Raw genomic sequence first — 57,671 nt, forward strand, 5'->3', positions numbered from 1 at the left:
TACCCCCAGCTCATCCACCCAGGTCACGCCAGTGGCTTTTTTCCCACTGGCATCAGTATTAATACGCAACACCTGTGCCTGAGTGCGCAGCGAAAAGTTCGAAAACTGGCGAAGTGAAGGCAGGATAGTTGACTGCGGCGAGGCTTTGGAACCGTTGAAACAGCCGAAACGTTCACAGAACCCGCAGTAGTTGCAGACGCCCAGCTGCACACCATAAGGGTTCTTCCAGGCTTCGGTGCAGTTGGCTGCCGGAATAGGGAACGGGCTGTACCCCAGGCTTTCTGCCGCCCGGGCAAAAAGCTGCCCGGCATACTGTTGCTTCAGGGGCTTTGTCGGGTAAGGTGCACGCCGTGGCGCTTCAAACGGATTGCCCCCGGCGACGGTCTCCCCACGGAGGTTACCCACCTGCCCTGCTGTGCCGCAGATTTTTTCGAATTTCTCAAAGAAGGGTTCCAGCTCCTGATAACTCACCGGATAGTCCTGCAACGTCATATCCGCCGGGATCACGCTGGCCCCGTAACGTTCGGTGACGGTACTGTGCATCTTCAGGTCGGTTTCCCGAGGCCGCCACAGCATCCCGTTCCAGTGAACCCCCGCCCCGCCTACGCCGTTACCGGGCAGGAAAGAACCAAAGCGGCGGTAAGGCATGGCATGGTCGGCTGAGGTGTGGCGCACCGTCACCGTCTCACGCGCCGGGTTCTGGAACAGCTTCAGCCGGATACCGTAGGTCAGTTCATCCGTTATGCGCGGGTAAGCAAAGTCCGGCCAGGTATCGCGCTGTTCACCGCGCTCCAGTGCCAGGATATTCAGCCCGGTTTCCGCCAACTCGCGGGCCATCAGCGCCCCCGTCCAGCCAAACCCAACAATCACAACGTCAACCGGGGGGTGTTTGATTGTACTCATGCGCTGCGCCCCCGATAGCCAGAAATACTGACCGGAGGCAGCGGATAGGGTTTATTCGGGTTATCCATCTGATCCTGATAATCGGCACGTGCACCGGGGAAACCGATCAGCGTCCAGCTGGCCAGCGTCTGATTTCCGCCGTGCTGCGGGTCAGCCAAATAGCCCTCTTTGGTGTTATCCAGCAGTTGGGTAAAGAACAGCGCGCCAGGCAATCCGCTAAAGTTAAGTTCACCGGCTTCCAGCTGCGTTAACAGGGCATCCTGCTGCCGGGGTTTCAGGTCGGCAAAGTCTGCCTGCTCATGCTGCTGGCAGTGCTGGTCTATCGCGGCGATTCCCCGGCGGTAGATCTCGCGCGGTACCAGCGGTGACTGATATCCCAACTCCGGGATCGCCTCCGCAAACGGTGGCTGCATATACCACAGCTGACCGTGGCCGTAGGGTTGTTCCATCTGTCTGTCGATAAAAACCGGCACCCCTTCGCTAACGGCACCGGGGCCTAGCGCATCCTCCGGGATCAGTCGGCCGCAGGCGGCAATAATAAAGCGCCATTCACGGGGGTTAAACCACAAAGGAACCGGGCCAGGAGAGACGCCCTGCGCCGGGGCAGCCTGCGCACTGAGGGGAGCGACTCCGCGTCCCACCACCGTAGCCAGCGGGATAAACGCCAGCGATTGTTGCAGGAAACGTCGCCTGCCACGGGCAACATCATCATGATCTACCATTGTCTTCTTCCTGTGAATAGTCGGTATTCAGCCCGCACAGGGGCCAGTGCTGCAGCATAAAACCTTATTTTCTGCGGGGGATAGAATAGGCGACAAAGGAAGACGACGGGGGCGGGAAACGTGTTAGCAGATATGAGTTTGGATAAAGATTATTCCAGGATAATCGCTTCAGCTCATTGATAACCTCCATAATGAACAAAGGGTGCGAATCGCACCCTTTGTTCAGAGATTTATGGCGTCGGTTTCAGGGTAACCCAGTAACCTGGCTGATAATCAATCGGCAAGAACCGCTGATGGAACTCACGGAACGTAGCGTCCGGGTCGATATCTTTAAACAACTCCGGATGCAGCCATTTTGCCAGCATCTGAATCGCGACAAACTGATAAGGGCTGTCGTAGAACTGATGCCAGATAGCGTGTGCGTTACCGTTGGTGGCCACCGGCAACGTACGGAATGCCGGACGCGCCATCAGGGCGGTTAAACGCTGGGTCGCCAGCGTCACATCCGCACCTGGCCCGACACCCACCCAGCCACCGGCCGTATTGTAGTTTTTCCAGTTCGCACCGGTCACCACCACCACATCCGGACGCGAAGCGATAATCTGCTCAGGATTCAGCGTACCGAAGGTGCCTGGGATCAGCCCTTTGGCAATATTCGTTCCCCCTGCCACTTCGACCATACGGCCGAAGTTCTCGTCGCCGAAGGACATGCAGCACTCTTCGGTATAGCCACCGGCACGATCCAGCATCACTTTAGGACGCGGGCCCTGATAGTTTTTCAGGCGTTCGGTGACGATATCGATCTGCTGCTGACGGAAGGCGATGATCTCTTCCGCACGTTCAGGTTTACCAACCAGCTGCCCCATAATGCGGATGCTTTTCACCGCGTTCTCAAACGGCTTTTCGCGGAAATCGATAAACACCACCGGGATGCCCAGCTTGTCGAGTTTTTCCGTCAGTTTAGATTCATCGGTGGCCGCTTTCGATTCCAGGTTCATCAACACCAGATCGGGCTTCAGCGTCAGCGCCTGCTCAACGTTAAAGGTGCCATCTTTCGCGCCGCCGAAGGTCGGTAGTGAAGTAATGGACGGATATTTTTTGGCGTAGATCTGATAGCTGTCAAAATCCGCTTTTGGCAGATCGTCGCGCCAGCCCACCACACGCTGGAACGGTGCATCGGTATCAAAGGCCGCAAGCAGGTAGATCTGCCGCCCTTCACCGAGGATCACGCGTTTCACTTCGGATTTGATTTCGACCTTACGGCCGCTGACATCTTCCACCACAAACGGTGCCGCCAGCAGGCTGGCCGACGCGAACAAACCGCCAGCAAAGATCACTGCTTTACCCCAGAACGTCATAGCACTCTCCACAGAGGAAATAATAATTATTCTCAATCTCAATTTTGCTGAGGAATGCTACGACGAGGCCGGGGTTATTACAATATGTGTCAGGAAATTTCGCATGAGGATGAGAAGGTAAAACGGTAGAACTTCGTGTCCACCGTCATCACCGGGAAGCTGACGGGTAGCTCCGTCACCGGGATCTCGCTAAAACCGTTTTTCTCGTAAAAACGGTGTGCCGCGAGAAACTTCGCGGTGGTTCCAAGGAAGATATCGTCCACCCTCCGGTGTCGTGCATGCATCATCAGGGTGTTAAGCAACGCAGACGCCACCCCCCACTCCCGCCCGCGATACGGCGCGGCAACAAACATCTTACGCAGCGCCGTTTGCTGTTGACCTATATCTTTCAGACCAATACAGCCCACCACGCGTTCACCAATCTGCGCCAGCCAGAAATCACCGTTTCCCTGCTGATAAAAATGGCCGATATCGCTGAGATCCGGCTGCTGTGCTGCCGTGATGGCAATGCCAAACTCCTCATTCTGGATCGGCAGGATAAGCTGTACGACGCCAGGCTGGTATTCCGATCGGTAGCGCTGGATAGTGATAAGCTCGGTGGGCATCATGCGTGGCTCCGCTGGGGTTAAGATCATTCGGCGATGCAGATTAATCTATCGCTTTTACTAATACCTTGGCGAATGAAAAATCCCCACAGGGAGATTAAATGCTCTCCGGCTATTCTGTTCGCGACTCATTGTTGGGCGCTTAAAAATCATAGTAAACCGATAGCCAGGTCTGGTCTGGGTCATTGTCAGACGCTGCGGTGAAGGTGTGTTCCAGATAAATGGAGAAGCCATAAGCCAGCTGCGTGTAAACCCCCAGATATCCATGATTCGCATGATAATTTTCATTTCCCTGCAAGCGCAGCGTATCCACCGCAAAATAGGGCTGAACGGAGTGAAGATAACGCTTGTCGATCGGAAAGGTATAACCGGCAAAGGCCTCCAGCCCATAACCGCGTCGCGCAAAATAGTTGTCGGTGCTCTGCCGTATCGTGGCAGGAACATAATGTCGATACAGGGTGGCAGTTTCGACCAGATACCAGTTGCCCGGCTGCCAGGTCATGGCAGCGCCGCTAAACTGCTGGCGATAACCGCGTTGTTTTCTGCCCGAACCTCTGACCGTGGCGTTGGTCTGATTCCAGCTGGCGCTCATCGTCAGATCTTTTGCCATCTGATAGTCAACACCAATGCCACCACCGCGTTTGCGTCGGTAATACTGGCTGTCACCCAACACCAGTTCATCCTGCGGCAGCAAATAGTCAACAAAGAGCGTCAGGTCACCGAAGATGTTGGTGTACTTCAGACTATTGCGTGGGCGTTCTCCCCCGTCATAGTCCCCACCGACGCCAATCCAGTTAGCACTGGCATGCCCGTCATTGTCCCAAACGTCACTTTTTATCCCAATCGTGTCGTAATAGACGCTGTACTGGTGTCCAAAAGTGAGCGTACCGTAGCGGTCATCTTTAATGCCACCAAACAGCTTACGCTGAATCCCCCAGTTATTGTCATGATCGTAGTGGTGCTTCAGCCCGAGTACATGTGCCGTATCCACACCCAGTGAATAGAAGCCGATAACCGATGTGCCGGGCCTGAGCAGGTAATCGACGCTGAAGCGAAAACGCGTACCGCCATCATGCCCACCGTGGTTATCTTCTCCCTTATGCCAGATAAACTCCGGGCGAATACTGCCGCTGATGCCAAGACTCAGTGGGGATAACCACGGATCGGTGAAGGTGTTTTTTTTCAGCACGGTGATCGTCGCACAGGCCGAAGATGACGCAAGAACCAGCATTACGATAGCCAGCGCCTTCCCTGTTTTTTGCATCCTGAATATCACCTTATTGCTCCAACCAGCCCACTGCCGGGAGTTCTGCCAGGCGACATCATCAATAAATAGCGTTTTTCCCGCGTGTGTTTTAGTGGGATGTGCGGTGCTTAGTTCTCTTTTTGTGAATGGCAGCAATGAAGACGGAATAAGCGCGCCAGCTCTGCCCCCATCGGCGTCAGCGTACTGTCCTTCCGCTGAATGAGATAAAACGTGGCATTGGGCAGCACCTCTTTAATATTCAGCGCCACCAGCTGGTTGCCGAGGATCGGGTCGCCGATCACATCACTGGAGAGAATACTGACAAAATCACTCTGTGCGATCAGGCTGGTGCAGGCCATAAAGGTTTCGCAGGTGACGCTGATCGCCGGGGCCATGCCCATATCGTGCAGCAGATCATGCAGCAGGCGATAATAGCTACCGCGTGGCGTTGGCATCGTCCAGTCGCAGTGCTGCAATTCCGCCAGCGACGTCACGTGCTCACACGGATGCCCTTTGCGCACCACGACGCGATATTCGCGCTCCATCAGCCTTTCATAGCTCAGCTCGCTGTCCAGATGACCGGGATAGGATGTGTTGATAGTGAAATCCAGCTCGCCCTGTCGCAGCTCAGGGATCATTGAGACCAGTTGCCCTTCCACAATGCGGATCTTCACATTGGGAAACTGGCGACGAAACTGGGTGATCACCTGTGGCATCAGCGTTCGCGCAATGCTGCCGCCCACACCGATGTTCACCGTGCCACCCGCCAGCCCCAGCCGCTGCTGAATGTCCTCCTGCGCAACGCGCAACTCTTCAAGGACCAGGCTCGCATGTTGAAAAAAGTTATCACCAATCTCGGTGAGCGCCACGCCCTGACTGCGCCGGATAAACAACCTTGCACCCAGCACCTCCTCCAGCTCCTGAATCGATTTAGTCAGCGCGGGCTGTGACAACCCGGCGGCCCGGCTGGCAGCACGAATGCTGCCGTGACGGGCAACGTCAACAAAAGCGCGTAGCTGGTGTAACTTGATGGAGGCAGGCATAGGTTTTCCTTATGTGATAACCGCTGATTATCAGTCACAAGATATTGGCATCTTCTGCCCGTGGATTCCATTGTGTAGAACAGAAAGTAATAACACTGAAATCATGATGCCCAATCAGAAGGATGACCCATGCACCAGGCTATTGCTGACTTTGTGAAAGAGATTGCACCCCGTCTACAGGCGCGGCGGCGTGACCTGCATAAATTTGCCGAATCCGGCTGGCTGGAGTTCCGCACCGCCACCCTCGTGGCCGCCGAACTCCATCGACTTGGCTATCAGCTCCAGCTGGGTAAAGAGGTGGTGAAGGCCGAAGCGCGCATGGGCCTGCCTGCGCCGGAGGTACTGGCGCAACACGAACAGCGTGCACGGGAACAGGGGGCGCTGCCGGAGTGGCTGCCGCACTTCTCCGGCGGTTTCTGCGCGATTGTCGCCACGCTGGCGACTGGCCGCCCCGGCCCGGTGATGGCATTCCGCGTGGATATGGATGCGCTGGACGTGATTGAAAACCAGACGGAGGAGCATCGCCCGCACGCCGAGGGCTTTGGCTCCGTCAATGCAGGCATGATGCACGCCTGCGGCCACGACGGCCACACCACCATCGGCCTTGGCCTGGCGCAGGTCCTGAAGCAGTTCGAAGCCGAACTGAGCGGCACCATCAAGCTGATTTTCCAGCCAGCAGAGGAAGGCACTCGCGGCGCAAAATCGATGGTCGAAGCGGGCGTGGTCGATGACGTCGACTTCTTTACCGCCATCCATATCGGCACCGGCGTTCCAGCGGGTGAACTGGTGTGCGGCAGCGATAACTTTATGGCCACCACCAAGCTCGACGTCAGCTTCCGTGGCAATGCTGCCCATGCGGGTGCTCGCCCCGAAGAGGGCAGCAACGCGCTGCTGGCCGCCGCACAGGCCACGCTGGGATTGCACACCCTGACCCAGCACAGCGGCGGCAGCGCCCGTGTCAACGTTGGCGTCTTGCAGGCAGGTACCGGGCGTAACGTCGTCGCTGACCGTGCAATGATGAAAGTGGAAACCCGTGGCGCAACCAATGAAATCAACGATTTTATCTACCAGCGTGCGCTGCAAACCCTGAAAGGGGCGGCAGAGATGTACGGCGTGGAGCATCAGGTCACGCTGATGGGCGCGGCGCGCAGCAGCCAGCCCACCGCCCCATGGGTGCGTTATATTCGCCACCAGGCGAGGCATATTCCCGAGCTGACCTCGCGGGTCGACAAGCGCGGTGTGGCGGCCGGATCGGAAGATGCCACCTACATGATGGAGCGGGTCAAGCAGCACGGCGGGCAGGCTTCCTACATCATTTTCGGCACCGAACTGAGCGCCGGGCACCACAACGAAAAATTCGACTTCAATGAGCAGGTGATGGCGGTGGCGGTGAAAACCCTCGCGGCGATTGCACTCAATATTGCTGAATTCGAAGCGGAGGCGTGATGAACCAGGCAATGAATGACTTTGTGGCGCACTACATCGACCAGCACCAGGCGCGATTCAGCGCATTAAGCGATGCCATCTGGGACCAGCCAGAAACGCGCTTTACCGAAACCTTCGCCGCCGGGCTGCTCTCCGGGGCACTGGAACAGGAAGGTTTTAGCATTGAACAGGCGGCGGGTGGCATTGAAACTGCGTTTATCGCCAGCTACGGGAAGGGTCAGCCGGTGATTGCCCTGCTGGGTGAGTATGACGCGCTGGCCGGGCTGAGCCAGCAGGCGGGATGCAGCACGCGCACGCCGCTGGTCACGGATGGCAACGGCCACGGCTGCGGCCACAATCTGTTGGGCACTGCCGCGCTGGCGGCGGCCTGTGCGGTCAAGGCCTGGCTGCAACAGAACAGCGCAACAGGCACGATCCGCTTTTACGGCTGCCCCGGCGAAGAGGGTGGCTCCGGTAAAACCTTTATGGTGCGTGAAGGGCTGTTCGACGATGTCGATGCCGCGCTGACCTGGCACCCCGAGGGCTTCAGCGGCATGTTTAATACCGCCACCCTCGCCAATATCCAGGCGGCGTTTCACTTCAGCGGCGTCGCCTCTCATGCGGCCAATGCACCGCACCTCGGACGCAGCGCGCTGGATGCCATCACATTGATGAATACCGGCGCTAACTTCCTGCGCGAACACATTATTCCTGAAGCGCGGCTGCACTATGCGGTGACCAACAGCGGCGGCAGTTCCCCCAATGTGGTGCAGGCGGAGGCAGAAGTACTGTATCTGGTGCGCGCACCGCAGCTTGACCAGCTGGAGGATATTTACCAGCGGGTAACCGATATCGCCCGTGGCGCCGCACTGATGACAGGTACGCAGATGAGCGTGCGCTTTGAAAAAGCCTGCTCCAACTATCAGCCCAACCGGGTGCTGGAACAGCTGATGTATCGCCAGCTCACGCATTTTGGATTGCCCGATTATACCGACGAAGAACGCCAGTTTGCCGCCGATATTCGCCAGACGCTGAACGCCGACGATCTGCGTAACGCCCGGCTGAACGCTGCGCGTACCGGGGGGAGTGCGGGCCACGCCTGGGTAGAGGCGCTGGGCGATCGCGTGCTGATGGAGAGCGTTGCTCCGTACTGCGCCAGCGAAGAGGTGCTGTACGGCTCAACCGATGTGGGTGACGTCAGTTGGGTGGCACCGACCGCACAGTGTTTTACCCCCTGTTTTGCCTTCGGCACGGCACTGCACAGCTGGCAGTTAGTGGCCCAGGGCCGCACCCCGATTGCCCATAAAGGCATGTGTCTTGCAGGTAAAACCCTGGCGGCAACCGCGCTGGCATTATTCAGCGATGCGGATGTCCTGGATAATGCGCAGCAGGAGTTCCGTCAGCAGCGGGCCAGACAGCCTTACCACTGCCCCATTCCGGCAGGCGTTAAACCAACGCCGCTGGCGTAACGATATTCGACGTTCCCGGAGGCCTGGCTCGATCCCGGCCCCGTTAAAAAAATAACACGCAAACACCATCATAACGACGACAAGGCAATAGGGTTAATCAATGAGCGAAACAACAGCGGCCAACAAAAGCCCGGGAAAGATTTTTTACTGGATTGAACGCATCGGCAACAAGATACCTAATCCGTTTCTGTTATTTGTTTATCTGATTGCTGTACTGATGATATCGACCGCGCTGCTCTCCTGGTTCGGCGTGGCGGTGAAAAATCCGGCCAGCGGTAAGATGGTCGAGGTCAAAAACCTGCTGAGCGTGGCGGGCATCCAGTGGGTCCTGCCGAATATCATCAAAAACTTCAGCGGCTTTGCCCCGCTGGGTTCGATCCTCGCGCTGATGATTGGTGCCGGACTGGCCGAAAAAACCGGGCTGTTGCAGGCACTGATGAATAAGATGGCCTCGTTTGTCAGCGCCCGCTACGCCAGTTATATGGTGCTGTTTATCGCCTTCTTCAGCCATATTTCGTCGGATGCTGCACTGGTGGTGATGCCGCCACTGGGTGCCCTGATGTTTATTGCCGTCGGTCGTCATCCGGTCGCCGGGCTGCTTGCCGCAATTGCCGGGGTGGCTTCCGGCTTTACCGCCAACCTGCTGATTGTGACCACCGATGTGCTGCTCTCGGGCATCAGCAGTGAGGCGGCCAAAGCGGTGAGCGATACCGTACACGTCAGCGTCATCGATAACTGGTTCTTTATGGCCAGCTCGGTGATCGTGCTGACCTTCGCGGGCGGGCTGCTGACGGATAAGTTTGTTGAACCCCGCCTGCCCGCCTGGCAGGGAGACAGTGAAGAGAAGCTCGCCAGCCTGACACCGTTGCAGAACCGTGGCCTGCTGATGAGTGCGCTGGCGGCAGTCGTGTTTATCGGTCTGGTGGCGCTGATGGTGGTACCTGAAGGGGCGATGCTGCGCAATCCGGGCAGCGGCGCGATCATCCCTTCGCCGTTTATTCAGGGCATTGTGCCGCTGATTATTCTGTTCTTCTTTGTGGTGGCGATCACTTACGGCGTGGCGACAAAGCAGATCACCCGCCCGGATGATGTACCTGCCCTGCTGATTGAACCGATGAAAAGCATGGCCGGATTTATCGTGATGGTGTTCCCGCTCGCCCAGTTTGTCGCGATGTTTAACTGGAGCAATATGGGCACATTTATGGCGGTGGGGCTGACGGATGTGCTGGAGCAAATGTCCATGACCGGCGCACCGGCGTTTATCGGGCTGATGTTCCTGTCGGCGTTTCTTTGCATGTTTATCGCCAGTGGGTCAGCTATCTGGTCGATCCTGGCACCAATTTTCGTGCCGATGTTTATGCTGCTTGGCTTCCACCCGGCCTTCGCACAGATGATTTTCCGCATCGCTGACTCTGCTGTGTTGCCGCTGTCGCCAATGTCACCGTTCCTGCCGCTGTTCCTTGGCTTCCTGCAACGCTACCGCAAAGACGCGCAGCTCGGGACCTATTACACGCTGATTATGCCGTATCCGCTGGTGTTTTTTGCCGTGTGGATTGCGCTGCTGCTGGCGTGGTATGCGCTGGGGCTGCCGATTGGGCCGGGGGTATATCCGGTGTTGCCGTAGGGGGCGTGACGCCTGCCGCAAGCGCGGATTCCAAAGGGCGGGGCGACTGCCGCCCTTTGGTCGCTTCGCCCACAAAGTGGGAAAGCGAAACGCCCTTGGCCTGGCCGTTAATCTTGACCTGCCGTTGACCGTAAACGCCGTAAGATAACGGTTTAAACCTGCCACGGCAGCACGCCACGATGACGTCGTGCCAGCCATGACGCCAGCAGCATCAGCAGCACCACCAGCAGGATCATCAAACAGCCAACGGCGGCGGCCAGCGTTGAGGAACCGCCCTCATCGAGGAAGACAATCGTCGGCCCGAGGGTCTGGGTTGTGGAGGTCACCAACAGAATCGATACCTGAATTTCGTTCAGCGCGGTCAGGAATACCAGAATCGCCCCGGCAATCGCCGAAGGCGCCACCAGCGGCAGCACAATGTCACGCATGCGCCGCAGAAACCCCGCTCCCGCCAGCTGTGCGGCTTCATCCAGCGAACGCTCGATGCGGGCAAAACCGGCCAGCGTTGGCCGTAGCACCAGCGCCAGAAAGTTGGAAAGATAGGCCGCGAGAATAATCCACACCGTGCCGTAAAGACTGACATTCACCAGCGGCAACGGTTTCAGGAAGAACAGCAGCGCGGCAATCCCGGTCACCACACCAGGCAAAGCGTAAGCCAGTTCGCTGGAGAGATGCAGCACCCGTACCAGGCGACTGCGGCGCCAGCTGAGGAAACAGGCCATAAACAGCGCCATCACCGTGAGGATCGCCACTGCCAGCAGCGTCAGGCCCAGACTGGTGAGAAAAGCATGACGCACTGCGGGGTAGTCAAACAGCGCATTGCGGTAGTTAAGCAGCGTCAGTGATTGCAGGTTCAGTGACTGACCAAAACCCTGCGTCAACGAGGTGGTCAGCAGCGCCGAGAGCGGCAGCAGCAGGATCAGCACCATCAGCAACCATACCGCACACTCCACCGGCAGACGCCAGCGCCCGAGGGACTGAGTGAACGGCTGCGTGCTGCCATTCACGCGCACATCGCGTCGCCCGCCCAGCAGATTACTGACCAGCATACCGCCCAAAGTGATCGCCGCCAGCAGTAGCGAGAGCACCGCCATATCAGGCAATGCGCCCGGTCCGGTGGTATTAAGCTGCTGATAAACCAGCGTGATCAACGTGGGCACCCGGCCAGGAATACCGAGCATAGCCTGAATACCAAAGTTGCCTGCCGCCGCCACAAACGACAGCGCCGCACCGGCAAAGATCGCCGGACGCGCCAGCGGCAGGACCACCGTCAACAGAACGTGCAGCGGCGATGCGCCGGTAATGCGAGCCGCCTCCACCAGTTCAGCAGGCAGACGTTGCAACCCGGCGCGCACCGCCAGAAACACCAGCGGCGCATTGTGCAGGCCGAGCAGCAGAATAATACCACCCAGTGAATAGAGCGGCGGTGGCCCGCCGCTGTCAAACGGCAACCCAAGGGCCACCAGCGCCTGCATCACCAGACTGGACGGCGACAGCGCCTGTACCCACGCAAGCGCCGTGACCTGTGGGGGGATCATCAGTGGCAGGATAAACGCAAAGACCCATGCCGCTTTCGCACGCATATTACTCAGCGCCACCAGCCAGGCAGCCAGCGTACCCAGCAGCAGCGCCAGTGCCGTCGAGGCCAGCGCAATCAGCAGCGTGTTGCCCGTTGCACGCAGCACCCGCGGGGTGGCCAGCAGCTCAAACAGACGCTGACTGTCCGGCACACCCTGCGGCGCCACGGCGGCCCAGACCAGCCGCGCCAGCGGGGCCACCGACAGCAGGCCGATCATCAGCGCCAGCAGCCACAGCACCCAGTGCTCGCTGCCAGGCAGACGCAACCTGCGCTGCCCCGGCAGGCTGCGCGTCAGAGAAGGCAGCACGCTCATCCTTTAGCCACCAAAAATTTCAGTGAATTTATCCCGCACCTGCTTATCGTCGGCCACCGCTTTATCGGTATCCAGCGTCAGCAGTTTGATGCTCTCCATCGGCGCAAAGCCTTCCGGCGCAGCCACACGTTTGTCGACAGGACGGTTCCCCTGGGTCGCGACTAACTGCTGACCTTTCTCCGACAGCATAAAGCTGACGAAGACTTTGGCAGCCGCAACGTTATGTGCCCCTTTGAGGATCGCCACCGGCTCTGTCACATAGGACACGCCTTCCTGCGGATAGACCAGGTCCACCGGGGATCCCTGCTTCTTAGCACGGATGATATCGGCATCGGTGATCACGCCATATTTCGCCATGCCGCTGGCCACCGCTTTCAGCGCCGGGCCGTTGCCACCTTCCGGGGTCACGCCGTTCGCGGCCAGCTTCTGATAAAAATCCCAGCCAATCGTCGGCGTATTGATCACCGTGTGCAGATGATAGAGCGCCGCACCGGAGTAAAGCGGGCTTGGCACCGCCACCTGCCCCCGGTTATCTGCCGCCGTCAACGCCATCCAGCTGTTTACCGGTTTGGCCTTTTGGGTGTTATAGCCAATCACCGTGGCGATGATTTTGGTGCCAAACCAGGTCTTATCTTTGTCATAGAAATCAGGGCTGATGTTGCTGACCGGCGCATCCGGCCAGGCCATCAGTTTGCCCTCTTTTTTCAGCGCGCCGAGGTTAATGGCATCTGCCACCAGCAGCACATCGGCTTTCACCTCACCGCTCATCATTTCGGTCCGCAGCACGTTCATCAATTGCGTGGTGCCGTTACGCGTCCAGGACACCTCGATGCCGGGGTTCGCCGCTTTAAAGGCATCCATGGTTTGCTGGGCAATTTCCGGTGCCTGCGAGGTATACACCACCAGTTTGCCATCGGCCGCCAGGGTGGACAGTGAAGAGAAGCCCACCAGCAGCGCCAGAATTTTTATCGTGTTACGCATATCCCTGAAGTCCTTTAAGTGATGGTAAATGAGAGAAAAATTAAGCGGGAATGACCCAGCCATCAACGACCGACAGCTTCAGGCGCTCACCCGTCTGCCACAGTGGCGCATCGGTAAGCATCAGGGTCAGGCGGTTTTCCGGGTCAGCCTCCGGCGCGATCTCCAACTGGCGGTAACTGCCACGGTAAATCACCCGCTGAATAGTGCCCCAGAAGCCCGGCTGTTCTTCCGTTGCCAGACGTAAATCGGCTGCATGCAAACAGATTTTCCCAACAGGCAGTACGGGCTGTTGGGGGCTGGCACGCAGGGAGATGCGCTGTCCGTAAAGCGTGACCCAGGCGCGGCCGTGTCCGTCCGCTTCAATATCGCTGACGGTGACCACGCGGCCATCGTCAATAAAGCGCGCCACCATTTCACAGGCGGGCTGGCGGTAGAGAGTTTGCGGGCTGGCGAACTGCATCACCTGCCCGGCGTGCATCACCACAATGCGGTCGGCCAGCGCCATCGCTTCATGCTGATCGTGAGTGATATACAACAGCGTGGCACCAGAGTGCTGGTGAAAGCGGGTGAATTCCTCTTCCATGGTGGCGCGCAGATGCACATCGAGGTTGGCCAGAGGCTCGTCGAGCAGCACCACCTGAGGACGCGTTACCAGACAGCGGGCCAGTGCCACACGCTGCCGCTGGCCGCCTGAGAGATCGGCCGGCTTACGTTCGGCCATTCCTTCCAACCCGACCTGTAACAGAGCCGCAACCACCCGCTGCTGACGCAGCTCACGTGCCATCCCTTTCACTTTCAGACCGTATTCCACGTTTTCCGCCACTGACATATGCGGCCACAGCGCGTAGTTCTGAAAGACAATGCTCAGATCGCGCTGTTCCGGCGGCAGATGCTGCCCCGGCGCGCTGTAACAGCGTTCACCTATGCTGATCGTTCCCGCATCCGGGGTTTCAAAACCGGCCAGCGTACGCAACAGAGTGGTCTTACCGCAGCCGGAAGGGCCGAGTACCGCAATAAATTCACCGTGTTCAATATGGAGTGACACATCGCGCAGCACCGGCTGCGAACCAAAGGATTTACACAGGTTGTCGATCAGGATCGCAGACATAAATGCAGTTCAGCTCCGTCAGTCACAGTAACGCGTTAAAACATACTGAGCGTAGATGACAGGCAGGTGACAGTGCGATAGCGAACGGCAGTGACGTTGCTGACCAGGGCGGGTCAGGCGTGCCTGACCCCTACAGAATGCTGCGGGTTGTTGGAATGGGCCGGGCGTGCCTGACCCCTGCGGAATGCTGCGGATTGTCAGGACGGGCCAGGCGTGCCTGACCCCTACGGAATGCTGCGGGTTGTTGGAATGGGCCGGACGTGCCTGACCCCTGCGGAATGCTGCGGGTTGTTGGAATGGGCCAGGCGTGCCTGACCCCTGCGGAATGCTGCGGATTGTCAGGACGGGTCAGGCGTGCCTGACCCCTACGGAATGCTGCGGGTTGTTGGAATGGGCCGGACGTGCCTGACCCCTGCGGAATGCTGCGGGTTGTTGGAATGGGCCGGGCGTGCCTGACCCCTACGGAATGCTGCGGGTTGTTGGAATGGGCCGGACGTGCCTGACCCCTGCGGAATGCTGCGGGTTGTTGGAATGGGCCGGGCGTGCCTGACCCCTACGGAATGCTGCGGGTTGTTGGAATGGGCCAGGCGTGCCTGACCCCTGCGGAATGCTGCGGGTTGTTGGAATGGGCCAGGCGTGCCTGACCCCGCCGTAGGGGCGGGGCATGCCCCGCCCGAAGCGATGCAGGGTTATTCCACGATCGGAGTTTTGGTTTTGTTCAGGGCCTTCATAAAGGCATCATCAAGGTGCAGGTGCTGTTTCACCAGCGCCGGAGGGGTCAGTGCCAGCCACTGATTAAGCGACAGATCCGCATAATAATCGCTTTTAAACAGCTCTAAAAAACGCAGCGGTTTATCACCGGTGTTCTCGATGTAGTGGCCCATGGCAAACGGCACATAGCCGACATCACCGGCGCGAAAATCAAAGGTTCGCGCCTCACCCGAGGAAGCAAACACCCCCATGCGCCCTTCCCCTTCCAGATAGTACTGCCACTCATCGTTATTCGGATGCCAGTGCAGCTCACGCATCGCCCCCGGCAGTAACTCCACCAGCGCGGCGGCGACGGTTTTCGAGATTTTAAAGTTGGAGGAGTCGGTAATGCGCACCGTCCCGCCTTTCAGCTTAATCGGCGTTTGCGCCATCATACGATGGCTAAACTTCAGCGTAGAAGGTTTTGCTCCGGCGATGGCATCGGCACTGAGCGCTCCCGGCACCTGCCCGGCAAAAATATACTCGTCAGACGGTGACGGCAGCGAGCTGAAGGTGCTGGCAGGCACACCGAAGTTTTTCGCCAACACGTCCGGGGGAATATGTTTGAACCAGTCACTGAGTAAAAACGTGCTGTCTTCATCGAAGTTGCCGTCGTCGAAAGCCAGCAAAAACTCGCAGCCATCCGGCCCCAGTCCCTGAATCGAGTGCGGCATACCTGACGGGAAATACCACAAATCGCCCACGCCGACATCATCCACAAACCAGCCACCCTCGGTATCCAGCGCGGTAATGCGCGCATTGCCATACAGCATATAGGCCCACTCGCCCTCTTTATGCCAGTGCAGCTCACGGATACCACCGCTGTTCAGACGCATATCCACACCCGCAATAGTGGTCGAGATCCCCAGCTCGCGCTGAGTCACCTGGCGAGTCCATCCGCCGCTGCCTTTGCGCACATGCGCGTCGCTGAAGGAAAAACGCAAATTCGGTAAGGTGCCGCTATCGGTCGCCGGGGGATTTACAATGTCAGGGTTTTCCCCCTCACGGATCGGGTCTCGCGGGCCGGGATCGGTGCCGCCCATTTTCCCATTCCAGGGCTGGGCTGCGGGCTGTTCGTGAGCATGAACCGTACCGGCGGCCAGCGCCACGGTACCACCGGCGGCAAAAGCCATAAAACTGCGACGTGAAAGAGGATTCATCCTTTGATTTCCTTATGTCAGTCAAAATAAACATTTTTTACGGCGCACAGGCACCGATAGTGGATAAGACTATTCGATATTTTTTCCCCTGCCAGTCAGATAATTGGCGCTAAACTCAGTGAAATGTAAGCAAGGATCCATCAGTAAATTTCATCGCATAACAGTGAATAAAACCGATAACACGGATGATTAGCGAATTTTTTGTCGCTTGTTGCTTTTCTGTTTTGTCCTCATCCACCAAAAGCACAAAACAGCGGTCAGCCATTAATGTTATTTATCGACTGTTTTCCGTGCGAAGAAACACCTGGTTACAGGCGATAACGCATGATTGCGTTAAACAACGCGCTCTGTTAGAGCCTAGAATAAAGCCTGTTTCCACACTTTCCTGCCACCTGAGTACAGGCTGCTATGAACATTGATTCAGACATCACTTTTCGCAAACTGGAAATTTTCATCGCCTTTATGAACCGGGGTAATCTGTCGCGTACCGCTGATGCCCTCGGTATCAGCAGCGTCAGTGTTCATCGGGCGCTGCACAGTCTGGAAGAGAGCGTACGCTGCCCGCTGTTCATTCATAAAGGCCGCAGCCTGGTCCCGCTGCCTGCCGCGCATACGCTGTGGGAGTACAGTCAAGAAGCGCTGGATATGATGTCGCGCGGCGTGGAAGAAACGAGGAAAACGGCGGGCATAGGACAGGGACATATGCGTCTGGGAACGCTCTATTCGCTGACGCTGGAAACGATTCCACAGTTGATTATGGGGATGAAACTACGCCGCCCCGATCTGGAGCTTGAACTGACTATGGGTTCAAACCAGACGCTCACCACGCGCCTTTCAGAAGGCTCGCTGGATGCCATTCTGATCGCCATCGCCCCCGGTGATCTGGACTACAATCGCTTCGAATGTCTGCCGTTATTTGATGATGATATCTTTCTTGCCGCGCCTTCCACTTCTGGGCTGGACACTCGCTTCCCGGCGGATCTGCGCGATTTTCGTCAGCAAAAATTTGTCTCCCTGGCGGAGGGTTTCGCCACCTGGCAGGGCTTCCAGGAAGCGTTTCATGTTGCCGGATATGCACCGAATATTGTCACCCGGGTGAATGATATTTTCTCGATGCTGAGTCTGGTGCAGGCGGGGGTGGGGTTTACACTACTGCCGGGCAGAATGAAGCGGGTGTATGAGAACTCCGTGCAGTTGCTCAGGCTGGCCGAGCCGTATCAGATGCGCCAGAAGATCGGGATTGTCTTTGAGCGTAACCGCGAGCATGACCCGAATCTGCTGGCGCTGGTGGCCGAAGGGCGCATGTACAGCCGCCAACGCAGCACAACATAATGACTACCGCGTTAGACGTTCCGCCAGGCGCTTAGCCAGCAGCTCACCGCTCTGTTCCAGTGCGATCGCTTCCCCTGCGCTGCCACAGAATGCTTTGCGCGCAAGGCCGGTCAGTACCGATCCCGGCGGCATCTCAATCGCCAGCCCCACATCCCGTTCGCGGGCCGCCACCATCGCCTCATGCCAGCGCACCGTACGCGACATATTTTTCGCCAGGTCGTCAGCAATCTGCTCCGGCTGCCACAGCACACGTGCCGTGCTGCCACTGAGATACGCACAGTGTGGGCGCGTCAGTGACACCGCCTGAAATGCCATCGCCAGTTTCATAGCCGGTTCGGCCAGCAGCGCGCAGTGAGAAGGTACACTCACTGCCAGTCGATGAACTTTCTGCGCCCCAGCGTGACGTGCGCGGGTGGCGACGGCGCTCATCGCGGCGTCACTGCCGGCAATCACCAGTTGCTGAGGCGCATTGATGTTAGCCAGCCAGCAGTCGTTGCCCAGCAGCGGTGTCAGCTGTGATACCTCCAGCCCGATAATCGCCGTCAAGCCGTAGCCTTGCGGATAAGCTTCCTCCATTAGCGTACCGCGCAGCGCAACCAGCCGTAAGGCATCATCAAACGCCAGCGCCCCGGCCACCACCGCCGCCGGAAAAGCCCCAATCGACAGGCCGCAGGTGATATCCGGCACAATGCCCTGCCGCTGGAGTTCACGCGCATGCGCCACGCCGGTAATCAGCAGACAGAGCTGTACCGCCCGGGTATGTTGCAGCGCGCTGGCCTGATCTAACTCGCGAGCATCCTCCGCCAGCACCTCACTGGCCTGATCAAGTAACGCCTGTCCATTGGGGAGCTGTTGCAGCATTCCGGGGCGCTGTGGCCCCTGACCTGGAAAAGAGAACAGTATTTTCATGGTATGACACTCCACGGCTGGGTGGTGATGCGCGGGCCTGCGTTGGTTTTCAACAGCACGCGCCCGTCACGCAGCCATTCACTTAAGGCAAAGGCGCCTTGTGGCACTTCCACCTGTGTATCCACACGACAAGGCAGTTGGCTGACAAACTGCTGCCAGCGTTCCAGCTCCTGCTGCGCCACGGGTTCCGGGCAGCGGATCAGCAGGTCGAGATCGCTATCGTTATGCAGTACCGGGATTTCCGTTGCCAGCGCATAGCCTACGCTGCCGGTAATGCCCCATGTCCACCACCAGCGCTGCTGCGCCAGTTGAATAGCCGCCTGTACTGGCGGCTGGGAAACAAAAGGAGAAGCCAGCAGATGCTCCACCACACTGAGTGCCTCCGGCGACAGCGTGCGGACCACATGCTTTGCTGCTACCCAACCTGCGGCACGCTGATCGCGGAGCAGGCCACGCACCCCAACCGGAATACGCCCATCCTGATCATGGTCGCGACGCACGACCAGCGGCAAAGTTCGCCGCCACTGGCTGGCAACCCAGTCGGGCAGATCGCCCTCCATCGCGTCAGCAGTGCGGATCCAGATCAAATCATGTGGCGTTATAGTCATCTTACATTCCGGATGTCAGGGTGATAAACAGCGGTAACGTGATGATACACAATAGCGAACTGATCAACAGTGTCGCTTCCGAATCCGGCGACTGCACGCCAAAACGGTTGCCAAAGACGACGCCGAAGAAACCGGCTGACAACGCCACCATCAGGATCGCCGTGATCGCCACCTGTCCGCTGATACCCAAGGCCAGCACCAGCCCCCAGGCAATAAACGGCTGAATAAGCATCGTTGTGATACTCGATATCACCACCACGCCGTTGATTTTCAGCTGACGCGCCGACAGAATCACCCCCGTCAGGAACAGTGCGCCCGCCGTGGCCGACAGTCCGAGCGGTTTGATTGCCGCCAGCACCAGCTCCGGCATCTTCACACCCAGCCCCGATAACACCACACCGAGCAGCGGTCCCCAGACAATCGGCTTGATCACCGAACGCCACATCAGCACCGGCAACATGCCGATCCCCGCACTGCCCGCATCACCCGCTGCACGCGCTTTTTCGCGCTCCAGCGTTAGCAGACAGAACGGCGTCATCAGCACTGAGCCGCAGGCAATCGACACCGCGACCGACAGCGAGGTGGATGCACCTTCCCCCAGCACGCTACCGAGGATCGGCAAGCCCAGGGCAGCATAGTTCGGCAATGCCACGGTCAGCGTCAGTACCGCCGCATCCTGTGGTGACTTTTTAAACATCCGCGTACTAATAAAGTAGATCGCGGCATAGACAATCCACATCGCCAGCACCAGCACCAGAATCAGTGGCGACTGCTGGATAATCCCGGCCCACGGCGTCTGCACAGTGGCACTGAACAAGGCCGCTGGCAGGGCAAAGTCCATCACAAAAATATTCAGTAAAGAGACATTCTTATTATCCACCATCCCGGCTTTGCCGGCGTAAAAGCCCAGGAGCATAATGATAAAGATGGGGGCAAGAGCATGAACAATCACGTAAGTCATAACATCACCTGTTAGTTGAAGTAAGCACAGGCGCGATGATTATTAGTTCAGACTGGCGGATGTCTGTCAGATATCCGCCAGTCTCGCAGGTTGTCTTATCGATTTCACAACGGGCCTTACCAGAGTTGACGCATCCGTTCTCTGACGGTGTGTGAACTGCGACGGTTCTCTGCTTTTAGCCGGCACTGCAACCCAGGATCATGGCGTGCCGCAGTAATAGCCGCCGTCAGCGCCTGTTGCACCTGTGCCACATCAGCAGCATCGGGTGCATCAGGCTGACGAATATCCAGCAGCGCTTCCAGCAATCCCAGACTGTGGTAATTTTTGATGTCGTAAGCCATCGGCGGGATGGTCTGCGCCAGTTTTTCCAGTGCCTCGACGCTGCGCAGCGTAATACGCGCCGCCGCCGCTTTGCCCATCGCATGAATCAGCACGCCGCTGTCGTTAAAGGCGATCAGCCGGTTAGCCTGGTAGCCGTGTGCCAGGAAAGCCCCCGACATCGCTTTGCCAACAATCAGCCCAATCACCACATGACCCGCCAGCCGCGCTTCTGCGTAAGCCCCGGCGGCAGCAGCCAGCGCCTGATGAATACCAAAAGCCTCTTCACGCCGACCGTAGGCCTGGCTGGCAACATCAATCACCGCGATAATCGGCCGCTTGTCGGCTTTTTGGGCATCCTGCGCCACAGTTTCACTGACCACTTTCGCCAGCGTCCAGCCCTCTAACAGTCCGACTTCGCCCTGTCTGGCGCGGGGATAGTGGTTATCGGCATCCGGTACCACGGCAATAAAACGCACGGCTTCCCCGTTTACGTGACCGTCAGCGACCTGCACAGACGGGCATAACCCCGGTAAACGGGCCGCTCCGGCACTGAGTTGCTGTAGCCAGATTTCACCGCGTCCTGTTGGCTGTTTCATTTGTGATCCTCCCCACTGAATAGCTGTGTAATCTGTTGTGCATCGGCCTGCTGGCGGGTATCAAACTGTGCCAGACGCGGCAGATAGTGCTGATAATGCTGTGAGCGATGTAACGCCGGAACGCCCTTCGCCAGCGCCGTACGCATGGCCTGTTGAACGACATGCTGACCGTCAGCGACAATCGCATCCACCAGGCCGCTGCGGGCGCGCACTTCTCCTCCGGTCATGCTCCAGATAAATGGCCTGTCGCGAGAGTCGTACTCATCAATACCCGCTTCCTGTTCAATCACCTGCGGACCATTCAGCCCCAGCCGGGCCTCACGGGTGACAATCAGATAGCTGCACAGCCCGGCGGCGATCGACATCCCGCCAAAGCAGCCCACCGTGCCCGCGATAATGCCAACCACCGGGGTGTAGCGCCGCAGGTCGACAATGGCGGCGTGGATATCCGCAATCGCTGCCAGACCGAGGTTGGCTTCCTGTAGCCGTACGCCACCCGTTTCCAGGCAGAGCACTGCGCGAGTGGCGATGCCCTTGCGGTTATCCTCAGCGGCCAGTTCCAGTGCAGCCGCCATTTTCGCCCCGGAGACTTCGCCCATGCTGCCGCCCTGGAATGCCCCTTCAATGGCAATCACCACGGCGGGTTGACCATCGATGGTGCCTTTTGCCACCACCATGCCGTCATCAGACTGCGGCACAACGCCTTGTGCACCCAGCCACGGCGACATGATGCCGTCGAACGGGTCGAGCAGTTCGCGGAAGCTACCGTCATCCAGCAGCAGACGTGCGCGCTCACGCGCTTTCAGTTCGATAAAGCTGCTGTCATTACGCATCGGCTACCTCCTCAAACACCTGTTCAATGCGGATGCGGGCCACACCGGGGGTGGCACCAAAATCATGAATGGTCATCTGCCCGGCAGGTAGTGAGCCAAAGCTGCTGATACGCTCAAACAGCGCCTGCCAGCGCGGGCTGCTGTTATCGACCGAGGTGGTGATTGCCACGCTCAGGACATGGCTGCTGTTCGCTGTGAACAGCACTTCCATATCGCCGGACCCTACCACACCCGCCAGCACCTTACCGCTGAGGTGGCGTGTAGCCGGAAAAGACAAGGTTATCTGTTGCATAAGATCCTCTTAAAATTGATTGCTCGTCTGCGGGGATGAGCAATTGTTGCGGGCGGGGCATGCCCCGCCCCTACGAACAGCGGGTTGCCACACATCGCCAGGACGACCGTTTGTTGCGGGCGGGGCATGCCCCTACGCCCATCCTTTTGTAGGGGTCGGGCATCCCCGGCCCGAGCAATGGACATGGTCCAGGAAAATCGTGGCAGACAGCAGGTCGGCTGCACCGCCTGGTGAAGCATTCAGCGCCAGCATTGCTGCATCCAGCCGCTGAAGCGCCTGCTGCCCTGCAGGTTGCTGCACCCCGCCTGCCACCAGTACCGCCCGCGCCCCCTGCTGCATCGCTTCCAGCCCTGGCATTCCGGCACGCGACAGTACACAGGTATCGCTGAGCGAGGTCATGATCGCCATCAGCGCATCCAGCCGTGCTGCGTTGCTGTTCGCCCCCTGCTGGCGACTTTGCCAGAGCTGCGGCAGAGCCAGATTCATCACATGGGGGAACCCCTGCTGAGCCTCTTCCCGTGCTCCGGGCAGACGATAACGTGAACAGGCGCGCAGGCCGTTGCTGAACAGCGTCGGCGCAGCGTCATCCGGCAGCTGTGCCAGGCGCGCGGCCATACGGGTTATCTGCGTCGGGCTACCGCGCCCTCCGCACATGGCAGCCGCAGAGACCAGCAACCCCAGAGCCCAGATAGCACCGCGATGCGTATTCACTCCGCCAGTCACCTGCATCATCACCGCTTCGCCTTCACGTCCCAGTCGGCCCACCAACTGGCGCAGAGCGATATCCGCCGGACGCTGCCAGCTCTGTCGCGCCATCTCGCGGAACATTGGCGTCAGACTGTGAGCAGAACGCTCCATCAGCGCCAACGTCAGGTCGTGATGCGCCCCGCTACCCCGGCGATCCACCAATCCTGGTTTCGGCGTGAGGTTGGCTTCTATGACCAGGCAACGTGTTGCCAGCGCGGCCAGGCGCTGTGCATGGCGTTCCGCCGAACTTGCAGCCCACTGCCGTTGCAGGTTCACTACCAGCTCCTGAATTTGGCCGGAGGCTCATACAACCCGCCGGACCATTCGACCAGGTCAGCCACGCTGCCTGCCGCCAGCAGGGAACGGGTGGCATCGGTACGGCGAATGCCAAGATCTTCCGGGAAGGCCACCTTCCCTTCGCGCCGCAGCTGCTGCACCCGCTTCGCATCCACGCCCAGACCGATATCGGTAATCCCGGCGACCGCCGCCACCATCGCCCGCCGTTCTTCCAGCGACTGCGCACGATAGAGGTAAGCAATCCCCTCTTCGGTCAGTACGTGGGTAACGTCATCGCCGTAGATCATGACCGGGGCCAGCGGCATGCCGGACGCTTTTGCCACCTCGACCGCTTCCAGTTTTTCAACAAAGGTCGGTTTTGCGCCAGCCTGGAAGGTTTCCACCATCTGCACCACCAGCTTGCGACCCCGTGCCATCGGGTCAGGTTCGTTGATCATAGCCAGCCAGGCTGGGGTGGCATGGCGGCGACCATGCGGGTCGTGCCCCATATTGGGCGCACCGCCAAAGCCCGACAGGCGGCCACGCGTCACGGTGGAGGAGTTCGCATCGCCGTCCACCTGTAAGGTGGAGCCGATAAACATATCGGCGGCATACTGGCCCGCCATCTGGCAGAAGGCGCGGTTGGATCGCATAGAACCATCGGCCCCGGTGAAGAACACGTCCGGGCGCGCTGCAACGTATTTTTCCATTCCCAGCTCACCGCCGAAGCAGTGCACGCTTTCCACCCAGCCGCTTTCAATCGCCGGGATTAACGTCGGGTGCGGATTCAGGGTCCAGTGACGGCAGATTTTGCCTTTCAGGCCCAGCTGTTCGCCGTAAGTGGGTAGCAGCAGTTCGATGGCGGCGGTGTTAAACCCAATACCGTGGTTGAGCGACTGCACTTTGTGCTCGGCGTAGATGCCTTTGATCGCCAGCATCGCCATCAGCACATGCTCCTGTTTGATCAGGCGTGGGTCACGGGTGAACAACGGTTCGATAAAGAAGGGTTTATCCGCCACCACCACAAAGTCGATCCACGAACCGGGGATATCGACGCGCGGCAGATCGCTCTCGTCATCCACCAGTTCATTCACCTGGGCAATGACGATGCCATCATGGAATGCCGCCGCTTCGACCAGTGCCGGGGTGTCTTCCGTACTGGGACCGGTGTAGAGATTGCCTTTACGATCGGCTTTGAAACCCGCGACCAGCGCCACGTTAGGGATCAGGTCAACATACAGCCGCGAATAGAGTTCGATGTAGGTGTGAATGGCGCCAATTTCCAGCAGGCCGTCCTCCAGCAGCTGCGAAATACGCAGGCTCTGGGTGCCGGAAAATGAGAAATCGAGCTTGCGGGCAATCCCTTTTTCGAAGATATCAAGATGCTCGCTACGGCCGACGCTCGGCATGATCATATGCAGATCGTGCAGTTTTTTCGGGTTGACCTGCGCCAGCGATCGGGACAGAAAATCGGCCTGTTTCTGGTTGTTACCCTCCATAACGACGCGGTCGCCAGGGACAATCAGTTTTTCCAGCATGGCGATCAAATCATCGGTAGGGAGAACTTTGTGGGTGAGCCCGAGGCTGGCAATACGGCGCTGTTTTTCGCGGCGACGCGTATCCCAGATTCGGGGGGATGATTGGGTAAGCATGATGTAACCTCCTGTAAGCGCATCCTGTCAGGGATGCTTCAGTCTGATTACCGAGTCTGCACGCCGGGGCGCAGTCAAACAATTACACCCAGTGCTATAACCATTACGCCAGGCGTAACGGTTTTTTAAATATTAATTAAATCAGATGTGTAATGATTTTAAATCGGGATCGTGGTCACAATGCTTTCGCGCTAAATGCACAAAGGCGGGCAGATAATGGCAGAAGCCTGTGTGCTCGTAGTGCAGTGACAGGGCTGGAGCCGGGGTGGGCACGCCGGATCGGCAAAAGACGCACCCATGAGGGCCTCGGCACGCAGCGTTCTGGCGCGTGACGTCCGGCTTACCTCACCCCAGCCCCATCCCCGCACAAACGGTGCCCGTGTTAGAAAAGGGGGTTAATTAGCATATAGGATCGTTTTGTAAACCGTAGGTGCAGGCATAAGGATCGGTCCATTGGTTGTCTTTATGGAAGAAGACGAGTGACTCTCCATTATCCAGAATAGCAAATGCCAGGCCACTGGATTGTACCGTCCAGTCTCCGGATGAACCGTCTTTGAATTTCACTGAACCAGATGAAACACAGGGAGAATAATATTCATGAAGTAGATTCCCACTTTTTTTATATTCTTTTGCCAGATTAAAAAAACGAATCATTTGTTTTTTATTCGGTATAAATACTTTACAGGCTTCTTCTTCATTTTTATCTTCACGACCTTGAGACTGTTGACCAACATCTTTGATATCGATATCGATAACCGTCCTTCCCTGAACTTGCATCGAGCAAAAAAACAGAGATAAAAAAATAATAATTAATGATTTATTTACATTCATTATTGAAAATATATTTCCCTTTTCAGAAAAAACTGCGCCATCTCTGGCGCAGTGGTGATTTAACATATTGGATCGTCGCCTAAACCGTAGGTGCAGGCATAAGGATCGGTCCATTGGTTGTCTTTATGGAAGAAGACGGATGATTTCCCATTTTCAAAAACAACAATCCCTAAACCGCTGGATTGTACTGTCCATCGGCCTGAAGTACCGTCTTTAAATTTGACGCTACCTATCGCCAGGCAGGGTGAGTAATATTCATGAAGTAGATTTCCACTTTCTTCCGATTCTTTAGAAAGATTGAAATATCGGGTCATCTGTTTTTTTGTCGGCCTGAAGACCTTGCAGGCTATTTCTTCATCCTTATCATTCCGTTGGTCAGAGTACAACCCGATACCTTTAACCTCGAGGTGGCTGACAACTCTTGCCTGCGCATGAACTGAAACGACAATGAAAATGCAGAAAATAGCCGTGAAGATATTTGTCATTTTTACCATTTCGCTGTGCTGGCCTCAGTTGAGTTTTTCCTACCAATATCCGGATGACGATGTATTTCATTCATTGAGACTTTTAGCGTACTGACAAGCTCTTTAACTAACCAATTCAGAGAATCGTTCTGCTGCTCATTGACCTCTTCATAAACGAATTCTGTTTTCCCAGTTTTAGGATTTTCTACTCTTTCCGCCTTGCCCACAATTTCTATCCCAATACTGTCAACATTACTGGGGAATCGATCCGGATAATTTTTCACTTTTTCAATCTGATGCACCTTATCGTAATTTTTCCATGACTTTTCCAGTTCAGTCACTTTTTTCAAATCTGCCGGCTCGCATTTTTTCGTCAGATAGCAGCGGGATTGTAGCCTTCCCACATGCCAGGTGACTTTAAACAATGAGGCGGTTTGATAGATGGTGCCATCTCTGTCAATCAGAAAGTGAGCGCCAGCGGCGCCTTTGTTTTGATAGCTATGAAAGGTGCTGCTCGCTGTAGAGGCATTGGTCTGATGCACGACAATGCCATTCACCGCATCCATTTTTTCATGCTCGATATTATTGAATATTTTGATCTTAATACGGTCGGCATAAATATGACCATTTTCATTAACGTATAGCATTGGTTTCCCTCCCTTGAGGCGATTTAGATCACCGTATTGGCTTTGATGTCATAGCCCATTGAAACGGTTCCCGCCGTTTTCCCCTCTGCATTTTGCAGCACGTAATCCATCTTCACCCGCGAGAACGCGATGGCGACCTTTTCGAGTGGTGCGGGCATGTTGTCATAGCAGATCAACGCCACCCGGGTAATGATGACCTCTTGCAGGGTGATGATCTGATATTCCAGCGGCGATCCGCCCGCTTTGCGCACGGTCAGCACCGCTTCGGGGATCGGTTTACCGCTAAGGGAATACTGGAGAAGATTGGGGCTGGATTTATCAATAAAGTGATCGAAGTAAAGATCGCCGACGGTGGATTTCCCTGCGCCACCGCCGCTTCCTGAGTGCATATTGGATGGCTGGCGGGCAGCCCACGTCCAGCGCAGAACGTCAATTTCGCCTTTATGTGCAAAATCCTGGGATTCGCCCTCAATACCGGTAAATCTGATAAAAATATCCTGAGCCATATCTCTTCCTTGTTGATGAATAAAATCATAAAACGAATGGCTGTTTATTTAAACGGAACCTGTTAGTGGATTGATTAATAGATTTAATCTGTTAAGGACAGGGAAAGGTAAAGCCAATGGCGGTGAATAACAAATAGTAAAAAAACGATTTATAAAAGATTACGGGAGAATAAAGAAACACACCATCGTGGCTGTTTTAACACACACAGCGAGCACTCTATTACGGGGAGGGGGCCAGTTTGAGGTAAGCCGGGCGGCACGCGCCAGGGATGGCGCGTGCCGAGGCCCGCAGCGATCAGTCGGCCAGAGGTTCTGCCATCGGTGGCGTATGATGCACCGCAATATAACGCTGGAAGCGACTCTCTTTCAACTTCGTCAGATCCACCAGCACCAGCCCGTCTATACAGTGGTTGAAGTCCGGGTCACTGCCGAAGTCGATAAACTGTACCCCGCCGGTTTCGCACAGCTCGGAATACTGCTTGTACAGCGGTGGGATCCCCGTACCCAGGTTGCTTAATAGCCGCTTCAGACGTTTGAGATCGTCACTGTAGTTATCACCGCTGAACTGGGCCAGCACATCAGGCAGCGAGGCCGGATACGGACGGCGTGAGGTGGCCAGCGGCAGGTCCGGGGCAAAGTACAGACGATAGAATGCCACCAGCAGATCGCGCGCCGCCAGCGGCAGACCTCCCGAGATGGAAACCGGGCCAAACAGATAGCGGTACTGCGGATATTTCGCCAGATACGCGCCAATGCCCATCCACAGATAATCGAGGCCACGTTTGCCCCAATAGGCAGGCTGAATAAAACTGCGCCCCAGTTCAATGCCCTGCATCAGCACCGGGCTCATCTGGTGGTCGTAATGGAACAGGCTGTGGCTGTAGATCCCTTCAAAGCCTTTTCGTTCGAACTGTTCAGCGGTGGGAATAAAGCGGTAAGCGCCAACGATATCCAGCGCCTCTTCATCCCATAAAATCAGGTGATAATAGTCGTCGTCGTAATCATCAAGATCGCGTCGCGTCCCGCTGCCCTCACCCACCGCGCGGAAGGCGATTTCACGCAGCCTTCCCAGCTCACGCAGGATCGGGACATAGTCTTCGCCCTGACGGCGATAGAGGTAAATCATCTTACCGTCGGGCAGTTGCCCCAGCACTTCGCATCCGGCCAGTGCCCGCTTCAGCACCGCGCGATCTTCTGCGCGCGCAATGGCAGCTTCCGTCTGGAACAACTCGGATTTACCCAGCCCGATACGGTAGAGATGACGGCGAAAACGCGCCGCCAGCTCTTTCGCCGGGGTGTGTCCATCATGCCAGCTGGCGTAAGGGATGCGCTTACCGATTTTCAATTTCAGCCGCACGCCACGATTGCCGAACATTTCACGCACCAGTAACAGCATCGACAACGGCTGATAGATTTTTGAGGTGAGATAGAACAGCGCGCTGTTGCGGCCGCTGACGTGGATCGGCACCACCGGCGCGCGGAAACGGGCGGCCAGGCGCAGGAAACCGTGGCTCCATTTGCCATCTTTCACACCCTTGCTGCCAAAGCGGGAGACTTCCCCCGCCGGGAAGAAGATCAGCACGCCCTGGTTTTCCAGCTGCTCCTGCATCTGCCCCACCTGCTGGCGGCTGGTGCGGTTGCCCATGTTGTCCACCAGCACCATCAGGCTGCTCAGCGAAGACAGGCAGTTCAGCAGACGGTTGGTGACAATTTTCACATCGCGCCGCACCTGAGAGACGGCATGCAGCAGCGCCAAACCATCCAGCGTTCCCAGCGGATGGTTGGCAACAATCACCACCGGTCCTGTGCTGGGGATCTGCTCCAGGTCGCGTTCGCTGAGTTCACAGCTGACATCCAGGTACTCCAGCACCTGCTCCACCATATCCAGCCCTTTCAGGTGGCGGTTGCGCTGGTTGAACTGCTGGAACTCTTTTTCATGGAGCAGGCGGCGCAGCACGCTTTTCTGCCAGGAGGGGGTGTCATGTCCGGGACTGAGATCGTCTAATACGCTTTCAACTGTAAACACGGGTTAGCCTCCAGGTGTTTTATCGGCACACTAACCAGCCCGGATGACATTTTCATGTCAGGTAAATGACAGGTGAAATACCCGATGAATTTGTGTCGCCGCCCTGAAGAGAAGAAGGATTCAGATTGCACTGAATATTGCGGGAATTAACGGCTTTTCTTGCTGTTCTTCAGGCGTTCAGGTTAAAATGCGCCCAACTATAACCCATTCAATTTATTGATATTTTTTTATTTACCGCATCGTTACAACGCGTGCTTTCGGAAATTTTTCGCACCTTATGGCGTCCCTTTCCCTCCTGGCAGCATAATCCACGTGTGGCAGTAAAAATTATCAGCATGACTGACTCCTCATGATGAACCTGAAAACGCTGCTTCCTCTGCTCTGTCTGCTGTTAGCCGGGTGTGGTTCGCTGTCCAGCAACAGTATTGATACGTCAGCGGCAGCCAGCTTGCAGGCCAGCTGTCGCCTGCCGCTCAATGCGCAGATTGATCAACTGGCGCAGCCGCAGATTGACCAGCAGCGCACACCAGGCATGGTGGTGGCCGTGCTGGGTGCAGACCGTCAGCGCCATATATTCAGCTACGGCTATACCGATACCGATAAACGTATTCCCATCAACGGCGATACACTGTTTGCCGTCGGCTCTGTCACCAAAGGGTTCACCGCCGAAAGTGCGGCGCTGCTGGTCGCTGACGGGAAGCTGCGCTGGGATGAGACGCTCGGCCAGCTCATCGGCAAAGATGTTCCCCTGAGTGAAGATGCACGCGCTATCCCGCTGCAACAGCTTGCAACGCATACTGCCGGGCTACCACGCCAGATGCCCAGTCTGCATATGCTTCGCAAGCTGACGGCGTATCTGTTTTACGGTGAGCCTTTCTACGATGATCTTGATGACGGCGAGTTCCTGAACTATTTGCAGGATTTCAGCCGCCCGCGTCATCAGCAGGTGATGTATTCCAATCTGGGGTACGCCATTCTTGATTACGCCATCACACAGCGATCGGGCCAGACGCCACAGCAGATCGCCGGGCAGCGGATTATTGCGCCACTCGGCCTGCGTCATACCGGTTTTCAGCCGCAGCGATTGCCGGGCTATTTGCTGCGTGCACGCGGCCATGCCGGGGATCAGCCGAAGTTTGTGAAGCGCGGAGAGGCGGTGCCGGACTGGAATTTTAACGGTTATATGGTGGGTGCCGCATCGTTGTGGTCAAGCGGCAACGATTTGCTGACCTATCTGAGTGCCCATCTGTACGGCAGCGGCGATCCGACCCTGGATAAAGCCTTTATTGATGCCACCACCATCCGCTTTAAAGAGGCGCAAAACGACTCCTCCGCACTGGCGTGGCTGAGCAACAATCTCAATGGGCAGAGCATTCTCTACCAGTCCGGTTTTATTGGCGGCTATGCCAGTTATATCGGAATGGATCTGAAGCATAAAACGGCGATTGTGGTGCTGCAAAACAGCTTTAACTGGGACAACACCATCGGCCACCGCATGCTGTTGCGCATGGCAGAAAACCAGGATACGCCGGGTGGATGCCGGTAATGCGGGGCGGGCATGCCCACCCCCTACGATGACCGGCGTACAGGCCGACCGTTTTTTCCGTCCTGCGCGGGTGGCGCTGCGTAGGGGCGAGGCATGCCTCGCCCGGGGTTATTCGTCGAGCTCCAGCGGTGGCAACTGCGAGAACACACTCAATAAACCACTGCTCCATAACTGGCGGATCTGCGAGAAATAGGGATGTTTTTCAGTAATATGATACTGCTGCATACTGCTGTAACTGTCCGTTGGATAGACCATCACATCCAGCGGTAACCCCACCGAAATATTACTCGCCAGCGTGGAGTCCATCGAAATCAGTGCGCACTGCATCGCCTGATCCAGCGGTGTATCAAAACGCAGCACGCGGTCAATAATCGGCTTACCGTATTTGCTTTCCCCAATCTGGAAATACGGCGTATCGGTACTGGCTTCGATAAAGTTGCCCTGCGGGTAGATCTGGAACAGCCGTGGCTCTTCGCCTTTGATCTGCCCGCCCAGCATCAACGTGCCGCCAAACTCCTCGCCGTCGCGCTTGATCACCGAACGTAACGTTTCCCCTACCAGCAGCGCCACATCGTACATGTTCGTGGCGTTCATCAGGCTAGGATTTTTGCCATCTTCGCAGCCACGCCGCAGCAGGCTCAGCGCACTCTGGGTGGTGGCCAGATTACCGGCGCTTTGCAGCACCAGGGTCCGTTCGCCATCTTGCTGAAAAACATGAAGCTTACGGAACGAGGAAATATGATCCACGCCCGCATTGGTTCGGGAATCGGAAACGAAAATCATCCCTGACGATAAACGCATAGCTACACAATAGGTCATAGTGAGTCCGATAAAAGATTACTGCTGCGAAAACACCAGTTGTACCGCAGCCACTGCCTGCATATCTTCACTGCCACCGCCAAGGCGCATTCCACGCACCGGGCAGGCATCCAGATAATCCACCCCCACCGCCAGTTTCAGATGCTGGCGGGTGCTGCGGGTATTATTGGTAATATCGAAACTGTGCCAACTGCCGCCCACCCAGGCTTCCACCCAGGCATGCGTGGCTACATGTTCCACGTTGTCAGTATACAGATAGCCGCTCACATAACGGGCGGGAATATGCAGGCTGCGACAACAGGCGAGAAAGACGTGGCTGTGATCCTGACAAACCCCGCTGCCGGCGGCAAACACTTTCGCGGCGGTATCCGTCACCAGCGTACTGCCGGGCTGGTAAGGCATTTTCAACAGCAACTCGCCCATCAGGCGCTCCAGACTGTCCAGCGGAGCCTCTTCACGGTAATAGCGGCGGGCAAAATCGTTGATCGCCGCGTCAGGCTGCGTCAGCGGAGTGATGCGTAAAAACACCAGCGGCGAGAGCATGCAGTCCGGGTCCGGGGCGCTATCTTCGTCGTCGAGGATCTCCACCACGCCACGAGCTTCAATCTCGATTTCCTGATGCGGACGGTCGAGCGTCAGCACATGCAGCACATTACCCCAGGTGTCGGTGGTGCAGATCGCCTCTTCCGGCAGCAGCAGATCCCACGAAATAATATGCTGATGCACCGAGTCCTGTGGCGTCAGACGCAGGTACTGCGTGCTTTGACGCACCAGGCTTTGATAGCTGAAACAGGTTTTATGCGCGATGGTCAGCTTCATTATTTCGCCTCCAGATAAGTGTGATGGATGCTGTCAGCAATCAATGCCAGTTCACCCAGAAAACGTTGCAACCAGGCATGCAGCCCGTCATCCATCAGGGATTCCCAACTGCTGAAACGCAGCTGCGCATGCAGTATCGTCAATAAGTAACGCGGCCTGTCTTCACCGCTGCTGCCGATTTGATCGAGTTGCCTTGCGATTTCATCAAGACAGGATCGTAACGATCGCGGGCTCTCTTCACGCAGGATCAACATCTCGTTGACGCCGTCCGCCGCCAGTTGCTGCTTGTAGATGGTGTGATAGGCTTCGCGCGCGGACACTGAACGTAGCAGTGTATCCAGCCGGTAGTATTCGCGCACGGTGTCATCATCGTCATCGGTCAGATACTGATAAACATCGAGCAGGCGTGCCGTGCAGTCGGCACGTTCCAGCAACGTTCCCAGACGAATAAAGCTCATGGCATCGCCACGCATCAGGGTGCCGAACATCGCACCACGAAACAGATGTGAGCGCTCTTTAACCCAGTCGAAGAAGGCATCCGCACCGTCGCTGCTGACGCCGTGACGCCGCATTTTTCTCAGTTCAATCCAGCTGGAGTTAATACTCTCCCAGACTTCAGAAGAGAGGCTGCCGCGAACCGCATGGGCGTTGTTCCAGGCTGCCTGCCAGCAATTGAAAATGCTGCCGGGGTTACGCTCATCAAAGGCAAAAAAGCTGAACAGCTGTGACATACTCAGCCGATCGCTGACCGACCAGTAAAGTTCATCCGTGTTGGTCAGATTGAGCGGCACGCGCAGCTCATTATTGTGGCTGCCGCGCACCGGCATCAGAGAAAGACGGTTTGTGACGTCGAGCACGCGTGCAATATTTTCTGCGCGCTCTAAATAGCGCGCCATCCAGTACAGGCCACTGGCCGTGCGACTCAGCATGCGTCATCCTCCAGAACCCAGGTATCTTTCGTCCCACCGCCCTGCGATGAGTTCACCACCAGCGAACCTTCGGTCAGCGCTACGCGCGTCAGGCCACCGGGCACCAGCCGGATATCCGCCCCACTCAGGGCAAAGGGACGCAGGTCGATATGACGCGGGGCCAGCCCCTGATCGACAAAAGTCGGACAGGTGGAGAGTGCCAGCGTGTTCTGTGCAATGTAGTTCTGTGGTTTGGCGAGTAACAGCGCGCGGAAATCGGCCAACTGCTGTTTACTGGCCACCGGGCCAATCAACATGCCGTATCCCCCCGCACCGTGAACCTCCTTCACGACCAGCTTTTCGAGGTTAGCCAGTACCCAGGAGAGCTCATCAGGGCGGCGACACTGCCAGGTCGGTACGTTGTTGAGGAGCGGCTCTTCCCCCAGATAGAAGCGAATCATTTCCGGTACATACGGGTAGATCGACTTATCATCGGCCACGCCGGTGCCGATGGCGTTAGCCAGCACCACGTTGCCCGCACGATACACCGACAGCAGGCCCGGCACACCGAGCATCGAATCCGGCCGGAACGCCAGAGGATCAAGGAAGGCATCGTCCACACGGCGGTAGATCACATCGATCTTGCACGGCCCGGCCGTGGTGCGCATCAGCACCGCGCCATCTTTGACAAACAGGTCAGCACTTTCCACCAGCTCCACGCCCATTTGCTGGGCAAGGAAGCTGTGTTCAAAGTAGGCACTGTTAAAGCGGCCCGGTGTCAGTACCACTACCACCGGATCGTTGATCGGCGAGCTTTCGCGCAGGGTTTGTAGCAGCAGAGACGGATAACGTTCGACAGGGGCAATGCGCTGATCGGCAAACAGCTCCGGGTAAAGGCGCATCATCATTCTGCGGTTTTCCAGCATGTAGGAGACGCCGGACGGGGTACGCAGATTGTCCTCCAGCACGTAGTATTCGCCATCGCTGTTGCGCACCATATCCACGCCAATAATGTGCGCGTAGAGGTTACGGTGCAGATTCAGGCCCTGCATGCAGGGTTGATATTGATCGTTAACCAGTACCTGTTCAGCGGGAATGATCCCGGCTTTAAGGATGCGCTGGTCATGGTAGATGTCATGCAGAAAAGCATTCAGCGCCTGAACGCGCTGGCGGATGCCTTTATCCAGCATTGCCCACTCGCTGGCAGGAATAATCCGCGGTACGCTGTCGAACGGGATCAGACGCTCGGCACCGCCGTCATCACCATACACATTAAAAGTAATCCCCAGGCGGTGAAACAACAGTTCCGCCTCTTCACGTTTGCGCGCAATCGCCTGCTGGTCAGCCTGCTGTAGCCACTGCCAGTATTCCCGATAGTGCCCGCGATAGCGTCCATCGTTCAGCAACATCTCATCATAAAAGTGTGACGCTATTTCATAGCTTTGATTCATGATTTCCCTACCGCTGTCTGTGAACCTGAATAAGAGTTGCACAAAGTGTGCCAGAGTCGGAATGAGCGGCCTGCCCCGCACAGAACGAGGAACGAACAACAGCCTGGTGACAAATCGGGTCAGGGAAAGCGAAGCGTAGAATGAGAATGCACCAATATGGTGCATTCCGGTCAAACGATGAGAGAGATTCTTAACGAGTCAGCGGGTGCCAGACCTCAGTCAGTGCGCCTTCCCCACCGGTAACGGGGTCGGTTTCGGGCATCGCGACGCGTTTTATTTCAAGCATAGACTGTTCCATCAATGCCTGCTCGTCGCGCAGGGTTTTGGGCGTCACGCCCGGTGGGTAAGCACCAACGGCCATGAAATCATCACTGGCGGCAATTTGCTGATGTCCGACACCCGCCGGTATCAGTATTACGTCACCCGCATAAACGGTGACCATGCGCCCACTTTCGCCACCAAACAGGATCTCGGCCCAGCCGCAGGTGATCCCCAGCAATTCATGGGTATTCGGGTGATAATGGGTGTAGGGATAAATCGGCGCGTGCCAGCTGACCGGCCAACCGTGGCGGGCAAACTCAGCGCGGAACCACAGCGCCAAATCGTCTGGCGATATCTCTTCTGCCCCTTCTTCCGGCTCGTCCGGCACCACCTGTGGATAGATGATCAGCGGCAGCGGGTTGTTGGGGATGCCCTGTGAGGGCTGCGCCAGCATCAGATGGCGCGGGTTTGAGGAGGCACCTGCAGCAAAGGTCCCGGCAGCAAACGACATCATTAACATTACACTGCGAGAATGGGTCACCATATCAGGCTCCTGGTCAAATTGCCTTGTTGAGTGATTGTTAAATTAATTGTGGCACTATTCTGCCAGCTTGCAATCTTTTCCCCACGCCGCAGATCACATAACTTATTAATTTAACTGAACTTAAGCCAAATTCATTGGTTGTTACCCACCTCTCATCCCCTTCACCCTGAGATTTGACTTTACGATCACTCGATAACACATTGTTACTATTACTGTATGTAACATTTATTTCCCATTACCGGGTGGCCTCAATTTAAATAACAGGACGCCTTTTCATTGAATTTTTTAATGCGTTACGACTACAGCAATTGTTATGGAAATTAGATTATAATTACCGATTATCGCCAGAAGTATTCACCAGCATATTCACTGATTTTTCTGAACAATGGCAAGCTATGACAGCGGATTATATTATTCACCACTGGTACGTCGATTTTTCGTCCGGTACGTTACTCCATCAACTCAGTGGTGAAGAACGGCGCCTGGGCGAATATCAATTCAAACTGTTGCTAGTACTGGCTGAAAATGCTGGAAAAACATTAAGTCGTGATGAGCTCACTACGCTGGTTTGGGAACGGCGGGTTATTGGTATTAACAGTTTACCGAATGCGATTCATGCGCTGCGCGTGGCGCTGGAGGATGACGGCAAGCAGCAGCGTATTATTAAAACGATCCCTAAAAAGGGCTATATCCTTGAGGCAGAATTTTGCCAACGTATTTGCTATGACAAAGAAGAAGCGGATAGCCTGACCGATGCCTCGCAGCAGACATCGGTACAAGAGGAGAGGATACCCCCGCAGGATATGCACCAGGTAGAACCTGCGATATTACCCGGGCTGGCCGAAACGGAAACAACGATTAACGCGGAGCCGAAACCACGCTTACGTCGCGTATTCTGGCTTTGGCTTATTTTCTTTCAGGCGTTACTGTTACTGTGCGTGCTGGCGTGGGCCGGGCGAGCGCTTTTTCCGGTAAACAGTAGCGAGTTGGTGAAAAAAAACTCCGTCCCGTACAGCCATATTCAGCTAATGGAATTGCGCCGGGGATGGGACAACACGTCCGCGTCCTATGATTTAAATAAGCTTTTGGGACCGGTGCTATTTACGCTGAATCAAAATTTGAAAAATCAGAAAGTGAATATGGAAATTTTCTATTACACCTCCGGCACGACGCTGAACTACACCATGACGTTATCGAATCAGTGCGATCGTAAACAGCTGGCGATGAACATTATCAACTGGCGTACGGATGGTGCTCAACTGAGCGCTCTAATCTACCGTGAAGGCGAACGAAAAATTAATGAAATGGCCAACTGCGTCAATTAGCTTACTGATCGTGACTTTGCTGGTCCCCCTTGGGGTGGCAGTGATCAAAAATTTGCCAGGGGATAAGGGCCTGTTCACGGAGGATTTCGTTAAAGTAAATTTACAGCTGGGGTATTACGACCTGCTGGCGCGCCAGCGTGAAATTTATGATACCCGCTTCGACGGCAAAGGGAACACCGTGATGATGACCCTGACCAGCCCAAACGATAATCGTTTTATGGCCAAAATCAGCCTGGAAGAAAAAACTCAAAATGCCAAAGGTGTGATGTTTACTTTCCATAAAATTTATTATGCAGATGATGGTCAGACGCGGATGATTAAAAATATTTTTGGCTATGCGGAAAACAACAGCGTGCATTTTGACACCTTGCGGCTGGGTAAAGAACGCCTGATGATCACCCCTTCTGGCCAAATGGTACGTTACCGATAGTACCAATGGGCCGGTTTCCTTAGCGGTCGGTAAACAGGGTGCGCCATGCCTGAAGCGTTTTGGGCATGGTCTCTTTATCCTTCTCGGTGGTCACATAATCCACTTCCACGCCGTTATCGGTGTCAGGGCTGACCCGTAGCGCCCAGATTTTCCCTTCCGGCGTGTACATGATGATGGCTGACTGCCGGTTCGCCATGCCTTTTACCCACAGGGTGAGTACCGTCGCACCAAACTGGTCAAGGTCCTGGCTGTAGACAAAACTGGTTGCCGTCGCAACATATTGCGCATAGTCACTGCCTGTCAGCTGACGAAAGCGATCGTCCAGGGCTTTATTCGGTAAAATACCGAGGGTTAACAGCGTGGCCGGCAGACGCGGATCGTTATCCGCTTTAACGTACACCCCGTCAATTGACGTCTTGCCGGGTAACAGCATATCGCAGCGTCCATGCGAATCGCTGCTGACTTCAAGGCGGTTATCCGGGCGCGGGATCAGAACAATTGAACACCCGCCACCCCAGACAATTTTATCGGTAAACCCTACCCCGTCGGACAGCGTCACTTTACCGCTGAAACTCGACCGGTACACCCCTCCCCAGACTGATGCATCCATATTGAACTCATCGCCTGCCAGCTGGCTGATACGAATTTTTCCACCATTGCCGTGAGGTGCACTGACATTCCACCAGACGCCCTGCCAGTCCACCTGGCGATCCGCATCATACAGCTGGCTCAGGCCACCGAGATAGGCACTGCGCAGGCAGCTGTCGCTAACGCAGGTATTACGCTCCCGGGCCATCTCCTTCGCTATCTGATTCACATGCTGTGGCTCGCGCATTTGCAGTTCACTGAATGCATTAACAAACACCCTATCCAGCCACATCAATTCCGGCTTATCACAGACGGTATTTTCTACCACGCTGGAGGCGCGCCCACAGTCGATGGCCTTCGCCGTGGAGGTAAGGAGCAGGAGAGTAAAGCCAATGACAGCAGGGGCTTTGATTAAATCCATCTGTTTTTTATTCCCTTATCAGCAGGCCATCGGGAATGGCCTGAACTTTATACATTGCCACGGCAGGTGACAGCTGGCCCATCCCTGTGAGCAACTGTTATAGTTGAATAGCGATAAACTGTGTCTGCTATTATAGGTGCAAACATGGTTTACTTTCACTCTGCCCGAACTGTTTTGCAGAGGTCACTAATGGAAGAAGTTAAAAAAATATTGCTGCGCGAGATCGATACATTGAATCGCGAAGAGCAACGCGATAATAAACCGCGCTTCAGTTTTCAGTTTTTGAAGACCCATCCGGGGCTTTGGGCATCCATGTACGGGTGCTACATTCTGACGGTTGCCCTAATCTTTACCACGGACTTTCTGGGCTGGCCCGCGTTCTGGGGGGCGACTATTTTTATCATGCTGATGAGCGGCCTGATGCTCATGGACGTGAACCCGAAATACCGCTTTGAGGATATCGATACCCTTGATCTGCGCGTTTGCTACAACGGCGAATGGTATTATGTGCGCACCCTGTCTGAACGGGCGATTAGCGACATCCTCAGTAGTGACAATGTGCCGGACAAGGTTAAGCAGGGCATTACTAAGCTGCTGTCGTTAAAAGGTGAAGTCGATTTTTATGATGTCTTCCACCTGACCTGGGGACAGAAAAGCGCTTCAGCGGTATAAAATAACCCGATGCGGGTCAGGCATGCCTGACCCTTACGGCAGTAATTCTGCGATTAATCGTCCTAATGTGGCGACCGCCACTTCCTGCGACTCATCCCACCACGCGGTGTTAAAACGAAAATAGTTGGCGTACTGCTCGCTGGAGGAGAACATTTTTCCGGGGGCAATGCTGATATTGTTGTGCAGTGCACGGTAATAAAGCTCAGTCGTATTGACCTGTTTGGGCAGTTCCACCCACAGGAAGTAGCCACCGCGTGAATCATTGATTTGCGCCCCGGCAGGCAGAGAACGTTTGAGAGCCTGACGCGCCAGATTTTTACGCTGTTCGAGTGTCTGCCGTAAACGCCGCAGATGGCGATCATAGCTGCGCGTGCCGAGGTAAGTGGCCAGTGCCTGCTGCATCGGTGCGCTGGTCGACAAGGTACTCATCAACTGCAAACGCTGAATGCGCTGCGCATGTTTTCCCGCAGCCACCCAGCCGACTCGAAATCCTGCTACCAGATTTTTAGAAAATGAGGAGCAGTGCAGCACGTTATGCTCGCGGTCGAATGCTTTGGCCGGCAGGGGTTTTTCGTGGCCGAAATAGAGTTCGCTGTAAACATCATCCTCAATCAGCGCCACGCCGTGCCGGGCCAGTAACGCGACCAGTTGCTGCTTTTTCTCTTTGCTGAGCGTGCAGCCGACCGGGTTCTGCTGGTTAGTCATCATCCACAGCGCTTTAATCGGCCAGCGGGCCAGCGAACGGCTCAGCTCATCGAGATCGATACCGGTTTGTGGATCGCTGGCGATGGCCACGCTTTTCAGCTTCAGACGTTCAATCGCCTGCAACGCACCGTAAAACGAGGGGTTTTCTATCGCCACCCAGTCACCCGGTTCTGTCAGCACCTGCAAACTGAGGTTAAGGGCCTCCATTGCGCCATTGGTGATCACAATCTCATCCGGGGAGACCTGAATGCCCTGTAAGGCGTAACGCTGCGCCAGTGTTTTGCGCAGCGCTTCATTACCCGGTGGCAGATTATGCAGGGCATCGATGGCTTTCATACTGTGAGAAACGGTGGTCAACGCACGCATCAGCTGACGCTGAGGGAAGAGTTCCGGGTCAGGAAACGCGGAACCAAATGGAACCATCTGCGGGTCACGGCAGGCCTGTAATACATCGAAAATAAAGGCATTGATATCGACAGATTCAGCCAGCTGCACTTTCTGATGGCTAAGAGGCTGACTGAGAAATTCGGCGCGCGGCGCAACATAATAACCTGACTGCGGCCGCGACTGGATCCAGCCCTGGCTTTCCAGCACCTGATAAGCGTGCATTACGGTCATCAGGCTCATGCCGCTCAGCTCAACCTGTTGACGCAACGAGGGAAGTTTTTCCCCCGGCAGCCATATCTCCGTCTCGATCTGCTGCTGGATTTGTGCCACCAGCTGTTCATATTTTGCCACGACTGTTACAGGCCATTTTAACAAAAGAGAAAACTATTATACCACGTCAGAGAGCGGTATGACCGCCGCCAACTTTGGGACATCTTCCTCGCGCGTCTCAACGCCATCATCGCCGTCAACATACTGCTTCAGGCCCGGGACGTTCTCCGGTGGCACAGGACGACCCAGCAGATAACCCTGTAAGGTATTGCAGCCCAGCCCTGTCAGAAATGCCTGTTGTTCGGCCGTTTCCACCCCTTCCGCGACCACTTTCAGATTGAGCGTTTGCGCCAGCGCCACAATCGCGGTGACGATGGTGGCATCTTCCGTTTGTGCCTGAAGCTCATTCACAAATGCACGGTCGATTTTCAACTCGCTGGCCGGCAGACGCTTCAGATACAGCAGGCTGGAATATCCGGTGCCAAAATCATCGATAGAGGCTTTCACCCCCAGTTCCGTTAGTTCGGTCAGAATGCGAATGCTTTCATCCGGGTCGCGCATCGCAGTGGTTTCCGTCACTTCCAGCGTCAGCAGTTCCGGCGGGATGTGGTGCGTTTCCAGCGCCTTCACTACGGTTTCCACCAGCCCGGCCTGCTCAAACTGCAATGCAGACAGGTTGACGGCGACCGACCACTGGCTGTTGCCCTGCAAATGCCAGCAGCGCAACTGGCGGCAGGCTTCCCCGATCACCCAGTTACCGATGCTGACGATCAGCCCGGTTTTTTCTGCCAGCGGCAGGAAGACATCCGGCGTCAGCAGACCACGTTGCGGATGCTGCCAGCGCAGCAGTGCTTCAAAACCGATAATCGGCCCACGTGGCGCACAGAATTTAGGCTGATAAAACAGCCGCAGTTCTTTATTTTCCTGCGCCAGCCACAGGTCATTAATCAGCTGTAACTGGTTCTGTGCGATGGTGTTCATCGACGGCTGGAAGAAGCTGTAACCGTTACGACCGTTATTTTTAGTGTGGTACATGGCGGCATCGGCGTTAAACATCAGTTCACGTTCATCGAGTCCATCGCCCGGGAAGACAGCAATACCAATACTCAGCGACACCACCAGCTCGTAGCGGGAGATATCAAATGGCCGCTCGACGGCCTTCACCAGCGCATCCGCCACGGCGGCAGCATCGTTAGGATCGTCAATCTCAATCAGCAGTACAAACTCATCACCGCCGAGGCGGGCCAGCGTGTGATGCCCCTGCACTTTCTCTTTCATGCGTTCGGTCACCGCGATCAGCAGGCTGTCGCCAATGTGGTGGCCGAAGGCGTCGTTGACGGCTTTGAAACCATCAAGATCCATAAACAACAGGGCAAATTTTGAGTCCTCGCGCGAGGCTTTATTGATGGCCTGGTCGAGACGATCTTCTAACAGGATGCGGTTTGGCAGGCGGGTCAGGTTGTCATGCAGCGCCAGCTGTGCCAGCTCGCGGTTTGCCTCTGCCAGAGAGGATGCCAGCACCGACGTCCGTGCCTGAAGGCGAGCATCCAGCATTGAAACCAGCAGCGTAATACCGAGGATGGCCAGCGTCACGACGACAACCAGAATCGCCAGCCAGTTGCTGTTAACCCCAAGATGCGTGGCGTGACTGTCCATCGGGAAACTGGCTGCCGCCATGCCGGTATAGTGCATCCCGGCAATAGCGACACCCATGATCAGTGCAGCGCCGCTGCGCATAAGTGCCAGGCGGCCGGTGCCCTGACGCAGACGGAAAGCCAGCCATAGCGCAGCACCGGAGGCAACCAGTGCAATCAACACGGATAGCCAGATCCAGCGCCAGTCCCAGATAATACCGGGATTGACCGCCAGAGCAGCCATGCCGGTGTAGTGCATCGCCACGACTCCGCTGCCCATGATCACCGCCCCGCCGCAAAGCCGATACCACGGCAGTTCACCGTAACACACGATCCACAGCGCAAAGACGGATGCCGCCACAGCGATCACCATGGAGACCACCGTCAGGCTGGCGTCGTAGCTCATGACCATCGGCAGACTCATCGCCAGCATGCCGATAAAGTGCATAGACCAGATCCCAACGCCCATGGCAAAACCGCCACCGAATAGCCAGACGCGGGCAACGTTGCCACTGGAGGTGGCAACTCGTCCCGCCATGTCCAGCGCAGTATAGGAGGCCAGAAACGCGACGATAAAAGAGACGATAACCAGAAGTTGATCGTACGAACTCATGAGCATATGACAATCTCGAATGCAGTAGCCATTTCGGCTTAGTGTGTAGTGACCCGGTGTCATTATTAATCACCCCAGGCTTGTGCTTATTTATCGGCGAAAAATCAGCCAGCTTTAGCAGCCACAGGGGAAAGTGAAGGAACCTGAAGAGGATTTTTACAGGCATAAGATATATCCCTATAATTTATATAGTGTATTAATATTCCTCTTCTTCGGCAGTGAACATAGCATTGGCCCGATACTTCGCCTAGATCAGGATAGGAATATTCTTGAAAATTTTCCAATCCCTGTCGCCACGCGGTGGTAAAGCCTGCTTATCTATGTCAGGCGTAACACATAAATAATATTTTTACGATTCTGTTATCAGCCTGGCCAGGCTGAACTATAGTTAAGTCAATCAATGTTAACGCGTTAATTCAAATAACAGATTATTCCTTACGTTATATTTTACCCGCTAAAGGGTTTTTATTATTTTTTATGTTTGTTCAGTCACACTGACGACAATATTTCATCAGGCGGAAAAGCAAGTTCATCACTTTAATTAGTAAGGAATAGTTATGAAAACTAAGCTTTTTCTGCTGGGCTGCGGCCTGAGCCTTGGCGTAGCCAGTTCAGGCTTTGCCGCCACCACCACCGGAACCATCACCGCCAGACTGGTACTGACAGCGGGCTGCCTGGTCAATGGGCAAGTCGCCACTCCGGGTGCCATTGGTAACCTGGGTACGTTGGAATTCCCTGGTGGTGCCGCGACCTTTGATATCAAAACCGCCGCCGTTGTCGGTACGGTGGGTAATGGTATTTTTGTTCGCTGCTCCACGGGATCGACCTACTCTGTGCAAATCACCAGCAGCAGTGCTAAGCCAACCACCGTGTATGGCACAGAAACGACGCAGCCACGCTATCTGATCAGCGGCACCACGGCCACCGTGGGTATCGCCTACTCCCTGTACCCCAATACTGACTACACCACGCCAATTGCCAATAACACCAATATCGCCCCGGTCGGCACCCCCGATGCGACTTACGGAGATAACTATCCGATTTATGGTCGTATTGCTGGTGGGGGGAATACCTCCGCCATTCCTGCCGCCACCTACACGGATACGATTAACGTTGCAGTGAATTACTGATTGCCGCGACAGGGGAGTCCATCGTGCGGGAGCTGCTCAGGCGACATGCGGGCGTTATTCGTCCGTTCACGTTACTGCTGCTGGCCTACAGCAGCAGCAGTAACGCATTGCCTACCGCCGATTTTGGGGTCAGTGCTTCTATCGTCAATGGCTGTGTGATCACCAGCACGGCTCCCACGGTTTTCGGTACGCTCGACTTTGGCACTCAACCCGGGGTAGGCAGCGTCACCGCCAATGCCGCCTATGTGCAGAATTCCAGTATTACGCTGGCCTGCACGCCGGGCACAACACTGAATATGAGTATCAACGGCGGGAGTAACTACACCACCACGCGCAACTTGAGAGTGGCCGGCAACACCAACCTGGTGGCGTATAGCCTGTACACCAGTGCCGCTCACACCACCGCCATTCCGGTGAATCAGAATGTGTTACTGACGCTAAGCAATGCCAACAATATCACGCTGCCGATCTACGGCCAGTTACAACTGAACGGTGTTAACCGTGCCGGGACCTACAGCGATACTTTGACGGTGACTTTGAGCTGGTAATTTCGGGGAATTGAAGGAGCAATAATGAAAAAACATCATCTCACAGGCGTGCTATTCACTCTGCTGTTGAGCGTTCTGGCATTCAATTCCCATGCAGGGAACTCAGTGCTCATCTGGCCGATCGACCCCAAAATCAGTCAGAACGATAAAGCCACCGAACTGTGGCTGGAAAACCGCGGTGCCAGCACCACGCTAATGCAGGTGCGCGTATTTGGCTGGCAGCAGGTTAATGGTCAGGAGCAATATCAGACCCAGCAACAGGTGGCTGCCAGCCCGCCGATGGTGCGCATTGAACCGGGTAAACGCCAGCTGGTGCGTCTGATTAAGCAAACGCCGCCCGCCGCCGGTCAGGAAGCCGCTTATCGGGTCATTCTGGATGAAATCCCTACGCCAAAAGCACCGGGTGAAGACCAGACCGGAGTGACGCTCCAGATGCGCTATTCCGTACCATTATTTGTCTACGGCAGCGGCCTTGATCCATCGACCGCCCGCCCTGACCTCAGCTGGCGGCTGGTCAATCGCGAAGGAAAACAGGCGCTTGAAATCACTAATCGTGGTAACGCTCATGCGCGCTTAAGTAATGTCGAACTAGGGGGGAAAAAACTCGCCGGAAGCCTGCTGGGCTATGTACTGGCCAATGCCAGTAACACTTTCCCGCTGAGCAGCCCCGCCTCAGAACGTGCCGAAATCAGTGCACAACTGGAGCAAAATCAGACCTGGCGTAGCACCAGTTCCGCCGCCAGGCGATGAACAGACGCTGCCTGGTGCCGGGACGGCACCGCACTCTGATCGTGACCGGCCTGCTGACCTGCCTGTCTTCTGTGACATGCAGTGCTGAAACCTATACCTCACTGCCACCCCCGCCCGCTGCCAGCGCCGGAGGCCAGGCAGATCAGCCACAAAGCTATATGCTGGGGTTGGTGGTCAATGATGAGGATCGCGGCATGGTGGTGCCAGTGCAGTTTCGTGATGGGCATTATCTTTTGCGTGCCGCCGATCTTCAGCAGGCTGGCATCCCGAGCGCGCAAATCAACTCATCAATTATGGATGTCTCCGCTATGGATCGGGTCAAAGCGGAGTATGACCGCCAGCGCCAGCGTATCCTGATCAATGTACCGCCCGAATGGCTTCCCGAGCAGACCTTTACGGGCACCACGCATAACGGCCCCCGTTATGAAGGACGTAGCAGCAGCGGTGCGCTGTTAAATTATGACCTGTATGTCAGTCAGTCGACTGGCGGGGGTTCACGTCTGTCAGCGACAAATGAGCTGCGCCTGTTTGGCGGTTACGGCCAGTTTGTCAGCAATGGCGTTTACCAGCAGCAGCTCTCCGGCCAGACCAGCTATCTGGAAAATGGCTATATCCGTTATGACACCCACTGGTCGAATCAAAATGAAGAAAATGCCCTGGACTGGCAGGTCGGTGATCTGATCAGCGACTCGCTGGCGTGGAGTAGCAGCGTCCGCCTCGGCGGTATTCAGCTTTCGCGCGATTTCTCATTGCGTCCGGATTTGGTCACGTATCCTCTGCCCTCATTTTCCGGCCAGGCCGCCGTCCCCTCTACTGTTGATCTCTTCGTCAATGGCTATAAAACCAGCAGTAATGACGTGCAGCCCGGCCCTTACTCATTGACGAATATGCCGTTTGTTAACGGCGCAGGGAATGCAGTGGTGGTCACGACCGATGCTCAGGGGCGGCGGGTCAGTACCACGCTACCGTTTTATGTCGCCAGTAACCTGTTGAAAAGTGGGCTGTCTGATTACTCTTTCTCCGCCGGGGCCCTGCGCCAGAACTACGGGGTGAAAAATTTTGATTACGGTTCAGCGGCGACCAGCGGTTCTTATCGCTACGGGCTGATCGACTGGCTGACGTTGGAAAGCCATGCCGAAGCTGCGCCGTCACTGGCACTGGGCGGCGCGGGTGTACAACTCAAACTGGGGGCATACGGCGTGGTTAACGGGGCGGTCAGCCAGAGCCAGATGCAGGGAGAGAGCGGCAGGCAGTACAGCTGGGGCTATCAGTACAGCACCAATCGTTTTAGCGTGGGTATGCAACAGACCAAACGCACCACCGGTTTTGGTAACCTCGCCCTGTATGCCGACCGTGAGAACTACAGCGACAACATCGAATACAACACGCTCAGCCGCCGTAGCGCACAGTACAATGCCAGCGTGTCGCTGGATCAGTTCGGTAGCCTGGGTGCAGCACTGATTGATATCACCAGCGGCAGCGGCGAACGAACCCGATTGCTGAATCTGTCGTGGAGCCGGACTCTGTGGGGAAACTCCAGCCTGTATGTCTCCGCCAGTCGCGACCAGCAGCAAGGCGACTGGTCCGGTGCGATTGGCCTGATGATCCCCTTCAGCGATATGACCAGCGCCAGCATCAGCGTAGAGCGTAATCAGCAGGGCGGCGCTTCAGAGCGTCTCAGCCTGTCACACTCCATGCCGACCGATGGCGGTTTTGCGTGGGATGCCTCGGTCGCCAATCAGAGCGATGGGGGCAACTACCGTCAGGGCACCCTGCGCTGGCGTAACCAGAAAATGGAAACCTCAGCAGGCTTCTACGGCGATGACAATTACAGCACTCAATATGGTGATTTATCCGGTTCCCTGGTGCTGATGGACGGCGGCGTGTTTGCCGCTAACCAGGTGACGGATGCCTTTGTGCTGGTGAAAACGGATTACCCGGATATCAATGTGCGTTTTGAAAACCAGCTGATGGGCAAGACTGACAAAAAAGGCTACCTGCTGGTGCCCAGAGTCAGCTCCTATTATCCGGCAAAATACGATATCGACACCCTCGATCTTCCGGCCGATATGACCAGCAGCAGCGTCGAGCAGCGGCTCGTAGTGAAGCGCCAGAGCGGCTATCTGCTGCATTTCCCCATTGAGCCGTTGCGTGCTGCCAGCGTGATCCTGCATGACCAGAACGGTGAGGCGCTGCCGCTCTCCAGCGAGATCACTCGTCAGGGTCAGCAGACGGAGTATGTTGGCTGGGACGGTATTGTCTGGATGGAAAACCTGGCAGTACGCAACGCCATCCATGTACGAACCCCGGATGGACGCACCTGTGACACGGAACTGACCGTCTCCGGTGGACGGCCTAAATCACTGACCACCTACGGCCCGCTGGTTTGTGCGCTGCCGCCGTTACCTTCAGGAAATACACCATGAGAAAACTGTTATTGCTGTGCAGCGCTATCCTGCTGATAGTGAGCACATTGCCTGCGCTGGCAGCCTGTACCACGCCGACGGTGACGGCCAGCTTTGGCCCCGTCAGCTCGTTTACCGTTAATACGGGCATTAGCACCGTCACACAAAATATTACCGTTAACTGCGGTGCCGGGGTGCTGGCGCTGTTGAGCAGCGACACCGTTAAGCTCCAGTTGACCGGTGCTACTACTGGCTCAATCATTGGTAATCGTGGCGCAATGAAACAGGGCTCGGACCTGATCCCGATACAGCTCTGTTACGACGCCGCCTGCACCACCAGCGAACTGACGATCAATGGTGCAACCTACACTATGTCGCGCTCTCAGTTGCTTGGCCTGAATATTGGCGGCACCGGTCAGGTGATTTTTAACATCCCCCTTTACCTGCGTACCGTTCCCGGCGCGGTGGTCGCGGAGGGTAACTACACCGTCACGCTGGCGGTCACGGTCAATTACGACGTCTGTACGGGCATTGGTGCGCTGGGTCTTTGCTTGCTGGGTTCACAGCAAACCGGCAGCAGCACGCAGTCTATTGTCGTGAATATTGCGATTTCCAAAGACTGCACGACGATCACTGCGCCCAACGTCAACTTTAGCAGCGCCCCTCTGGTCAGCCAGTTCAACCCCATCAGTCAGACTCTCAACGTGATCTGCACCAAAGGTAGCACCTACAGCGTTGGTATGAGCAATGGCCTGCATGCCGTTGGTACGCAGCGCTATATGACCAGCGCCGCGGGCGGTCAGCTGGCGTATGAGATTTATAAAGGATCGGGTACCACCCGCTGGGGAAGCAGTGTGGCGGCTGACCGGGTACCGAGCACTGCCGGCATCGCCAGTACGGATGGTCTCACCCGTACGTTTAGCTACAATGCGCAGGTGCTGTCCAGTCAGGCGACGCCTGTCGCTGGGACGTATAATGATACGGTGACGGTGGATTTATCGTTTTGAAGTCAAGGCCCTTAAACCGGTGAGTCACACTAACCTAAGTGATTCCCACCCGTCACACCATGCACCTCTGCCGTGACATAACTTGATTCCTGCGAAGCCAGATAAACATAAATCGGTGCCAGCTCCGCAGGCTGCCCTGCCCGCTTCATCGGCGTCTGCTGACCAAATTCCGGGATCTTATCCTGCGTCTGCCCGCCCGCTATCTGCAACGCCGTCCAGATGGGGCCCGGTGCCACACAGTTCACCCGAATACCTTTATCGATAATCTGCTTCGCCAGCGCCCGGGTATACGCGAGGATCGCCGCCTTGGTGGACGCATAATCCAGCAGATGCGCACTCGGCTGATAGGCCTGAATGGATGACGTAGTAATGATGCTGCCGCCCGCCGGCATATGGGGGATGGCCGCCTGTGTGATCCAGTAAAGCGCGAAAACGTTGGTCTCATACGTCTTGCGGAACTGCTCGGTGGTGAGGTCGGCAATGTGCTCTACCGCCACCTGTTTACCGGCGACCAGCGCCAGGATGTCCAGGCCACCCAGCAGCTCCCGGGCGTCTTCCACCAGTTTTTTGCTGAAGGCCTCATCACTGATGTCCCCCGGCAGCAGTACGGCTTTACGTCCCGCCTGCTCAACCAGCCTGGCAACCTCTTCGGCATCGCGCTGCTCATCCGGCAAATAAGAGAGCGCCACGTCCGCCCCTTCACGAGCATAGGCTATCGCCGCCGCACGGCCAATACCGGAGTCGGCACCGGTCACCAGCGCCTTACGCCCTTTCAGTCGTTCACTGCCACGATAGCTATTTTCACCACAATCCGGCCGTGGGCGCATATCGGCCTGCACGCCCGGTGCAGGTTGACGCTGCTTCGGGTACTCAGTGGCGGGATACTGGGTGAGAGGATTCTGCATTTCATATTGGTCTGCCATGGTTCCTCCGGCTGTTGATAACAGTTTTATTCACCAATAAGGCTAGTCAGCACTCAGAGCATGTCGAGGGCGGAAACAGGGAAAACGAACCATCCTGTTGATATGCGGTACGAAAAAGAGAAATAAGAAATGCAATAAAATATAACCAAATGTGAACTCTCATTGAAGATTGCCCGAAGACGGTGCAGAAAGGTGTACAGATTTTAAACTCCACATCTCCTGTTAATTTTTGATTACCAATGTAAATAAATTGTAAATTAACAGAGTGATCGCCATCACATACATGACTGCCCTGGCAGGATAAAAACGAGAGAAACACAAAAAGGATGCGGTCATGGCGATAATCCCCCAGCTCAATACATCGCGGCAAGGCGGTGCGAAAACAATCTTCAACGTTACCAGCGGTAACTTCCTCGAAATGTACGATTTCATGGTGTTTGGCTATTACGCCACCGCCATTGCCAAAACCTTCTTCCCCGGGGATGACCCCTTCGCCTCACTGATGCTGACGCTGATGACCTTCGGCGCAGGATTTCTGATGCGTCCGCTGGGGGCAATTATCCTCGGCGCATATATTGACCAGCATGGACGTCGTAAGGGGTTACTGCTCACACTCGGGCTAATGGCGATGGGTACACTGACCATTGCGGTTGTACCGGGCTACAGCACCCTTGGCATGGCCGCCCCGATCCTGATCCTGCTGGGGCGTTTGCTCCAGGGATTCTCAGCCGGGGTCGAACTGGGCGGTGTGTCGGTGTATCTGTCAGAGATCGCGCCAAAGGGCAAAAAAGGCTTCTACGTCAGCTGGCAATCTGGTAGTCAGCAGATTGCGGTGATCTTCGCGGCACTACTGGGCCTGCTGCTTAACCATCTGCTGGATAAAGGCCAGGTGACCGAATGGGGCTGGCGCATTCCCTTCGTCATCGGCTGTATGATTGTGCCGTTCCTGTTCTGGATCCGCCGGATGCTGGAGGAGACAGAAGCCTTTAGCCAGCGTAAACATCACCCGACGATGCGTCAGATCATGCACTCGGTTGGCAGTAACTGGGCGCTGATCCTCGCCGGCATGCTGATGGTGGTCACCACCACGGTGATGTTCTATATGATCACCGCGTTTACCCCTACGTTCGGCAAAACAGTGCTGATGATGAGCGACAGAGAGAGCTTCTTTGTCACGCTGTGCGTTGGGGTCTCCAATCTGATCTGGCTGCCGCTAATGGGTTCTCTCTCTGACCGCTACGGTCGCCGCCCGCTGTTACTGCTGTTTACCGTGCTGATGATTCTTACTGCCTGGCCGGTGCTGCACTGGCTGGTCGGCTCGCCCAGCCTAACCCATCTGCTGGAAGCGGAACTGTGGCTCTCCTTCCTGTATGGCAGCTATAACGGGGCCATGGTGGTGTATCTGACGGAGGTGATGCCGGCTGAAGTGCGGGCGACGGGGTTCTCCCTGGCGTATAGCCTGGCGACTGCGCTGTTTGGCGGTTTTACACCCGCGATATGCAGCTATCTGATTCATGTTACCGGAGATAAAGCGATGCCGGGCGTATGGCTGACGATTGCCGCGCTATGCGGGCTGGCAGGCTCGTTGATGATTAAGTGGTTGGTGAAGCAGTATCAGGTACGGCGTCTGAAAGAGCCGGCGATTCAGGTATAAACGAAAGGGGCGACCAGAAATGGTCGCCCCTGCGAGATTATTTACTGACGGTTTCCATGCCCATCAGGCCAATCTTCAGATACCCGGCCTGGCGCAGTTTATCCATCACGCCCATCAGGGTTTCATAATCGACCGACTTATCCGCCTGGAAGAAAATGGTCGTGTCTTTCTTGCCTTCAGTCTGCTTAATCAGCGTATCGACCAGCGTTTCCTGCGTCACGGCATCATTACCGATAAACAGCTGACGGTCGGCTTTGATCGACAGATACACCGGTTTTTCAGGACGCGGCTGCGGCGAACTGGTGGACGCAGGCAGATTGACACGCACGTCAACGGTGGCCAGTGGCGCGGCGACCATAAAGATAATCAGCAGCACCAGCATGACGTCGATAAACGGCGTCACGTTAATTTCGTGCATTTCACCGTTGCTATCGAGATCTTCGTTTAATCGCATTGCCATAATGCTTAACCTACCCGCAGTTTCTGCGCAGACTGAACGCGATGGGCACCTTCGCTGGCAGCGAGGTCAAGGTCGCGGCTCTGTAACAGCAGAACCTGTGCCGCCACATCGCCAAGTGAGGCTTTGTAGCTGCCGATCGTACGGGCAAAGACGTTATAGATCACTACCGCAGGGATCGCCGCAACCAGACCGATAGCGGTGGCCAGCAGTGCTTCAGCAATACCGGGAGCAACAACGGCCAGGTTAGTGGTCTGCGTTTTTGCAATGCCGATGAAGCTGTTCATAATACCCCAGACCGTACCGAACAGACCGACAAACGGTGCAATCGCACCAATGGTTGCGAGGAAGCCGTTACCACGACCGGCATGACGGCTGAAAGCCGCAACGCGACGCTCAAGGCGGAAACCGGTACGCTCTTTGATGCCGGTGTTGTCGTCAGAACCGGCTGACAGTTCCAGCTCGTTTTCCGCTTCTTTCACCAACAGCGTGCTGAGACTGTGGCCTTTAAAGCTCTCACACACCTGAGAGGCTTCTTCCAGCGAACGTACGCTAGCCAGCAACTGCTGCTCACGTTTCAGACGCTTACGCGCAGCGCTCAGCTCAATGCTTTTGCTGAAGAAAATAGCCCAGGTGACAACGGACGCCAACAGAAGGCCAATCATCACCGCTTTAACCACGATGTCTGCATGCTGATACATGCCCCAGACGGACAGGTCCATCTGCATCAAATCATTTGTCACGCTGTGTCTCCAACGTCAATTGCTGATAGCGAAAAATTCTATCGCGGATCATACCAAAACAGCGGGGAATTGATAGTAGTTCTCATTACTATTTACAACTTTTTGGACGTTTTATGCTCGTTTCGTTGATTACCGGAACCGACTTTCGCACTGATGGTGAATTTTCATCACTTATGCGCCTGTCGAATTTCCCCTGAACGGCTACCGTGTTAACGTTAAAAAAAGGGTAAAAATGACACAGGATTTTTATGAGCAGCGAAAAAATTGAAACGGCACTGATTCGTGCCGGACGTAGCAAACGTTATACCCAGGGATCCGTAAACACAGTGATTCAGCGTGCTTCTTCACTGGTATTCGATACGGTTGCCGACAAAAAACGGGCCACTGCCGGACGGGCAGACGGCGAGCTGTTTTACGGGCGCCGTGGCACCCTGACCCACTTTTCATTGCAGGAAGCGATGACCGAGCTGGAAGGCGGTGCCGGCTGTGCACTCTACCCTTGCGGTGCGGCAGCGGTGGCCAATGCTATCCTCGCCTTTGTTTCCGCCGGGGATAATGTGCTGATGAGCGGCAGCGTCTATGAGCCAACGCAGGATTTCTGCACCAAAATCCTGAGTAAAATGAATGTGAGCACCACCTGGTTTGATCACACCATCGGCAGCGAGATCGCCGAAAAGGTGCAGCCCAATACGCGCGTGGTGTTTCTGGAGTCTCCGGCGTCGATCACTATGGAAGTGCAGGACGTTCCGGCGATCGTTGCGGCAATCCGCAGCAAAGCTCCCGACGCGATCATTATGATCGACAATACCTGGGGCGCAGGCATTTTGTTCCGCGCGCTGGATTTTGGCGTAGATATCTCCATTCAGGCGGGCACCAAATATCTGATTGGTCATTCCGATGCGATGATTGGCACCGCCGTCGCTAATGCACGCTGCTGGGAACAGCTGCGGGAAAACTCCTATCTGATGGGGCAAATGGTCGATGCCGATACGGCTTATATGGCCAGCCGTGGCCTGCGCACCCTGGCGGTGCGTCTGCGCCAGCATGAAGAGAGCAGCCTGCGCGTGGCGCACTGGCTGGCAGAGCGTCCTGAAGTGGCGGTGGTCAATCACCCGGCGCTGCCGCAGTGCAAAGGTCATGCTTTCTGGAAGCGTGATTTCACCGGCAGCAGCGGCCTGTTCTCCTTTGTGCTAAAGGAAAAACTGAGCCATACGCAACTGGCACATTACCTCGACCACTTCACTCACTTCAGTATGGCGTACTCCTGGGGCGGCTATGAATCATTGATTCTGGCTAACCAGCCGGAAGAACTCGCGGCGATCCGTCCGGCGGGCGGTGTGGATTTCACCGGTACGCTGGTGCGCCTGCATATCGGGCTGGAAAACGTGGACGATTTGATTGATGACCTGGCCGCCGGTTTTGCCCGCCTGAGCCGCTGAATCCCCGAAACCTCAACAATTGATCAATGGCGTCTCGGGTTCGCGCCTTTGATCAAGGTGTTGGCACTCATTTACAGTTACACTAAGCAACGAAGTTTCGATAGCCAGAATAATGGGTGTTTTCTATAGCCAACGAGCTGGCGCTACAGCAAGGCGCCAGGTATGAAGGCGAAGCGGTCACGGGATAAAGAATGAGTGTACTACACGAGATTGTTCAGGCGCTCTGGCATCAGGATTTTGCCGCGCTGGCCAATCCGGATGTAATTTGGATCGTTTACGGGATTATGTTCCTGACGTTGTTCTTAGAAAATGGCCTGTTGCCCGCCGCATTTTTGCCGGGTGACAGCCTGCTGCTGCTGGCAGGTGCCATGATCGCCAAAGGCGTGATGACATTTATTCCGACGCTGCTGATTCTGACCACGGCCGCCAGTCTGGGCTGCTGGCTGGGCTATATTCAGGGACGGTGGCTGGGGAATACCCGGCTGGTCAAAGGCTGGTTACTGCATCTGCCCGCACAGTATCATCAACGCGCATGGCATCTGTTTAATCGTCACGGTCTGATGGCGTTACTGGTAGGGCGTTTTCTGGCCTTCGTGCGCACAATTCTGCCAACGCTGGCGGGGATTTCGGGCCTGAAAAACGGCCGTTTTCAGCTATTCAACTGGCTGAGTGGCCTGCTATGGGTCACGATTCTGGTGGGCTTTGGCTACAGTATCAGTCAGGTGCCGTTTATTAAACGCCATGAAGATCAGGTGATGGCCTGCCTGATGGTTCTGCCGCTGGTGATGCTCTCGATTGGTTTAGTCGGCAGTATTGCGCTGGTCGTGAAAGGCAAAAAAGCCCGGTAAGACCGGGCTTTTTGATCAACGGGGCAACAGCGGTTGCTCTTCCCCGTCATAGTGCGTTTTACAGCTGTTCTGCCGTCTTTTCAACCAGCGCCAGCAGGGTTTTAATATCCTGCAAGGTGACCGTTGGGTTCAGTAACGTCATCTTCAGGCAGGTTACCCCGTCCGATTCCGTCACACCCACGTTGGCACGGCCCGAATCCAGCAAGGCATCACCAATTTTCTGGTTGATCAGTGCAATCGCCGCGTCATCGGCAGTCGCCAGCGACGCCGGACGATAGCGGAACAATACGCTCGCCAGCTGTGGCTGCATCACCAGCTCCAGTGATGGCTGCTCAGTGACATACTGCGCCACGTCTTGTGCCAGCGTCACACCGTGATCGATGATTTCAGCGTACTGCTGCTGACCTAATGCTTCCAGCCCCATCCACAGTTTTAACGCATCAAAACGGCGCGTGGTCTGCAAGGATTTGGACACCAGATTCGGCACGCCCTGCGCTTCGTCGAACTCTGAGTTCAGGTAAGCCGCCTGGTAACGCATCAGCTCATAGTGACGGGCTTCTTTCAACAGGAACGCCCCGCAGCTGATGGTCTGGAAGAACTGCTTGTGGAAGTCCAGGGTAATGGAATCCACCAACTCAATGCCGTCCAGGTAGTCGCGGTATTTCTCAGACAGCAACAGCGCGCCGCCCCATGCCGCATCCACGTGCACCCAGATTTTATGCTGTGCCGCCAGTTCAGCAATCGCCCGCAGCGGGTCGATAGCGCCCGCATCGGTAGTGCCTGCTGTCGCCACAATCGCCAGAATCTGTTCGCCATTAGCCTGCGCCTGCGCGACTTTCTCAGCTAAGTCGTTGATGTCCATCCGCGCAAAGCGGTCGGTTTTCACCAGCGTCACGGAGCGGTAACCCAGCCCCATCAGCGCCATATTTTTCTGCACGGAGAAGTGGGCGTTCTCAGAACACAGCACTTTGATCTTGCTCAGGTCGCCTGGCAGGCCATCCTGCTGAACAGAGTGGCCCCTGGCGGCAAAGAAAGCATCACGTGCCAGCATCAGGCCCATCAGATTGCTCTGGGTGCCGCCACTGGTGAAGACGCCCGCATCCCCCGCCTGATAGCCTACCTGAGTACGCAGCCATTCAATCAGCTTCATCTCAATGATGGTGGCTGACGGGCTTTGATCCCAGGAGTCCATGCTCTGGTTGGTGGCGTTGATCAGGACTTCAGCCGCCTGGCTCACCACCAGGCTTGGGCAATGAAGGTGAGCGACGCACTGTGGGTGATGCACCGACAGGCTGTCTTTTAAGAAGAACTCAACCGCACGCTCAATGGCGGCCTGGTTGCCCAGACCCTGAGAAGTAAAGTCCAGTTGGATACGTTCACGCAGCTCAGCAACACTTTTACCCTGATACATCTCAGGCTGCTGCAGCCACTGCACGACGGCTTCACTGGTCTGTTTGATCGCTTGCTGGTACGCATCGGTGCTTTGCACCGAGTCGGCCAGAATCGGGTTTAACCGGGACATCAACTTACTCCAGTTAAGACTGTTTAACGCCAGCAGACAGCAGGGCGTGTTCAAATTTATCCAGGAAAATACCCAGCTCTTCCTGGGTGATCAACAGGGATGGCAGCAGACGCAGCACACAACCGTTACGCCCACCACGTTCCAGGATCAGACCGTTTTCGAAGCATTTTTTCTGGATCAGCGCAGACAGATCGCCATCAGCCGGGTAGCAACCCATATGATCTGGCGCTTCCTGCGGCTTCACGAATTCGATACCGATCATCAGGCCCAGGCCACGAATATGGCCGATGGCCGGATAACGTGTTTGCAGCTCAGCCAGTTTGCCTTTCAGCCACTCGCCCTGCTGCGCCACTTTATCGGCAACATTGTTGTTTTTCAGGATCTTCAGCGTGGTCAGGCCGGTTGCCATCGCCAGCTGGTTGCCACGGAAGGTGCCGGTGTGGTGGCCAGGAGACCAGGCATCGAATTTCTTCTTAATGCCCAACACCGCCAGTGGCAGACCGCCGCCGACCGCTTTAGACATCACGATGATGTCCGGCTGAATGCCCGCGTGTTCAAAGGCGAAGAATTTACCAGTACGGGCAAAGCCAGCCTGAACTTCATCAATGATCAGCAGAATGCCGTGCTCTTCGGTCACTTTACGGATGCGTTGCAGCCACTCAACCGGCGCCGGGTTCACCCCGCCTTCGCCCTGCACCGCTTCCAGGATCACGGCTGCAGGTTTGCGCACACCGCTCTCAACGTCGTTGATCAGGTTTTCGAAGTAGTAAGTTAATGCTTTTACGCCAGCATCACCGCCAATGCCCAGCGGGCAACGGTACAGATGTGGGTAAGGCATAAACTGCACTTCTGGCATCATACCATCGACGGCTTCTTTCGGTGACAGGTTACCCGTCACAGACAGTGCGCCGTGGGTCATACCGTGATAGCCACCGGAGAAGCTGATCACACCGGCACGGCCGGTGACTTTTTTCGCCAGCTTCAGCGCAGCTTCTACCGCATCCGCACCGGAAGGACCGGTGAACTGCAGGCAGTACTCTTTACCTTGCTCTGGCAGTAATGACAGCAGGTATTCTGAGAACTGATCTTTCAACGGCGTGGTCAGGTCTAGAGTATGTAACGGCAAGCCGCTGGTAATGACATTCTGGATGCTCTGTAAAACGTCCGGATGGTTATGTCCAAGGGCCAGCGTTCCCGCGCCGGCAAGGCAGTCAAGATATTGATTATTCTCAACATCTGTAATCCAAACACCCTGAGCTTTCGCAATTGCAAACGGCAATTTGCGCGGATAGCTCCTTACATTAGATTCAAACTCGGCCTGTCTGGCCAAATAGGTCTCATTGTTTCCATCAAAAGATTTGGCATCTAAAGCATCAATACGGACTTTATCCGTCATCATATCTCTCCTACAACCGGGGGTGTCAGTCACGCCGCAGTTGAATTAATTGAATTAAAGTGAATGGGTACCCTGCATAAAACGCGGCCAATATATGGCTTTTTAACTCTCTTCTCAATAATTTATTTTATTTAGATTTTCTTACTATTTATCAATGTGTTGTTGTTTT

The 57,671-nt window shown here is 55.9% G+C and carries 52 protein-coding genes (1 of these 52 only partly in view); 16 read left to right on the forward strand and 36 right to left on the reverse strand.

The genetic code is table 11. The features are described 5' to 3' along the window. The 6 genes from HHI26_RS07665 to HHI26_RS07690 all read right to left on the reverse strand — a co-directional run. Positions 1–903 carry the 5' portion of a GMC family oxidoreductase gene (locus HHI26_RS07665; RefSeq protein WP_133843714.1) on the reverse strand. Its footprint begins 876 nt before the window's first position, so 903 of the gene's 1,779 nt are visible here — the first part of the coding sequence; it begins with the start codon at positions 901–903; its stop codon lies off the left edge, out of view. Continuing rightward, positions 900–1,625 (reverse strand): gluconate 2-dehydrogenase subunit 3 family protein, encoded by a 726-nt coding sequence (locus HHI26_RS07670; protein ID WP_133843716.1) that lies wholly within the window; start codon positions 1,623–1,625, stop codon positions 900–902. The genes HHI26_RS07665 and HHI26_RS07670 overlap by 4 nt, the downstream gene beginning before the upstream one ends. A gap of 230 nt (positions 1,626–1,855) precedes the next feature. Next, positions 1,856–2,983, reverse strand: coding sequence for an ABC transporter substrate-binding protein (locus HHI26_RS07675; RefSeq protein ID WP_133843718.1), 1,128 nt, complete (start codon positions 2,981–2,983; stop codon positions 1,856–1,858). An 89-nt stretch (positions 2,984–3,072) separates the two neighbouring features. Beyond that, positions 3,073–3,591: a GNAT family N-acetyltransferase gene (locus HHI26_RS07680; protein ID WP_133843721.1), complete on the reverse strand. Its 519-nt coding sequence runs from the start codon at positions 3,589–3,591 to the stop codon at positions 3,073–3,075. A 139-nt stretch (positions 3,592–3,730) separates the two neighbouring features. Continuing rightward, complete coding sequence (locus tag HHI26_RS07685) at positions 3,731–4,852, reverse strand: porin (protein ID WP_241008237.1); 1,122 nt, start codon at positions 4,850–4,852, stop codon at positions 3,731–3,733. A 110-nt stretch (positions 4,853–4,962) separates the two neighbouring features. After that, positions 4,963–5,877 (reverse strand): LysR family transcriptional regulator, encoded by a 915-nt coding sequence (locus HHI26_RS07690; protein ID WP_133843723.1) that lies wholly within the window; start codon positions 5,875–5,877, stop codon positions 4,963–4,965. Between the two features lie 129 nt (positions 5,878–6,006). Between HHI26_RS07690 and HHI26_RS07695 the strand changes: the two genes are divergently transcribed. The 3 genes from HHI26_RS07695 to abgT all read left to right on the forward strand — a co-directional run bounded on the left by HHI26_RS07695 (position 6,007) and on the right by abgT (position 10,395). Further along, positions 6,007–7,323, forward strand: a complete 1,317-nt coding sequence (locus HHI26_RS07695) for an amidohydrolase (protein ID WP_159337371.1) — start codon at positions 6,007–6,009, stop codon at positions 7,321–7,323. Further along, entirely contained in the window at positions 7,323–8,771 is a 1,449-nt protein-coding gene (locus HHI26_RS07700; RefSeq protein ID WP_241008238.1) for a M20 family metallopeptidase, read from the forward strand. Before HHI26_RS07695 ends, HHI26_RS07700 begins: the two co-directional genes overlap by 1 nt. Positions 8,772–8,871: 100 nt before the next feature. Beyond that, positions 8,872–10,395, forward strand: coding sequence for a p-aminobenzoyl-glutamate transporter (gene abgT, locus HHI26_RS07705; RefSeq protein ID WP_133843727.1), 1,524 nt, complete (start codon positions 8,872–8,874; stop codon positions 10,393–10,395). A gap of 152 nt (positions 10,396–10,547) precedes the next feature. On the opposite strand, the gene HHI26_RS07710 is transcribed toward abgT, so the two are convergent. The 4 genes from HHI26_RS07710 to HHI26_RS07725 all read right to left on the reverse strand — a co-directional run bounded on the left by HHI26_RS07710 (position 10,548) and on the right by HHI26_RS07725 (position 16,286). Further along, positions 10,548–12,287, reverse strand: coding sequence for an iron ABC transporter permease (locus HHI26_RS07710; RefSeq protein WP_171148868.1), 1,740 nt, complete (start codon positions 12,285–12,287; stop codon positions 10,548–10,550). A 3-nt stretch (positions 12,288–12,290) separates the two neighbouring features. Further along, positions 12,291–13,268: an ABC transporter substrate-binding protein gene (locus HHI26_RS07715; protein ID WP_171148869.1), complete on the reverse strand. Its 978-nt coding sequence runs from the start codon at positions 13,266–13,268 to the stop codon at positions 12,291–12,293. Between the two features lie 40 nt (positions 13,269–13,308). Then, entirely contained in the window at positions 13,309–14,376 is a 1,068-nt protein-coding gene (locus tag HHI26_RS07720; protein WP_159337369.1) for an ABC transporter ATP-binding protein, read from the reverse strand. A 689-nt stretch (positions 14,377–15,065) separates the two neighbouring features. Next, positions 15,066–16,286, reverse strand: a complete 1,221-nt coding sequence (locus HHI26_RS07725; RefSeq protein ID WP_159337368.1) for an oxalate decarboxylase family bicupin — start codon at positions 16,284–16,286, stop codon at positions 15,066–15,068. Between the two features lie 408 nt (positions 16,287–16,694). Here HHI26_RS07725 and HHI26_RS07730 point away from each other — a divergent pair, with 408 nt between their 5' ends. Next, positions 16,695–17,618 (forward strand): LysR family transcriptional regulator, encoded by a 924-nt coding sequence (locus HHI26_RS07730; RefSeq protein ID WP_171148870.1) that lies wholly within the window; start codon positions 16,695–16,697, stop codon positions 17,616–17,618. A 3-nt stretch (positions 17,619–17,621) separates the two neighbouring features. Here HHI26_RS07730 and mdcH read toward each other — a convergent pair whose 3' ends face one another. The 13 genes from mdcH to HHI26_RS07795 all read right to left on the reverse strand — a co-directional run bounded on the left by mdcH (position 17,622) and on the right by HHI26_RS07795 (position 29,287). Further along, positions 17,622–18,527, reverse strand: a complete 906-nt coding sequence (gene mdcH / locus HHI26_RS07735; protein ID WP_133843739.1) for a malonate decarboxylase subunit epsilon — start codon at positions 18,525–18,527, stop codon at positions 17,622–17,624. Next, positions 18,524–19,135 (reverse strand): malonate decarboxylase holo-ACP synthase, encoded by a 612-nt coding sequence (locus HHI26_RS07740; protein ID WP_133843741.1) that lies wholly within the window; start codon positions 19,133–19,135, stop codon positions 18,524–18,526. Before HHI26_RS07740 ends, mdcH begins: the two co-directional genes overlap by 4 nt. A 1-nt stretch (position 19,136) precedes the next feature. Continuing rightward, positions 19,137–20,096 carry an AEC family transporter gene (locus HHI26_RS07745; RefSeq protein ID WP_133843743.1) on the reverse strand — a complete coding sequence of 320 codons (960 nt, stop codon included), beginning with the start codon at positions 20,094–20,096 and terminating at the stop codon, positions 19,137–19,139. 116 nt (positions 20,097–20,212) lie between these two features. Continuing rightward, complete coding sequence (gene mdcE, locus HHI26_RS07750; RefSeq protein WP_171148871.1) at positions 20,213–21,013, reverse strand: biotin-independent malonate decarboxylase subunit gamma; 801 nt, start codon at positions 21,011–21,013, stop codon at positions 20,213–20,215. After that, complete coding sequence (locus HHI26_RS07755; RefSeq protein WP_133843747.1) at positions 21,010–21,846, reverse strand: biotin-independent malonate decarboxylase subunit beta; 837 nt, start codon at positions 21,844–21,846, stop codon at positions 21,010–21,012. Before HHI26_RS07755 ends, mdcE begins: the two co-directional genes overlap by 4 nt. Beyond that, positions 21,839–22,138, reverse strand: a complete 300-nt coding sequence (gene mdcC / locus HHI26_RS07760; RefSeq protein WP_171148872.1) for a malonate decarboxylase acyl carrier protein — start codon at positions 22,136–22,138, stop codon at positions 21,839–21,841. The genes HHI26_RS07755 and mdcC overlap by 8 nt, the downstream gene beginning before the upstream one ends. Before the next feature lie 132 nt (positions 22,139–22,270). Beyond that, complete coding sequence (locus tag HHI26_RS07765; RefSeq protein ID WP_171148873.1) at positions 22,271–23,161, reverse strand: triphosphoribosyl-dephospho-CoA synthase; 891 nt, start codon at positions 23,159–23,161, stop codon at positions 22,271–22,273. Then, positions 23,161–24,816, reverse strand: coding sequence for a malonate decarboxylase subunit alpha (gene mdcA / locus HHI26_RS07770; RefSeq protein WP_171148944.1), 1,656 nt, complete (start codon positions 24,814–24,816; stop codon positions 23,161–23,163). The genes HHI26_RS07765 and mdcA overlap by 1 nt, the downstream gene beginning before the upstream one ends. Before the next feature lie 396 nt (positions 24,817–25,212). Then, positions 25,213–25,710, reverse strand: coding sequence for a hypothetical protein (locus HHI26_RS07775; RefSeq protein ID WP_133843755.1), 498 nt, complete (start codon positions 25,708–25,710; stop codon positions 25,213–25,215). Then, positions 25,704–26,129 carry a hypothetical protein gene (locus HHI26_RS07780; RefSeq protein ID WP_133843757.1) on the reverse strand — a complete coding sequence of 142 codons (426 nt, stop codon included), beginning with the start codon at positions 26,127–26,129 and terminating at the stop codon, positions 25,704–25,706. Before HHI26_RS07780 ends, HHI26_RS07775 begins: the two co-directional genes overlap by 7 nt. A gap of 2 nt (positions 26,130–26,131) precedes the next feature. Then, the gene (locus tag HHI26_RS07785) at positions 26,132–26,755 is read right to left on the reverse strand and encodes an N-acetylmuramoyl-L-alanine amidase (RefSeq protein WP_133843759.1); all 624 of its coding nucleotides are present in this window, start codon (positions 26,753–26,755) and stop codon (positions 26,132–26,134) included. A 23-nt stretch (positions 26,756–26,778) separates the two neighbouring features. Further along, a complete protein-coding gene (locus HHI26_RS07790) occupies positions 26,779–27,261 on the reverse strand; it encodes a type VI secretion system tube protein Hcp (RefSeq protein WP_133843761.1) in 483 nt (160 codons plus the stop codon). Positions 27,262–27,556: 295 nt separating this feature from the next. Continuing rightward, positions 27,557–29,287 (reverse strand): GNAT family N-acyltransferase, encoded by a 1,731-nt coding sequence (locus HHI26_RS07795; RefSeq protein WP_133843763.1) that lies wholly within the window; start codon positions 29,285–29,287, stop codon positions 27,557–27,559. Between the two features lie 349 nt (positions 29,288–29,636). Here HHI26_RS07795 and HHI26_RS07800 point away from each other — a divergent pair, with 349 nt between their 5' ends. Beyond that, positions 29,637–30,833 carry a serine hydrolase domain-containing protein gene (locus HHI26_RS07800; protein WP_133843765.1) on the forward strand — a complete coding sequence of 399 codons (1,197 nt, stop codon included), beginning with the start codon at positions 29,637–29,639 and terminating at the stop codon, positions 30,831–30,833. Between the two features lie 108 nt (positions 30,834–30,941). Here the strand turns inward: HHI26_RS07800 and HHI26_RS07805 are convergent, their stop codons facing one another. From HHI26_RS07805 to HHI26_RS07825, 5 genes are all read right to left on the reverse strand, one after another. Continuing rightward, a complete protein-coding gene (locus HHI26_RS07805; RefSeq protein WP_133843767.1) occupies positions 30,942–31,652 on the reverse strand; it encodes a proteasome-type protease in 711 nt (236 codons plus the stop codon). 18 nt (positions 31,653–31,670) lie between these two features. Further along, positions 31,671–32,471 carry a transglutaminase family protein gene (locus HHI26_RS07810; protein WP_133843769.1) on the reverse strand — a complete coding sequence of 267 codons (801 nt, stop codon included), beginning with the start codon at positions 32,469–32,471 and terminating at the stop codon, positions 31,671–31,673. Then, positions 32,471–33,400 (reverse strand): alpha-E domain-containing protein, encoded by a 930-nt coding sequence (locus tag HHI26_RS07815; RefSeq protein WP_133843771.1) that lies wholly within the window; start codon positions 33,398–33,400, stop codon positions 32,471–32,473. The genes HHI26_RS07810 and HHI26_RS07815 overlap by 1 nt, the downstream gene beginning before the upstream one ends. Then, positions 33,394–34,830, reverse strand: coding sequence for a circularly permuted type 2 ATP-grasp protein (locus tag HHI26_RS07820; RefSeq protein ID WP_133843773.1), 1,437 nt, complete (start codon positions 34,828–34,830; stop codon positions 33,394–33,396). Before HHI26_RS07820 ends, HHI26_RS07815 begins: the two co-directional genes overlap by 7 nt. Positions 34,831–35,020: 190 nt before the next feature. Beyond that, positions 35,021–35,635 (reverse strand): cupin domain-containing protein, encoded by a 615-nt coding sequence (locus HHI26_RS07825; RefSeq protein WP_227535674.1) that lies wholly within the window; start codon positions 35,633–35,635, stop codon positions 35,021–35,023. Between the two features lie 308 nt (positions 35,636–35,943). Here HHI26_RS07825 and HHI26_RS07830 point away from each other — a divergent pair, with 308 nt between their 5' ends. After that, entirely contained in the window at positions 35,944–36,960 is a 1,017-nt protein-coding gene (locus HHI26_RS07830; RefSeq protein ID WP_227535673.1) for a transcriptional regulator, read from the forward strand. Further along, entirely contained in the window at positions 36,914–37,390 is a 477-nt protein-coding gene (locus HHI26_RS07835) for a hypothetical protein (protein ID WP_339507449.1), read from the forward strand. Before HHI26_RS07830 ends, HHI26_RS07835 begins: the two co-directional genes overlap by 47 nt. 19 nt (positions 37,391–37,409) lie before the next feature. Here the strand turns inward: HHI26_RS07835 and HHI26_RS07840 are convergent, their stop codons facing one another. Further along, on the reverse strand, positions 37,410–38,399 hold the full coding sequence (locus HHI26_RS07840) for a hypothetical protein (protein ID WP_133843775.1): 990 nt from the start codon (positions 38,397–38,399) through the stop codon (positions 37,410–37,412). Between the two features lie 189 nt (positions 38,400–38,588). Here HHI26_RS07840 and HHI26_RS07845 point away from each other — a divergent pair, with 189 nt between their 5' ends. Next, on the forward strand, positions 38,589–39,071 hold the full coding sequence (locus HHI26_RS07845) for a YlaC family protein (RefSeq protein ID WP_133843777.1): 483 nt from the start codon (positions 38,589–38,591) through the stop codon (positions 39,069–39,071). Positions 39,072–39,104: 33 nt separating this feature from the next. Here the strand turns inward: HHI26_RS07845 and HHI26_RS07850 are convergent, their stop codons facing one another. Continuing rightward, entirely contained in the window at positions 39,105–40,514 is a 1,410-nt protein-coding gene (locus tag HHI26_RS07850) for a PLP-dependent aminotransferase family protein (protein ID WP_133843779.1), read from the reverse strand. Between the two features lie 36 nt (positions 40,515–40,550). Continuing rightward, a complete protein-coding gene (locus tag HHI26_RS07855) occupies positions 40,551–42,686 on the reverse strand; it encodes a bifunctional diguanylate cyclase/phosphodiesterase (protein WP_133843781.1) in 2,136 nt (711 codons plus the stop codon). A gap of 551 nt (positions 42,687–43,237) precedes the next feature. Between HHI26_RS07855 and HHI26_RS07860 the strand changes: the two genes are divergently transcribed. The 5 genes from HHI26_RS07860 to HHI26_RS07880 are packed head-to-tail and all read left to right on the forward strand — an operon-like array spanning position 43,238 to position 48,520. Beyond that, entirely contained in the window at positions 43,238–43,810 is a 573-nt protein-coding gene (locus HHI26_RS07860) for a spore coat protein U domain-containing protein (protein WP_133843783.1), read from the forward strand. Between the two features lie 23 nt (positions 43,811–43,833). Then, the gene (locus HHI26_RS07865) at positions 43,834–44,358 is read left to right on the forward strand and encodes a spore coat U domain-containing protein (RefSeq protein WP_227535670.1); all 525 of its coding nucleotides are present in this window, start codon (positions 43,834–43,836) and stop codon (positions 44,356–44,358) included. Positions 44,359–44,382: 24 nt separating this feature from the next. Beyond that, the gene (locus HHI26_RS07870) at positions 44,383–45,108 is read left to right on the forward strand and encodes a molecular chaperone (RefSeq protein ID WP_133843785.1); all 726 of its coding nucleotides are present in this window, start codon (positions 44,383–44,385) and stop codon (positions 45,106–45,108) included. Next, positions 45,105–47,534 carry a fimbria/pilus outer membrane usher protein gene (locus HHI26_RS07875; protein ID WP_133843787.1) on the forward strand — a complete coding sequence of 810 codons (2,430 nt, stop codon included), beginning with the start codon at positions 45,105–45,107 and terminating at the stop codon, positions 47,532–47,534. The genes HHI26_RS07870 and HHI26_RS07875 overlap by 4 nt, the downstream gene beginning before the upstream one ends. After that, a complete protein-coding gene (locus HHI26_RS07880) occupies positions 47,531–48,520 on the forward strand; it encodes a spore coat U domain-containing protein (RefSeq protein ID WP_133843789.1) in 990 nt (329 codons plus the stop codon). The genes HHI26_RS07875 and HHI26_RS07880 overlap by 4 nt, the downstream gene beginning before the upstream one ends. Positions 48,521–48,549: 29 nt before the next feature. On the opposite strand, the gene HHI26_RS07885 is transcribed toward HHI26_RS07880, so the two are convergent. Beyond that, complete coding sequence (locus tag HHI26_RS07885) at positions 48,550–49,443, reverse strand: SDR family oxidoreductase (protein WP_133843791.1); 894 nt, start codon at positions 49,441–49,443, stop codon at positions 48,550–48,552. 334 nt (positions 49,444–49,777) lie between these two features. Here HHI26_RS07885 and HHI26_RS07890 point away from each other — a divergent pair, with 334 nt between their 5' ends. Further along, complete coding sequence (locus HHI26_RS07890) at positions 49,778–51,097, forward strand: MFS transporter (RefSeq protein WP_171148874.1); 1,320 nt, start codon at positions 49,778–49,780, stop codon at positions 51,095–51,097. A 37-nt stretch (positions 51,098–51,134) separates the two neighbouring features. Here the strand turns inward: HHI26_RS07890 and exbD are convergent, their stop codons facing one another. Both exbD and exbB read right to left on the reverse strand, forming a co-directional pair. After that, a complete protein-coding gene (gene exbD, locus HHI26_RS07895) occupies positions 51,135–51,557 on the reverse strand; it encodes a TonB system transport protein ExbD (RefSeq protein ID WP_133843795.1) in 423 nt (140 codons plus the stop codon). A 5-nt stretch (positions 51,558–51,562) separates the two neighbouring features. Beyond that, positions 51,563–52,297 (reverse strand): tol-pal system-associated acyl-CoA thioesterase, encoded by a 735-nt coding sequence (gene exbB, locus HHI26_RS07900; protein ID WP_171148875.1) that lies wholly within the window; start codon positions 52,295–52,297, stop codon positions 51,563–51,565. A 248-nt stretch (positions 52,298–52,545) separates the two neighbouring features. On the opposite strand from exbB, the gene metC reads away from it, so the two are divergent. Continuing rightward, positions 52,546–53,736 carry a cystathionine beta-lyase gene (gene metC, locus HHI26_RS07905; RefSeq protein WP_133843799.1) on the forward strand — a complete coding sequence of 397 codons (1,191 nt, stop codon included), beginning with the start codon at positions 52,546–52,548 and terminating at the stop codon, positions 53,734–53,736. A gap of 191 nt (positions 53,737–53,927) precedes the next feature. Next, positions 53,928–54,584, forward strand: coding sequence for a DedA family protein (locus tag HHI26_RS07910; RefSeq protein WP_133843801.1), 657 nt, complete (start codon positions 53,928–53,930; stop codon positions 54,582–54,584). A 58-nt stretch (positions 54,585–54,642) separates the two neighbouring features. Here the strand turns inward: HHI26_RS07910 and HHI26_RS07915 are convergent, their stop codons facing one another. Then, the gene (locus HHI26_RS07915) at positions 54,643–56,106 is read right to left on the reverse strand and encodes an aspartate aminotransferase family protein (RefSeq protein WP_171148876.1); all 1,464 of its coding nucleotides are present in this window, start codon (positions 56,104–56,106) and stop codon (positions 54,643–54,645) included. A 13-nt stretch (positions 56,107–56,119) separates the two neighbouring features. Next, positions 56,120–57,502, reverse strand: a complete 1,383-nt coding sequence (locus HHI26_RS07920) for a diaminobutyrate--2-oxoglutarate transaminase (protein WP_133844234.1) — start codon at positions 57,500–57,502, stop codon at positions 56,120–56,122. Positions 57,503–57,671 lie beyond the last annotated feature (169 nt).

This window comes from Erwinia sp. JH02 (genome assembly GCF_013074405.1).
GTDB classification, from domain to species: Bacteria; Pseudomonadota; Gammaproteobacteria; order Enterobacterales; family Enterobacteriaceae; genus Erwinia; species Erwinia rhapontici.

Bases quoted from the DNA above. Each gene is read 5' to 3' on its own strand.
- HHI26_RS07740 (WP_133843741.1), bottom strand. From the start codon at position 19,135: ATGACTATAACGCCACATGATTTGATCTGGATCCGCACTGCTGACGCG.
- HHI26_RS07825 (WP_227535674.1), bottom strand. From the start codon at position 35,635: ATGGTGACCCATTCTCGCAGTGTAATGTTAATGATGTCGTTTGCTGCC.
- HHI26_RS07680 (WP_133843721.1), bottom strand. From the start codon at position 3,591: ATGATGCCCACCGAGCTTATCACTATCCAGCGCTACCGATCGGAATAC.
- HHI26_RS07785 (WP_133843759.1), bottom strand. From the start codon at position 26,755: ATGCTATACGTTAATGAAAATGGTCATATTTATGCCGACCGTATTAAG.
- mdcH (WP_133843739.1), bottom strand. From the start codon at position 18,527: ATGAAAATACTGTTCTCTTTTCCAGGTCAGGGGCCACAGCGCCCCGGA.
- HHI26_RS07745 (WP_133843743.1), bottom strand. From the start codon at position 20,096: ATGACTTACGTGATTGTTCATGCTCTTGCCCCCATCTTTATCATTATG.
- HHI26_RS07915 (WP_171148876.1), bottom strand. From the start codon at position 56,106: ATGTCCCGGTTAAACCCGATTCTGGCCGACTCGGTGCAAAGCACCGAT.
- HHI26_RS07820 (WP_133843773.1), bottom strand. From the start codon at position 34,830: ATGAATCAAAGCTATGAAATAGCGTCACACTTTTATGATGAGATGTTG.
- HHI26_RS07695 (WP_159337371.1), top strand. From the start codon at position 6,007: ATGCACCAGGCTATTGCTGACTTTGTGAAAGAGATTGCACCCCGTCTA.
- HHI26_RS07730 (WP_171148870.1), top strand. From the start codon at position 16,695: ATGAACATTGATTCAGACATCACTTTTCGCAAACTGGAAATTTTCATC.
- HHI26_RS07885 (WP_133843791.1), bottom strand. From the start codon at position 49,443: ATGGCAGACCAATATGAAATGCAGAATCCTCTCACCCAGTATCCCGCC.
- HHI26_RS07715 (WP_171148869.1), bottom strand. From the start codon at position 13,268: ATGCGTAACACGATAAAAATTCTGGCGCTGCTGGTGGGCTTCTCTTCA.
- metC (WP_133843799.1), top strand. From the start codon at position 52,546: ATGAGCAGCGAAAAAATTGAAACGGCACTGATTCGTGCCGGACGTAGC.
- HHI26_RS07890 (WP_171148874.1), top strand. From the start codon at position 49,778: ATGGCGATAATCCCCCAGCTCAATACATCGCGGCAAGGCGGTGCGAAA.
- HHI26_RS07920 (WP_133844234.1), bottom strand. From the start codon at position 57,502: ATGACGGATAAAGTCCGTATTGATGCTTTAGATGCCAAATCTTTTGAT.
- HHI26_RS07875 (WP_133843787.1), top strand. From the start codon at position 45,105: ATGAACAGACGCTGCCTGGTGCCGGGACGGCACCGCACTCTGATCGTG.
- HHI26_RS07720 (WP_159337369.1), bottom strand. From the start codon at position 14,376: ATGTCTGCGATCCTGATCGACAACCTGTGTAAATCCTTTGGTTCGCAG.
- HHI26_RS07725 (WP_159337368.1), bottom strand. From the start codon at position 16,286: ATGAATCCTCTTTCACGTCGCAGTTTTATGGCTTTTGCCGCCGGTGGT.
- abgT (WP_133843727.1), top strand. From the start codon at position 8,872: ATGAGCGAAACAACAGCGGCCAACAAAAGCCCGGGAAAGATTTTTTAC.
- HHI26_RS07845 (WP_133843777.1), top strand. From the start codon at position 38,589: ATGGAAGAAGTTAAAAAAATATTGCTGCGCGAGATCGATACATTGAAT.
- HHI26_RS07780 (WP_133843757.1), bottom strand. From the start codon at position 26,129: ATGACAAATATCTTCACGGCTATTTTCTGCATTTTCATTGTCGTTTCA.
- HHI26_RS07775 (WP_133843755.1), bottom strand. From the start codon at position 25,710: ATGTTAAATCACCACTGCGCCAGAGATGGCGCAGTTTTTTCTGAAAAG.
- HHI26_RS07815 (WP_133843771.1), bottom strand. From the start codon at position 33,400: ATGCTGAGTCGCACGGCCAGTGGCCTGTACTGGATGGCGCGCTATTTA.
- HHI26_RS07870 (WP_133843785.1), top strand. From the start codon at position 44,383: ATGAAAAAACATCATCTCACAGGCGTGCTATTCACTCTGCTGTTGAGC.
- HHI26_RS07855 (WP_133843781.1), bottom strand. From the start codon at position 42,686: ATGCTCATGAGTTCGTACGATCAACTTCTGGTTATCGTCTCTTTTATC.
- HHI26_RS07755 (WP_133843747.1), bottom strand. From the start codon at position 21,846: ATGCGTAATGACAGCAGCTTTATCGAACTGAAAGCGCGTGAGCGCGCA.
- HHI26_RS07910 (WP_133843801.1), top strand. From the start codon at position 53,928: ATGAGTGTACTACACGAGATTGTTCAGGCGCTCTGGCATCAGGATTTT.
- HHI26_RS07860 (WP_133843783.1), top strand. From the start codon at position 43,238: ATGAAAACTAAGCTTTTTCTGCTGGGCTGCGGCCTGAGCCTTGGCGTA.
- HHI26_RS07690 (WP_133843723.1), bottom strand. From the start codon at position 5,877: ATGCCTGCCTCCATCAAGTTACACCAGCTACGCGCTTTTGTTGACGTT.
- mdcE (WP_171148871.1), bottom strand. From the start codon at position 21,013: ATGAAACAGCCAACAGGACGCGGTGAAATCTGGCTACAGCAACTCAGT.
- HHI26_RS07670 (WP_133843716.1), bottom strand. From the start codon at position 1,625: ATGGTAGATCATGATGATGTTGCCCGTGGCAGGCGACGTTTCCTGCAA.
- HHI26_RS07675 (WP_133843718.1), bottom strand. From the start codon at position 2,983: ATGACGTTCTGGGGTAAAGCAGTGATCTTTGCTGGCGGTTTGTTCGCG.
- HHI26_RS07790 (WP_133843761.1), bottom strand. From the start codon at position 27,261: ATGGCTCAGGATATTTTTATCAGATTTACCGGTATTGAGGGCGAATCC.
- HHI26_RS07800 (WP_133843765.1), top strand. From the start codon at position 29,637: ATGATGAACCTGAAAACGCTGCTTCCTCTGCTCTGTCTGCTGTTAGCC.
- exbD (WP_133843795.1), bottom strand. From the start codon at position 51,557: ATGGCAATGCGATTAAACGAAGATCTCGATAGCAACGGTGAAATGCAC.
- HHI26_RS07700 (WP_241008238.1), top strand. From the start codon at position 7,323: ATGAACCAGGCAATGAATGACTTTGTGGCGCACTACATCGACCAGCAC.
- HHI26_RS07840 (WP_133843775.1), bottom strand. From the start codon at position 38,399: ATGGATTTAATCAAAGCCCCTGCTGTCATTGGCTTTACTCTCCTGCTC.
- HHI26_RS07810 (WP_133843769.1), bottom strand. From the start codon at position 32,471: ATGAAGCTGACCATCGCGCATAAAACCTGTTTCAGCTATCAAAGCCTG.
- HHI26_RS07685 (WP_241008237.1), bottom strand. From the start codon at position 4,852: ATGCAAAAAACAGGGAAGGCGCTGGCTATCGTAATGCTGGTTCTTGCG.
- HHI26_RS07805 (WP_133843767.1), bottom strand. From the start codon at position 31,652: ATGACCTATTGTGTAGCTATGCGTTTATCGTCAGGGATGATTTTCGTT.
- HHI26_RS07710 (WP_171148868.1), bottom strand. From the start codon at position 12,287: ATGAGCGTGCTGCCTTCTCTGACGCGCAGCCTGCCGGGGCAGCGCAGG.
- HHI26_RS07880 (WP_133843789.1), top strand. From the start codon at position 47,531: ATGAGAAAACTGTTATTGCTGTGCAGCGCTATCCTGCTGATAGTGAGC.
- mdcC (WP_171148872.1), bottom strand. From the start codon at position 22,138: ATGCAACAGATAACCTTGTCTTTTCCGGCTACACGCCACCTCAGCGGT.